Consider the following 57671-nt stretch of genomic DNA (forward strand, 5'->3'; position numbering starts at 1 on the left):
CTCAAGCAATTCAGAGGTATTGCCACTCGCTACGACAAAAACCCTCTGAATTTTCTGGCAGCCGTAAAGATCGTCGCCACCAGAATCTGGATCAAAGCGTTATGAGTCTACGGCCTAGTATATTACGCTTTGCGAAAGAGCAGCCTGCATTCGGTTTTTGAGTTTGCAGACAGTCTCGCCTCATTTTTATGGGTAGACCAGCCTTCTCGAATGAGTTCCTTGATATAGAGCAGGTTTAGATCATAACTGAGAACACGGGCACGTATTTGATAAAGCACGCACCGGCGATTTCTTGGAACACAAGGACCATCTATGTTTGATCAACCACCAGGTATATTTTTGACGATCTCTAATGCAATTGCGGGCGTCACAAGTTGGTTCAATTGGGAGGCATGGTCTGCCATCGGTACAGTCGGAGCGCTGTGGTATGCAGTTGTAGAAAGTAGTCGAAACGGAAGAGCCGAGCGTAAGCGAGCGGCCGGGATTCTGACAGCATTAGTTGGATACTTGGAGCCAATTTCTGAATCTATACCAGAATTCCGAACTTTGGAGTAATATTACGAATGGAATGAATTGTTTGACCGATCTTTGACACTTGATATTTTAAGACGAGGCCAAAAAGGCCTAGAGGCCATCGGAATAGGTGACATTGCAGCAATTGGAATGTCTGAATGGACTACGGCATTGCCCATTGTTTTAGATAGTTCTGTTCGATACTTTGCCTTAGGAACGATTAATAAGCACGAGCTTGACGATTTAAATTCATCGAGTTCATATATCTCCGAAGCCGTAGCCACCTTTCGTAGAGAACGAGAAATTATAAAGTATGGGGTATTCGGTTCATATCTGAGAACTGTAGCGTCATTGTTTTTGAGTAGACTCGTGCCTCATGTAAAAGCTGAATAGTTATGAAGGTTATTGGCTGTCATACAGGAGGCTCATTCTTAACAAAGCAACATGCCCTCCGGACGCAAGAGGAGGTGGGCGTCGGTGTTCTAGTTTGTCGTTCAAGCGCCTGAATCATTTCAACACGCTTAAGGTGCTGGCCGCTCTTGAACTGAGCGTTCAGGAATGTACCCACAATATCAAGGGCTAGGGCGTAAACCCATAAACGGGATTCCCATTTAGAACTGATCGTGATTCAAGGCTTCCGGTGAACAGGGAGCCTTTTTCATGACGCGTCGCCGCTACGAGTTGACCGATACAGAATGGGATGTCATCGCGCCTTTGTTGCCGAACAAGCCCCGCGGTGTTCCGCGTGTTGATGATCGGCGTGTGATCAACGGCATTTTGTGGCGGTTCCGCACCGGCTCGCCGTGGGCGGATGTACCCGAACGCTATGGCCCTTCGACTACCTGCTACAATCGCTTTGTCAGATGGCGCAAGGCGAGGGTCTGGGATCGGATTTTGGCTGACATATCCAAGGCCTATGACGGTGACATCATTATGATCGATTCCTCCTGTGTCCGCGTGCATCAGCACGGAGCGACAGCAAAAAAGGGGGCCTTGACGATGGCTGCATGGGACGTTCCCGTGGTGGGCTGACTACCAAGATACACGCCGTCGTCGATGCCGAAGGCCGCCCCATTGCCCTCGATCTGACCGCCGGGCAAAAGCACGATAGCCAGATGAGCCTTCCCATGCTGGGCGCGATGAGACAGGGGACGATCGTGCTGGCGGACAAGGCCTACGACACCAACGCCCTGCGCGCCGCCGCTGATCAGAAGGAGGCCTGGGCCAATATTCCAGCCAAAGCCAACCGCAAAGACAGCTTCGCCTTCTCAGGCTGGGTCTATCGACAGAGAAATCTGGTCGAACGCTTCTTCAATAAACTCAAGCAATTCAGAGGTATTGCCACTCGCTACGACAAAAACCCTCTGAATTTTCTGGCAGCCGTAAAGATCGTCGCCACCAGAATCTGGATCAAAGCGTTATGAGTCTACGGCCTAGTCTTTCCAGTCGTTCCAGTTCCGCGCCGATCTGCTCGATGGTGAAGGGCTTCTTGAGCAGCCGCGTGCCGGCATCCAGCTTGCCGTTATGAACAATGGCGTCCTGCGCATAGCCCGTCATGAACACGACATTCAGGTCTTTTTGGTGCGCCAAAGCTTCATCCGCCAGTTCCCGGCCGCTGCGTCCTGGCATGAGGACGTCCGTCAGCAGGATATCGATCCGCGTCCCTTCCTCGAAGATATCCAGCGCCTGGTCGGCATTTTCAGCGCTTAAGGTGTCATAGCCCAGTTCGGTCAGGGCCTCGCAGACGAAATCGCGCACGCCGGCTTCGTCGTCGACGACGAGCACGATCTTGTCACGACGCCCGTTTGCCGCACGGACGATGCGGTCGACCACCGGGATATCGGAGGCGTCCAGGGATCGCGGCAGGTAGAGCCTCACCGTCGTGCCGCGGCCGACCTCACTAGACAGGCTGACGTGACCGCCTGACTGTTTTACGAAACCATGAACCTGGCTGAGGCCCAGGCCGGTGCCGAGGCCGACTGCCTTCGTGGTGAAGAAGGGCTCGAACACCTGTGACAGGATTTCCGGCGCCATGCCGGTTCCGGTGTCGGTGACGGCGACCATGACATATTCGCCGGGCGTTACATCGTCTCCCGTCTCCGAATGACTTTGATCGAGCCTTGCATTGGCGCATTCGATCAGCAGCCTGCCGCCTTCCGGCATGGCGTCGCGCGCATTGACGGTGAGGTTGATGATGGCCGTTTCAAACTGACTGGTATCCACGTTCGCCCGCCACAGTCCGGGGGCGCGAAGGGTTTCAATGCTTATGGCGTCACCCAGCGTGCGGCGCAGTATATCCGACAGGTCTGCAATCGAACGCCCGATATCCGTCGCCTTAGGGTCGAGCGGCTGGCGGCGGGAAAAGGCCAGCAGCCGCTGGGTCAGGGAGGCCGCCCGCTTGGCCGCTTCCTGTGAGCCGCTGACAAAGCGCAGCATCTTGGGATCGGCGTCGGGATAGCGGCGGATGAACAGGTCCAGATTGCCGATGATCACGGCGAGCATATTGTTGAAATCGTGGGCAATGCCGCCCGTCAGGCGGCCCAGTGCCTCCATTTTCTGACTTTGACGCAGGGCGGCTTCCGCGCGTTCGCGTTCCTCCATGACCTCGCGCAGGCGCCGGTTGCCACGGGCAAGGGCGCGGGTATCGAAGGCCATGATGGTGAGCATCGAGAGGCCGGCGATCAGGAGGAGGGCGGCGCCGGCATAACGCGCGAGCCGCAGTTCGAGGGGTTCGCTGCGTTGCTTCAGGATGACTGTGCCCAGTATGACGCCCTTTTCCGCCACGGGAACGCGCACCGTAAAGCCATCACTGGCCCGCAGTTCATTGCGGCCATTCAGGAGCGTGATAGTCTCGCCGTAATGGGCGACCGGTATTCCCTTGTCGTCGAGAACGATCAGGGCCTCGATTTCCGGATTGGCGCGAATGGCTGTCGTGATCTGCGAGACGGTTGCTTGATCACCGAAAGCCAGGGCGCCGGACAGCGAATCCGCGACTATACTGGCCTGGACGCGCGCCGCCTGAATGACCTGTTTTTGATGCAGATTTTCAGAGTAGAGCCCGGCGGCCACGCTGGCCAGAACCAGCACTGTCAACCCAAGGCCCACGAAGGCGGTTCGGTGCTGGTCGATCACCTGCATCATCCGGTTGGCAATGCGCTTCATTGCGGACCTCCGGAGACATCCCTGACCGACACGGCCATGGCGAGCAGTTTTGAGCTGATCTCCAGATGACTGTCGCTGGCCGTTGCCAGATCGACACGGAAACGGACATGGCCCTGCTGGTTGACAAAGTCGATCATGCCGGGCGCCTGGCTGTTTTGCGTGACCGTCAGAACAGGGGCGCCTTTCAGCGCTTTCAGGGCAGAGGCAACGCTTTGATCGCTGGAGCCGCCGAGATAGGCCACCGCACAGCCGGAGTCCGTACCGACCGCCGGCAGGCGCAGGATGCGAAACGGACGGCCGTTGTAACCCTGGCCGGCTATGGCCCTGTCGAGGACATCGCCAAACGGATCAGTCCCTATGATGCAAAGTGTCAGGCTGTCGCCGGGGGAATTGGGCCAGGTGACGAAGGGGGCGAACTTATACAGGTACGTCGCCTTGACCGCTGTCTCCAGGTCGGCCGAGGGCTGGCTGGCGGCCGCGCCGCCTGTCAGCAGCAGGGCGATCGCCGCCGTCAAAAGACTTTGAAGCGTTTTGGGCAAGCCTCTCATCCTAGAGACCGTAGCGCAGTCTGACAGAAACGGAGCGCGGGACGTAACGGACCGCTGTGGTAGAAGGATCGTAAGCTTCAAGATGCTGTTTGTGAAGCAGGTTCAAGGCTTCGAGCGACAGGGCCAGCCGGTCTGTCAGCCGCCAGTTCAGGGTCGCATCGGCCTCGGTATAGGCAGGGACCGGGGCGTTATCCACCTTGCCGACCGTGCGCAGGATTACGTTCAGGTCCATAGCCGGGGAAATGGCCCATTGCGAACCGATCTGCGCCTGATAGGCGGGGTCCTGGCCCTGGACAGCCAGGCCGGTCAGGTCGTTGAAGCCGGGCTTGAGCCGGAATGTCTTGTGCAGCAAGTTAAAGCCGGCACTGAGCCGCCAGCCGGGAATGACCTCATACTTGCCCCATCCCTCAATACCATAGGTCTCGCCTTTGCCGCCATTTTCCAGGATCAGCGGAAAGATGGTAGCCGGATAGGTATCGGTGCGCAGGTCGTCATACTGATTATAGAAGGCCGAGAGCGACACCGACAGCCGATCCATGGGCTGGGCGCGCCAGCCAAGCTCCCAGGCCGTGACTTTTTCCGAGGAAAAGTCCGGGGAGGGCTGAAGGAAAACCGGATGGGTCAGTTCGCGCTCAATGCGGTTCGGCGTCCGGGCCGCGCGTGACACGGCGCCCCAGATCAATGATCCGTCATGGCGCTGCCAGGCCAGTCTCACATTCGGCAGCCATTCCGTGCCGGAATAGCTGTTATATTCCGCCTTCAGGCCCATGGTCAGCGTCAGGTCGGGGCGCAGCGCCATCTCATCCTGGGCAAACAGGGAGCCCAGCGAAATGGTCGTCTTCGGGTCCAGGAATTTGAAATCATTGAATGATTCAAAATTTTCCCACCAGTAGCGGAATTCGCCACCCCAGATGATATTGTGATGCGGACCGGCGCGGAAATTATGCTGGGCCGAGATGACAATACTGTCCCGGCTTTCATAAAGCGTGGCCTCGTCGCGCACATCGCGGCTGATCACCGCATTGACGGTCACGCCGCCTTTGCTCAGATCGTGGCTCCATGTCAGGCGGCCCATTGTGCCCTTGAAGGTGGCCATATTGCCCGCCACCTGATTGTTGTAGGTCATCAGGGCAGTGGACAGCTTGTCCTTTTCCCAGTCGCCGGTTAGGCTCAGCGATCCAAAGGCGCCGTGGAAAGCGTCATCGGTCGTGTCGTTCGGGTCAAACGGCTTTGTGCGGTCGATGTCGAAACTGTCGGCCAGGACTTTGAAGCCTATATGGTCGGACAGCTTGCCGCCGTATCGCAGGCTGGCAGCGCGCTGGAAGCTGCCGGCAGCGACATCGGCGTAAAACCCCTGTGTCTGCGCGCCCGGTTTCGTAATGACATTGACCACGCCATTGACGGCATTGGCGCCCCACATGGTGCCGCCGGGACCGGCTATAACCTCGATGCGATCGATATTGCCCAGGTTGACGTCAATCTGCTGCCACAGGTTACCGCCGCCGATCGGTTCATAGACGCTGCGGCCATTGATCATGACCAGGAGCTTATTGGCCGTTTCCGGCGAATTGAAGCCGCGGGCCGTGACCGTCCAGCTATAGGCATTGAGCCGCACCACTTCCAGGTTCGGTGCCAGGCGCAGGACTTCGGGCAGGCTGATGGCCCCCGAACGCCGGATGTCATCGGCGGTGATGATGAAAATGGAAGCGGCGACCGAACCCAGAGCTTGGGGATGTTTGGCTGCTGACGTAATCTGGATATTCGCCAGTTCGTCGATCGACAGCCGCTGCAGATCTTCAACAGACGGATTGGTGCCGGGATCGAATGGCTGGGCGACAGCCCGGTTTGTTACGCCACCGATTAAAAGCGCCGCGCATGTCATCAGAATGCGCCCGTATATGACAGATTGCCCTGATCTCACGACATGCCCCGACTTCGACTTTCTGCGTTCGACCGGTATGTAAGAGGGCAATTAAAGTAAGGATTCGATAGGTTTGGCGTTATTTGCGCATAATCTGCGGATATTGCAGCGGGCCTGGACGACGGATTTGTCAGATGGAAACCCGGTGAATATTGAATGCCCGGCGCAGGGTTTCCACCGACGGGTGCGTATAGGGTTTACGTCCACACCGCTTCCTGGCCATGCCTCGCAACAGCTCTTCCATATACCTGATCACGGTCATCGGCCTGTTGGCCGGTTTCGCCGTCCTGGCTGTGCTTTTCGGCTATATCAGCGTCGATTCCTGGTATTACATGCTGCTGGCCCAGGCCCTGCGTCATGGCCAGGGATGCAGTCTGCACGGCGAATACAGCGCTGTCTATCCGTGTGGTTATCCGGCGCTCCTGGCCCTGACCGCGCCCGTCGCCACCCCGGCCGTGATGATGATCAGCAGCAAGGTCACCAACCTGATCCTGCTCGCGACCAGTTTCTGGTTCATCCTGAAAGCCTCGCGCCACGTCTTCATGGCGGCGCTGGTCGTGCTCAATCCGGTCACCCTGATCATAGGCATGTATACCTGGTCGGAAAATCTGTGGCTGTTCTGCTTTTGCGGGGTGGTCTTTGCCCTGTCCTGGATAAATGCCGATCCCCGCAAATGGATGCCTTATATCCTGCTGACGGGGTTTCTGATCCTTGGCTGTTCGGCGCGTTATATCTTCGGACCGTTCGCCTTCCTGCTCTTCCTGTGTGTCTGGCCGGCATTCGGCCGGCAATTGGCGCTGCGGGTCTTTCCCGCTTTCTGCATCGCCGGCCTGGTCTTTATCGTCTGGCAGGTTTTCAATCACGAACTGACTGGCTTTGCGACCGGTATGCCGCGTGTGCCCGCGCCCGAAGCGCCCCTGTTGCTGGTGCGGCAATTCCTGATAGCGCTCGGCGTCAACGGACTGGGGGTAATAGTCGCGGCCGTGCTGCTGACCGCGATATCTTTCCGCCAGCTTTCGCGGGTGCGGGACGGGGAGGGCGCACGGCCGGCGGCGCTGTTCATTACCCTGGCGGGCCTGAGCTTTCTGGCCCTGGCCTTTACTTTACGTCTGCGCACCCAGTTCGATCCGTATAATACGCGCACCATCGGCTACGGCATTGTGCTGACTGTCGCCGGTCTGATCGGATTGTTTGTTCACATCCGCAAACAGGCCGGCATGGCGCGGCCGGTCATCCTGTGGCCGGTTCTGGCCATGTGCGCCGCCGCCCTGTTTTCCCTGGCCTATGCCGATAACGGCGCGCTGATCCAGTCGATCGCTGATTCCTTCGATGACTTCCAGTTTCCGGCTACCTCTCTGGCGACGCTGAAAAGCGCCGGGCCGCCGGCCGATACGGTTGTGTATTTTCAACTGCCCGTGCCGGGGATGGAGTCCGCCAATGTCGATAATATCGGCGAGATCTATTACGGTAGTGACACGACCCTGCTGACACCCACCCAAGGTGAGGACGGTTTGCCTGAAGCCCCTGCTGCCTTGTTGCATCAAATGGACGGCCTGGCGGACACGCGCTGCTATTTCGATTTCACACCCTTTGCCACGGCAGCGGATTTCCGGACCTATCTTTCCGGTTCCACCCTGATTGACCGGCGGCTGGTAAAGGGATCGTGGCAAGCCGTCGAACGTCCCAATCTCGAACCACATATGCGGACCTGGCTCGCGGGTGTTTTTCAGCCAGGGAAACGGGTGCCCTGCCGCGCCATACTTGACCGGCCGGAAAGCCGGCAAATCCTCTCACTGCCTCCTGCCGGATAAGTTCATGCCTGTGCAAAAGCCGATTTTTTATGACCCCACCGGGCGCCGCAAGAAGGCTTCCTTCCTGGGGGTGGTCAGCCTGATCGTCATGGCCGTGATCCTGTTCGTCGGCCTGGTGGCGTCGATCCTGATGGTGCCGGTGCCGGAAGGGCTCGACCTGCATATGGAATATCCGAAACCCTCGGCATCGAAAATGGTGCTGAATCGCGCCGCGCCGCGTCATCGCCCTCTCAGTGTGCGCGGCGGTGCGGCCAGGGGGCAGCAGACGATTGCCGGCTTCTATGTCACGGGGGACGATGCCTCACTGGTTTCCCTGCAAAAGCACGTCAACAACCTGGATATGGTTATTCCCGGCCTCGCCTATGTCGGCGGCACGGATAGCCGGTTTATTTACCTGGCGGACGACCAGTTCACCCAGACGATACAAAATGCCCAGCACCGTCCGTCCGTGCTGATCATGGTGCAGAATATCACCGAAGGCCAGTGGCAAGGCGCGAATACGGCGCGGCTGCTGGCCAATCCGGCGGCGCGCCTGAAGCTGATCAGCCAGATGCTCGACATGGTAAGCCGCGAAAAGGCCCAGGGTGTGGTGCTCGATTTTGAAACCTTGCCGGACCAATCCCTGCGCAATTACCTGACCTTTGTCCGGCAGGCCCGCGCCGCCTTTGCGACGAAGGGCTACCTGCTGACTCTGACGGCGCCGGTCGATAATCCCGTCTGGAACCTGAAGGCTTTTTCCGGCGCCGCCGACAAGCTGTTTCTGATGATTTACGATCAGCATTCCATGGTCGATCCGGCTGGCGCCATCGCCGCGCAGGGCTGGTTCAATGACCGCCTGAACCAGGCGCTGAAAAGCGTGCCGACGGACAAGGCTATCGTCTGCATCGGCAATTATGGCTATGACTGGTATAAGCAGCCCAATGGCCAGTTGAAGGCCGATCCAACCACCGTGGCCGAAGCCTGGCGCATTGCCCGCGAATCCGACGCGCCCATCCAGTTCGACACGGCGACCGGCAATGCCTATTTCTTTTATGATGAGGAGGGGCTGCACCACGAGGTCTGGCTGCTGGATGGCGTCAGTGCGTGGAACCAGTTGCTGACCATAGCCGATTCCAATGTGGCGGGCGTCGGCCTGTGGCGGCTGGGTTCGGAAGACCCGGCCATCTGGCAGGCTTTCAGCACCTACCAGACCAATGCCCTGCCTGATCTCAACAGGCTGACCGCGCTCGGCGACAACCAGGTCTATGGCAATGGCGAGGTGGTCCATATCGAGGATACGCCCCAGACCGGCCGCCGTGTGGTGACCTATGACAAGGCGCGCGTGGCGCAGAACGAAACCTACCAGTCGCTGCCAACGCCCTTCGTGGTTCGCCGCACCGGTTACAAGCCCGGCCGGCTGGCCCTGACCTTCGATGATGGTCCGGATGGCAACTGGACGCCGCAGATTCTGAAAATCCTGGAGCAGGAAAAAGTGCCGGCCACCTTCTTCGTCATCGGCGAAAAGGCGATCGCCCATCCGGCCCTGCTGCGCCAGATGGTGCGTGATGGCGACGATATCGGCAACCACTCCTATACCCATCCGGACATGTCGAAGATACCCGACTGGCAGATCCGCTTTGAGCTGAACTCGACCCAGCGTGTGGTCGAGGCCTATACCGGCCGCTCGATGCGGCTGCTGCGCGCGCCTTACTTCGGTGATGCTGAGCCGACCACCAATGACGAACTGGTGCCGGCCCTGGTGGCGCAGAAACTGGGCTATACCGATATCGGCCTGCACGTCGATTCCGAAGACTGGACGAAACCGGGCGTGGATAAGATTATCCAGAATACCCTGGATGGCGTGCATGACGGCGTGGCCAGCGAGCAATCGGCCGCCTGCAAGACCTCGCCGGACGATTGCCGTTCCGGCCAGGTGATCCTGATGCACGATTCCGGCGGCGAACGCAGCCAGACTCTCAAGGCCCTGCCGGTCATCATCCGTAAACTGAAAGCGGAAGGTTACCAGTTTGTCCCGGTCGGCGACCTGGTCGGCCTGTCGCGCGATCAGGTCATGCCGCAACTGAGCGGCCAGGATCTGCTGGAAGTACGCTTCGATGTCGGCATCTTCATGTTCATGGCCTGGATGGCGGCGGCGCTGAAATGGCTGTTCGTGATTGCCATCGTGCTGGGTATCGGCCGGGCGTTGATTCTTTCTGGACTGGCTATCCATGCTGAGTTCAGCAACCATATGCAGCCGCCGGGCGATGAAAAGCCGGAGGAGGCGGGAGCGGGCGCAGCCTTTGTGAATAACAGCTTCGTCAGTGTGCTGATCCCGGCCTATAATGAGGCCAGGGTGATCGAAAATTCAGTACGGCGTGTGCTGGCCAGTGTCGGGGTAGCACTGGAGGTGATCGTCATCGACGATGGCTCGAAGGACGAGACAAGCGCCATTGTGAGCCAGGCTTTCGCGGATGACAGGCGTGTGCGCCTGATCACCCAGGCCAATGCCGGCAAGGCGAATGCGGTCAATAACGGCATTGCCGCCTCCAGGGGTGACATCATCATCGCGCTGGATGCCGATACCCAGTTCGAGCCGGAAACCATCGCGCGGCTGGTCCGCTGGTTCGTGCGGCCGGAAATCGGCGCCGTGGCGGGCAATGCCAAGGTCGGCAATCGTTTCAACTGGGTGACGAAATGGCAGGCGGTGGAATATGTCACCTCGCAGAATCTCGAACGCAGCGCGCTCGCCATGTTCGGTGCCATGATGGTGGTGCCTGGCGCGGTCGGGGCCTGGCGGCGCTCTGCCCTGGCGGAGGTCGGCAACTATCCGCACAATACCCTGGCCGAGGATCAGGACCTGACCATCGCCATCCAGCGCAAAGGCTGGAAGGTGGCCTATGATCAGGACGCCGTGGCCTGGACCGAGGCGCCGGAAAGCTTCGGCGCCCTGATGAAGCAGCGCTTCCGCTGGGCCTTCGGCACCCTGCAATGCCTGTGGAAGCACCGCGGCATTTACCGGACCGGCCAGCCGAAAGGCCTGGCGTGGATCGGCTTGCCGCAGGCCTGGCTGTTTCAGATCGTCTTTTCTGTGATCTCGCCACTGATCGACTTCGCCCTGGTCGTCAATATCATCGCCACCCTCGTGCAGGTGTCGCAGCATGGCTGGGCACAGACCAGTGGCGATCTCGGGCGAATGCTTGCCTACTGGCTGACCTTTCTGGCCATCGATGCTCTCTGCGGCGGCATCGCCTACTGGCTGGAACCGCGTGAGAAGCGTTATCCGGTCTTCTGGCTCCTGTCGCAGCGCTTCGTCTATCGCCAGATCATGTACTATGTCGTGCTCAAGGCGCTGATGTCGGCCGGACGTGGCATGTATGTCGGCTGGGGCAAGCTGGAACGCAGCGGCCGGCTGGACGCGGCGGCGGGCATTAACTCCCGCCGCGCCTGATCCAGTCATCTATCTGCTGGGACAGGATATCGAGCGGCAAGGGGCCATTTTTCAGGATTTCGTCGTGGAAGTCGCGCAGGTCGAATTTCGGACCCAGTGCGGCCTCGGCTTTCGCGCGCAATTGCCGGATACGAATCTCGCCGATCTTGTAACCCAGGGCCTGGCCGGGCCAGCCGATATAGCGGTCGACCTCATTCTGAATGGCGCGATCGCTCAGGCCCGTATTGTCACGCAAACAGGCGACAGCCTGCTCGCGGCTCCAGCCTTTGACGTGCATGCCGGTATCAATGACCAACCGGCAGGCGCGCCACATCTCCAGTGACAGGCGGCCGAAGTCCTCGTAAGGGTTGCGGTACATGCCCATCTCAACGCCGAGGTGCTCGCTGTAGAGCGCCCAGCCCTCCACAAAGGCGTTGATATCGTCGCGGCGGCGGAATTTCGGCAGGGCATCGTTTTCCTGCGCCAGGGCGATCTGCAGATGGTGACCGGGCAGGCCCTCATGCATGGCCCAGGCCGTGAGGCCAGATGTCGGGCTCTGGTCGAGGTGATCTGTGTTGATGACCACCGTGCCGGGCAGGCCCTGCGCCAGGCTGGCGGGGTTATAGCCGGAAGACGAGCTTTTGAGCTGCGGATCCACCTCATGCACCGTGACCGGCTGACGCGGCAGGTTACGAAAGTAAAGCGGCAGCAGGCCCTGGACGCGGATCAGAACGGCGCTGACCTTTTCGTAATAGTCTTCCGGGCTCGTGGCGATAAACTGCGGATCAGTGCGGATAAAGGTCTGGAACTCGGCAAAGCTGCCCTTGAACCCGCTGGCCTTGATATCGGCATCCATCTCGGCGCGGATGCGTTTCATTTCGCTTAAGCCCAGTTCGTGGATGGCCTCCGGCGTCATGTCGGTCGAGGCATTGCGGTGGATCAGGTACTGGTAATAGGCGCGGCCATCAGGCAGGTCGCCAATGGCGATGCTGTCCGGTGCCTTGGGCACATAGTCGCTTTTGAAAAAGGCGACGAGCGCGTCTTCCGCCGGGCGGACCTGGGTGGCGATCGCTTGCGTGCCCTCGGCCAGTAGCTGGGCTCTGGTGGAGGCAGGGAGGCTGTCCGGCAGGTTTTTCAGCGGACCCAGCAGGCTGTGGTCGGCCACGGGCTGAGCCGCGTGCTTTTCCATCACCGCCAGCGCCCTGGTGGCCACCAGTTTCGGCCGCATGAAACCGGTGGCAATGCCGCGCTTCATGTTGTCGGTCTCGGCGGCATAATAGGCGGGCAGGGCCTTCAGCCTGGCAATCCAGGCGCGGGCCTCTGGCTCTGTGCGCAGGACGACGCCGGCGGCGGCATAGTCTGGCACGGTGTAGAAGCCGTCGCCGGTATTGAAAGGCAGGCGGGCCTCATCAAAGCGCAGGCCGTCGAGCTCGAGTTCCAGACGGTCTTTTATCAAGGCTTGGTTGAGCGCCTGAACGGTGCAGAGGCTTTCGGCGGGGATTGCGTTCAGGCGAGTCATCAGGCCGCTCAGTGCCACGCCGTAAGCCTTCAGGGTCTTGGTGCTGTCATCCGGCCATTGCGAAAGCGCCGCCAGATTGCCATTGCCGCCTTCGCGGATCGGATCACGTGACGCCGACAGCGCTTCGAAATCGGCCACCAGGGTGATCATCTTCTGGTCGGATGCACTGGTGCAGGCGGACACGGGTTCGGCGGCGAGGACGTGACCGGCGCCGCCCATCAGGATGATGGCGGCCAAGGTTAGAGAAGCGGTGCGGATCATCAGATACTCCTATTGGTCGGCATAAGGGCCCTTGCCGCCATCGGCGATAAAGCGGTCGATGCGGGCTTCAAGCACTGGCAGGGGCACGGAGCCGAGATCAAGCACGGCGTCATGAAACTGGCGGATATCGAACTTGTCGCCCAGTGCCACCTCGGCCTTGTGACGCACCTTCCAGATGGTCATTTCGCCAATATAGTAGGAAAGCGCCTGGCCCGGCGTATTGATATAACGGTCGGTTTCGGTGGTGATTTCGTGTTCGGAAAGAGCGGTATTGTCGCGCAGGAAGGCGAGGGCCTTGTCGCGCGTCCAGCCCTTGGCGTGCATTCCGGTATCGACCACCAGCCGGCAGGCGCGCCACATCTGATAGGTCAGCATACCGAAGCGATCATAGGGTGTATGGTACATGCCCATCTCGACGCCGAGGCGCTCGGCATAAAGCGCCCAGCCTTCACCATAGGCCGAGATATAGGTCGATTGCCGAAACGCTGGCAGGGTTTTGTTCTCCAGGGCCAGCGGCATCTGCCAGGCGTGGCCGGGCGCACCTTCATGCAGCACCAGGGCGGGCAGGGTATAGAGCGGTCGTGATTTCAGGTCATACGTATTGAGGATCAGTACGCCGGGGCCGCCATTGCCGCCGGTGTTATAGGGGGCAATGGCGTCCGGGGTAGGGACGACGGCGAAGCGCATACGCGGCATCCGGCCGAAATACTGTGCCGCCTTGCCATCGAACTCTTTCGATATCCAGGCGCCGCGATCGAGGAACGCTTGTGGCAAGGTGACATAGAACTGCGGATCGGTGCGCAGGAACTGGTTGACGTCCTGGAGGGTGCCCTTGAAACCGACCTCATCCATGACGGCCTGCATTTCCGCCTTAATCTTCGCCACCTCTTCGAGGCCGATCTGGTGAATCTGGTCGGGCGTCATATCGAGCGTGACATATTCGCGGATCAGCGACTGATAATAGGCTTTGCCATCGGGCAGGTCATATGCCGCGATGGTCTTGCGCGCGCCTGGAATATATTCACTTCGCAGGAAGGTGAGGAGGGTCTGGTGCGCCGGGATGACGCTATTGACTATGGCTTCCACGCCGAGCTTGCGCAACTCGGCCTGTTTTTCGGCAGGGATGGACGCAGGTATGGTCTCGAAAGGGGTATAGAAGACGGTCTGTTCCGGCGTCTTGTTCTCGAAAGTGGTGGCCACCGACGAATCACGGCCCTGCAGCGAGACCTGCGAGGGGGTGAAACCACGTTTGAGACCGGCGCGCAGATTGTCGATATTCTGGCCGAAATAGCGCGGCACGTCATTGAGATAAGCGATGTAGTTGCGATAGTCCTGCTCGGTGCGCATCGGTTTGCGCGCGGCGTAACTCAGCCCGCTCCAGAAACCGAAGCTCATTTCATAGGCGCGGAATTTTTGCCGGCTGGCCAGGGTTTCGATCTGGTTGCGGTAGACCGTGTAATTGACCTGCTGATCGGTCGAGAGGGATTTCGGATCGATCCTGTCGAGCTGAGCGAGAGTATCTGCCCAGCGCTTGAGTTTGGCGTCTTGCGCGGCTTTCGAGACATCCGGAAAATGCGAACGGATACCGTCTTCGCCACTGTCGTCGTCATTGTCGCCGGTCAGGGCCTTTCGCCATTTCCACTCTGTCTGCCAGAGTGTCTCGAAGGCGGCATCATTGGAAGACGCCATGGCCGGCGGAGCGGCGAAGGCCGGCATGACCGGCAGCACGTTCATACTCCCAGACAGGATGGTGCCAAGCATGGCCGCTTTCAGAAAGTGCCGCATATTACCGTCTCGCTCACATTATAAGGCTTTACGGTATACGGTATAATTTATTTTGACAATCCCGCCTGTCAGGGGCTTAATCACGATAGCGGTAACAGGCCGGATAGATTCATCGTGACGACGGACATAATATTTGTTCTGATAACGCCATGATCCTATTGCATGACCACTTTGTACATTGTATACGATATAATGTTTAATGCGAAAATTCGTGGAGTAATGAGATGACAATCGATTGGCGGGGTGTTTTTCCGGCCGTAACGACGCAATTCAAAGAAGACCTCTCAATCGATTATGCCGATACGCAACGTGTCGTTGATGATCTGATCCGGGATGGCGTCACCGGGATCATCGCCATGGGCACCTGCGGCGAGAACAACTCGCTCACCGCCGAAGAAAAGCGTCTGCTGCTCAAGGCCATTGTCGAGGTTGTCGCCGGTCGCGTGCCGGTCGTCACCGGCGTTTCCGAACTGACCACGCCACTGGCCATCGCCTGGGTGAAAGACGCCGAAAAGCTCGGCGCCAACGGCCTGATGCTGCTGCCGGCCATGGTCTATGTCCCCAAGACCGCCGAACTGGTCGAGCACTTCACCCAGGTCGCCAATGCCACGACATTGCCGATCATGCTCTATAACAACCCGACGGCTTACCGCGTTGCCATCACCAACGAAGCCCTTGAAGCGCTCCGTCCGGTGAAGAATATCGTCGCCGTGAAGGAATCGACCGCCGACACCCGCCGCTTCACCGACATGATCAACGCCTTCGGCGACCGCTATGTCGTTTTCGCCGGTCTCGACGATGTGGCCTTCGAAGGTCTGCTGCTGGGCGCGCAAGGGTGGGTATCGGGTCTGACCTCGGCCTTCCCGCACGAATCCGTCATGCTGGTCAAGGCGCTGGAAGCTGGCGATATCGCCACCGCCCGCGAAATCTACCGCTGGTTCCTGCCGCTGCTGCACCTCGACGCCGAGCACGACCTCGTCCAGTCGATCAAGCTGGCCGAACAGATCATGGGCCGTGGTTCGGAACGCGTGCGTATGCCGCGTATGCCGCTGACCGGCGCCCGCCGCGCCGAAGTGACGGCCATGGTTGAGAAGGCCGCCGCCACGCGTCCGTCGCTCAAGATCACCAAAGCCGCCTAACCTAAAGACCATTTGCGTCCTGAGGGCGGTTCGCGGTAACGCGGGCCGCCCTTATTTGTCTGGAGAGACCCTTGCGCCACACCTTCTTCTGTATCGATGGCCACACGGCCGGCAATCCTGTCCGCCTCGTCGCTGGCGGCGCCCCCCTTTTGAAGGGCTCGAACATGTCCGAACGCCGCCAGGATTTCCTGGAGCGCTTCGACTGGATTCGCACGGGGTTGTGCTTCGAGCCACGCGGCCATGACATGATGTCCGGTGGTTTTCTGTATCCACCGACGCAGGCCGATACCGACGCCGGCATCCTGTTCATCGAGACCTCAGGCTGCCTGCCGATGTGTGGCCACGGCACCATCGGCATGGTGACCTTCGCGCTGGAAAACGGTCTGGTGACGCCGCGCACGCCGGGCAAGCTGAAGCTGGAAGTGCCCGCCGGCGTGATCAATATCGACTATACGACGAGCGGTAATAAGGTGACCTCGGTGAAGATCACCAATGTGCCGGCTTATCTGGCCACCACAGGTATCGAGATCGATGTACCGGACTTTGGCAGGTTGACGCTCGATGTCTCCTACGGCGGCAACTATTACGCCATTATCGAGCCGACCGCCGATGGCCCCTATACCGGCCTCGATGATCTGGGCGCCGCCCGCATCATCGAACTGAGCCGCGTTATCCGCCAATTGGTGCGCGAAAAGTACGAGCCGGTACATCCGGTCGACCCGACCATCCGCGGCGTCAGCCATGTCCTGTGGGCCGACAAGCCTAAGAGTGAAAATGCCGATGGCCGCAATGCCGTCTTCTATGGCGAACGCGCTATCGATCGTTCGCCCTGCGGCACAGGTACCTCGGCGCGCCTGGCGCACCTGCACGCCCAGGGCAGGCTGAATAAGGGCGACCGCTTCGTCCACGAAAGCTATATCTGCAGCCAGTTCATCGGCCGCGTCGAAGACGAGGTCATGCTGGGCGATCAGAAGGCCATCATTCCGTCGATCGAAGGTTCGGCCATCTCAACGGGCTTCAACAATATCTGGATCGACCGCGAAGACAAATTCTGGGCGGGCTTCCAGGTCGTTTAACTGTCAGAAGATCCGCGCAATTAAAAGATCATGGAAAGGCACGGGATAGAGACGCATGGCACGGAAATTTGTCTCTATGTCCAGCCTGAATATGGTGCTATGACGCTGTTATGCACCCCTTATCCAGAAGACTGTTGATTTTGGCGGTTGTGGCGGTTCTCGTTGTGACCGCCATCCTTTTTGCCTATCCGCGTGCCAAACGGTTCTTTGCTATAGACATTTGCCTTGATAGCGGCGGCGCATGGCATAACGAAACCTGTGTCCATTAGACAGACGAGACTGACGCTTCGCGTCGATGTTCGCCACGCGAAAAACTCCGTGTCTTTCCCTCTTTATTCCGTGCCTTTCCGTGATCCTTTTTAATCCAGCAAGGCCAGGATGTCCTTGTAGAGCTGCTCGGGAATGCTGACCGTGCCGCTGGCCTCGCTACGGGCGCGGGCTTCGTATCGGCGTTGCGAGGGCAGGCGGGCGCCTTGGTCGACGATCGCCTCGAACAGCTTTTCGGCACGCCCGCTGTGCAGGTCCGCCGCCGGTCCCATGAAGACCTGTGGATCGATGGCGATCACCAGTTCGCCGTGATAGGGCGTGGCGCCCGCGCCCTTGTCGTAGGCCTGCGATTCCAGGCTCAACAGATCACCGATCAGCGGGCCAGCCATCAGTTCGATCATGGCGGAAAGGGCTGAGCCCTTGTGGCCGCCGAAGGTCAGCATGGCGCCGGCCATGGCTTCGGTCGGGTCCGTCGTCGGGTGGCCCTCGGTATCGACCGCCCAATTTTCAGGGATCGGCTTGCCGGCGCGGCGGTGCAGTTCGATTTCGCCGCGTGCCGCGGCGCTGGTGGCAAAGTCGAAGACGAACGGATTCTGCCCCGGACGCGGCCAGGCAAAGGCCAGCGGATTGGTGCCGAAGACCCCCTTAGTGCCGCCGAAGGGCGCTACCCAGCTGTGGCTCGGTGTCAGGGCCAGCCCGACCAGCCCAAGAGCGGCGATAGCCTCGACTTCCGGCCACAGGGCCGAGAAGTGGTAGCAGTGATTGATGGCAAGCGCGGCGATGCCCTGCTTGCGCGCCTTTCCCGCCAGGATCGGCAGGCCGGTTTCAAACGACAACAAGGAATAGGCGCCTTTTGCATCGACGCGCACCAGACCCGGAGCCGCGTCATGTACTTCGGGCAGGGCATCGGGCGACACCTTGCCGCCTTTCAGCGTATGGGTGCAGACCAGCAGGCGGTAGAGGCCATGCGAATGGCACTCGTCGCGCTGGCCTTTCCAGATATTGCGCGCAATGGCGCCGGCGTGTTCAGGCGAGAAGCCGTTCTTTTCCAGAACATTGAGGCTTAAGGCCAGGGCTTCGTCCAGCGACAGGGTTTGTTCAGTCATATCTATTTTACTCTTAGCAGCACCGCACCGTGTTTCGGTACGGCATAGGCATAGCCTTCGTCGGCACGATGATCGCTGTGCGCCCAAAGGTCGCGGACAGTCGTTCCCTTCACCTTGATGTCGGCCCAGGTGCCGCTGATCAGGGTGTTTTCATCGCCACGATTGAACAGGGCCACGGCGGTCGAACCATCAGCCAGTGTCTTGGTCCAGACCTCGGTCGTGCCGTCCTTTTTCGCCGGCAATCCCTGTGCGCCCAGTGTGTCCTGGTCGATGGCGATGACGTCCTTATTTGTGAGCAGGGCTAGGGTTTCCGGCGTCATGTGGCGGACATCATTGCCCAGCACCAGCGGCGCCGACATCATCGCCCACAGAGTCATGTGGGTGCGATATTCGTCCTGGCTCATGCCGCCATTGCCGATTTCCAGCATGTCCGGATCGTTCCAGCCATTGGGGCCCGTATGGTTGGCGACGCCGTTCTTGTCGAAGCCGATCTTGGCCATAGTGTCGTATTTGTCTTCGATATCGCCGGTGGTACGCCATAGATGGCCGCCGACCTGACGACCCCATGACCCGACATCGAAGCGGCCATATTCACACAACGAATAGACGATGTCGCGGTCGGTGGCGTTCAGTGCTTCACCCATTTCCTGATAGGTGGCGTAGACGGTTTCGGCCGTCGAGTAGAAGGCCTCGCCGGAGCACAGGTCGTATTTCAGGTAGTCGATGCCCCAGGCGGCGAAGGTATTCGCGTCCTGTTTGATATGGCCATAGGAGCCGTTGTAGCCGGCGCAGGTCTTGGGGCCAGGTGAGGTATAGATGCCGAGCTTGAGGCCGCGGGCGTGAATATAATCGGCCAGCGCCTTCATGTCGGGGAAGTTTGTATTGGGATGCAGGTTGCCTTGCGCATCGCGCTCGCCCTGCCAACCATCATCGATATTGACATAGGTGTAGCCGGCATCGCGCAGGCCGCTGGAAACCAGGGCGTCGGCGATTTCACGGATCGTCTGGTCATTGATATCGGTAGCGAACTTGTTCCATGAGCTCCAGCCCATTGGCGGGGTAGGGGCCAGGGGCTTCTGAGTCACCACGCGTTTGGGGGGCAGGGGATAGGTGGGGAAGTCCAGCGCCTTCAGTTCCGAACGTTTGCCCTTGTGGGCGGTCAGGTCGAAATCCTGATACCAGACCTTACCGGTCATGCGGACCGATTTGCCTTCCGGCTTGACGACGATATCGCTCATGGTGACACGCGGATTGCCGTTATAGAGCTTGAAGACGAGATTATCGCCATCGGCGTGCAGATCGGTCAGCGGCAGGTCGCCATACCATTTGGATGTGATCTTGCCGGAAAGCTGGCCCTTCTTTTCCTCGATCACCAGCCGCGTAAAGCCGGGATAGTCGGGCGAGGAATCGAACACCCAGCCGCCTTTCGGCACTTCGGCGACAGCTGCGGAAGCCAGCAGGAGGCCGCTCAAGATCGTAGTGGTCAACAGTTGGCGCATAAAGGAATCCCTGATTTAACGGCTTGTCCGGCTTTCGGTATATAGTATACATCTACGCTTGATCTTATTAGAATGGCAAGAGGTGGAGTGAACATGCGGGCAAAAACAGGTTTTCTGGCTTTGAGTCTGGTCCTCTTGGCGGCACCTGTCGCAGCCGCGCCAACCGTGGCCGATTATCAGCGTTCGCTCAATCTGCGCAATGACTGGTCGGGCCTGACCGAGAACATCGCCGAGCCGGCGCAGTGGATCGAGGGCACGCACAGCTTCATCTATCGCAAGACCGTGCCGGGCGGTTTCCAGTTCGTGATGATGGACGCCGATACGAAAACGAAATCTCCGGCCTTTGACCAAGACCGGCTGGCGGCTTCATTGAGTAAGGTGTTGGGCGGCACCTATACTGGCCTGCACCTACCGTTCACCGAGCCGATGACATCGGTGACCTTCATTAATGAAGGCAAGGGGCTGGTGGCCTGGCTCGATGAGGACAACGCCTGGTCCTGCACCCTGACCGATTATGTCTGCGCCCATGTGCCGGAAGGTTCTGGCCAGCCGCGCGGCTTCGGTGTGGTTCGTGACCTGACCATTCCGGCCGACAATAGGCCGAAGCCCTCACCAGACGGCAAGTGGTTGGCCTTCGTGCAGGGTTTCAATATTGTGGTGAAGCCGGCGGGCGGCGGCGCGGTGACGGTGCTGAGCACTGACGGTTCCGAGGGCGAGTTTTACGATCCCCAGTCGATCGTCTGGTCGCCGGATTCGCTTAAAATTGCCGCCTATCGTGTGCGGCCCGGCTTTGCGCGCCATGTCACACGCGTGGTGTCGTCGCCGGCAGGCGAGCTGGAACCAAAACTGGCCACTCAGCTTTATCCCAAGCCCGGTGATGCCGTGGATATCGACCGGCCGGTGCTGTTCGATGTGTCGGCGAAAAAGCAAGTTAATGTGCCGTTCGACCTGTTCCCGAATCCCTACACCATGTCGGATATCATCTGGCGGGCGGATTCCTCGGCCATTACCTTTGAATATGACCAACGCGGCCATCAGGCTTATCGTCTGATCGAGGCCAGCGCGAAAACCGGTGCGGCGCGTATCGTCGCAGAAGATCATGCCGATACCTTTGTCAATATCGAGCGGCGCTACAGCCATGATGTCGGCGGTCTGGGCAAAGAACTGATCTGGATGTCGGAGCGCGATGGCTGGAACCATCTCTATCTCTACGACCAGACCACCGGAAAGGTGAAAAACCAGATCACCAAAGGCGACTGGATCGTGCGCACGGTGCTGAAGGTCGATGATCAGAAGCGTCAGATCTGGTTTGCCGCCAGCGGCATGTATCCCGGCAAGGATCCTTACTTCCAGCACGTCTTCCGCGTCGATTTCGACGGACGGCACCTGACGCCGATCACCACGACCGATGCCTGGCACGATGTCAGCTTCTCTAGCGACATGGCTTGGTATGTCGATACATACTCCCGCATCGACCTGCCCAATGTGGCGGAGCTGCACAGCGCCGATGGCGCACTGGTTACCGAGGTCGAACACGGCGATATCTCGAAGCTGGTCGCGGCTGGCTTCAAGGCGCCGGAGGTTTTCACCGCCAAGGGCCGCGACGGCAAGAGCGATATCTGGGGCATTATCGTGCGGCCGCGCGATTTCGACCCCAACAAAAAATACCCGGTGATCGAGAACATCTATGCCGGCCCGCACGACAATTTCGTGCCCAAGACCTTCTGGCCGTTCGGCCTGCATTCGGGCGGCGACAAGGTGGTGGGGATGCAGGCCCAGGCCGATCTCGGCTTTATTGTGGTCCAGATCGACGGCATGGGCACCATGAACCGTTCCAAGGCTTTCCATGACGTGGCGTGGAAGAATGTCGGTGATTCCGGCTTCCCGGACCGCATCCTGTGGCACAAGGCCGTGGCGGCGAAATATCCGTGGTATGACATCAGCCGGGTCGGCATCTATGGCGGATCGGCCGGCGGACAAAGTTCACTGGGCGCGCTGGAATTCCATCCGGATTTCTACAAGGCCGCCGTCGCCTATGCCGGCTGCTACGATAACCGCATGGACAAGATAAGCTGGAATGAGGAGTGGATGGGTTGGCCGGTCGATGAGTCGTACAGCAAATCCTCCGGCGTCGATAATGCCTGGCGGTTGCAGGGCCATATCCTGATGATCGTCGGAGAGCAGGACAGCAATGTCGATCCGTCCTCGACGCTTCAGGTGGTGAATGCCCTGATCAAGGCACGCAAGGATTTCGACCTGATCGTGGCGCCCAACCTGGGCCACGGCGCCCTGCGCAATGTCGGCGATTTCAGCTATGGCCTGCGCCGCCAGTATGATTATTTCGTGCGCCACCTGCGCGGCGAGCCGACGCCCGACTGGAACGCCCTGCCGGAAACGGCACCGAAAGCACCGTAATCTGTCGCAAAATCGTATAATTTATATTTGACGGACAATTGGATCGGTGTTTTACATGGGTATCGATCCATTCATTCAAGGCCAGTTATGACCCGTCGCACCGTCTCCGCTTTCCGCCGCTGTTCGAGCCTGCTGGTTCTGGCCGCGGCCCTGACAATGAGTGGTGTCGCCCTGCCGGTCATGGCGCAAACTGCTGCGGCGGTACAGCCCTGGAACAGCCCTGACGCGCAGGTATCGGTTTTCGAGACGCCGGACTTCATGCTGTCGCTGCAGGAAACCTCGCAGACCCTGGTGTCGCTGGCGCCGAAAGCGGCAAAGGATGGTTTTGACTTTGCGCCTTCCAATCGCTTTACCCAGCGCCTGGGGGATGGCGCCTATCGCGTCGGCGATCTCGACCTGCGTCTGCGGATAGCCGGTAGTGAGGCCTGGAGCGACTATTCGACCGCTTTCAAGCGCGCCAAGGTCAAGCCGCTGAAGGTGAACGGCGCGCTCGCCGCCGCCGACATCACGCCTTCGCTTGGGGCTGGCTTTCCGCTGAAGGTGACGCGCACCTGGTCGGTCGTCGCCGGCAAGCTGGTTCTGCGTTATACCCTGACCAATCCGGGCAAGACCACCATCGAGATCGGTGGACTGGGGCTGCCGATGGTGTTCGACAATATCATTACCGGCCGTCATCTCGATGATGCCCACGAAACCGCCTCATTCTATGACCCCTATGTCGGCCGTGACGCCGGCTATCTCCAGGTCAACCGCCTGAATGGCGCAGGGCCGTCGCTGCTGGTCCTGCCGGAAAAGAACACGCCGTTCGAGTTGTACAAGCCGATCCTCAATCAGCGTAACGAAGACAAGTCGCTGAAGATCTACAACGATCCCGAGCCGCGCAACATGACCTTCGAGGGCTTTTACGACTGGATGGTGGCCTCGAAGGGCTTCGCCGATACCGACTGGAAGGGCATCCAGCAATGGAATGACCCGACCTCGCTGGTGCTGAAGGCCGGTGAAAGCCGCACGATCGGTGTGCGCTTTGTGCTGTCGCCAGGTGTACGCGACATCGAGACTACCCTGATGCAGAATGATCGTCCGGTCGTCGTCGGCCTGCCTGGCTATGTGGTGCCGACCGATACCGATGCCGAACTGTTCGTCCATTCGGCGCAGGCCGTGACGTCGGTCAGCGTCTTCCCCAAAGGCGCGCTTGAAGTTGGTGCCTCGCAGAATGCGAAAGACGGCTGGGTAAAATATGCCGTCACCGGCAAGATTGACGGCCGCGCCCGTATGACCATCACCTATGCCGATGGTTCGGTGCAGACCGTGCATTATCTCGTCACCAAGCCCGAACAGCAGGTGGTGGCCGATATGGGCCATTTCCTGACGACGAAGCAGTGGTACGAAAATCCGTCAGATCCGTTCAAGCGCAGCCCGTCGATCATGGGCTATGACCGTGACAAGAACGCGATCATCACCCAGGACAACCGCGTCTGGGTGGCGGGCCTGAGCGATGAGGGGGGCGCCGGTTCGTGGCTGGCCACCATCATGAAGCAACTCGATAATCCGGTGCCGGAAGAGGTGGCCAAGTTCGAGCAGTTCGCCGACACCACCCTGTGGGGGCAGATCCAGACGCCGGAAGGGCCTGACAAGTACGGCGTGCGCAAATCGGTCATGTTCTACGATCCGAAGACCATGCCGGACGGCACCTATGATCCGAAGCTGAACTGGAACACCTGGTCGGCCTGGGACCGTGAAGGCGCCGCCGATCTTGGCCGCTCCTACAACTATCCGCACGTCGCCGCCGCCTGGTGGACGCTGTACCGCCTCGGCCGCTATCATGACGGGCTGACGACGAAAGAAACCTGGCAAACCTATCTGACCCGTGCGGCAGAGACGACCAAGGCGATGATGACCAAGGCGCCTTACTATACCCAGTTCGGCCAGATGGAAGGCGATGTCTTCGTTTACATCCTGCAAGACCTCAAGCGTGAAGGCTATACGGACGAGGCCGCCGAAATCGAGACGATGATGAAGGGCCGTGCCGATATCTGGAAGACACTGAAATATCCGTTCGGTTCAGAAATGCCGTGGGATTCGACCGGCCAGGCCGAGGTCTATATGTGGTCACGCTATTTCGGTGACGAAAAGGCCGCCGATGTGACGCGCGAGGTCATCCTGGCCTATGATCCGACCATCCCGCACTGGGGTTATAATGGCTCGGCCCGCCGCTTCTGGGACTTCCTCTATGCCGGCAAACAGTCGCGCATCGAGCGCCAGTTGCACCACTATGGCTCCTCACTTAACGCCGTGCCTCTGTTTGACGCCTATCGTGCCAATCCGTCCGACTTCCAGCTTCTGCGCGTCGCCTATGGCGGCCTGATGGGATCGCTGACCAATATCGATAGCGAAGGCTTCGGCGCCGCCGCTTTCCACTCCTTCCCGGATGCCATGCACTGGGACGGCATGAACGGCGATTACGGCATGAGCTTCTATGGCCATGCGGTGGCCTCCGCGTCATATCTGGTCGATCATCCGACCTTTGGTTGGACCGGTTTCGGCGGCAATGTCAGCCAGGCAGACGGGATCATCGCCCTGAAACCGACCGACAGCGCCCGCGCCCGGATATTCATTGCGCCGGCGGGGCTGTGGCTCACCCTCGATGCCGGCAAGTTCACCGCCGCCACCTATGATCCGAAAACGGGCGCGGTTACGGTCAGCCTGGCGCCGGCGGATACGCACACGCCGAAAGCCTATCTCAACGTCAAGACCACGACCGCCACCGGCAAACCCTACACGGCGAACACCCAAACCGAGCGCGGCGCCTATGTCATTCAACTCGGTGCAAATGCAACGACTATTGAACTGACGCCAAAAGCCAATTAACACTCATCAGGCCACGATCCGTCCGGATCGTGGCCAATTATATTTTTGGGAAACACAATGGGATTATTTGGACCACTGAAGCCGCTGAGGCGCGCGGAAGAAGACGGCAAGACGCTGGCCAAGACACTGAGCTGGCCGCATCTGATGGCGCTGGGCATCGGCGGCATCATCGGCACCGGTATCTATACCCTGACCGGCGTCGGTGCGGGGCTGGCCGGGCCGGGCGTGATCATTTCCTTTGCCCTGTGCGGCATTGTCTGCGCCTGCGCGGCCCTTTGCTATACCGAAATGTCGACGCTGATCCCGACCGCCGGTTCGGCCTATACCTATAGCTATTCCAGCATGGGCGAGATCGTGGCCTGGGTCGTCGGCTGGGCGCTGATCCTCGAATATTCCCTGGCCTGTTCGACGGTGGCTGTCGGCTGGTCGGCGCACCTGGTCGGCTGGCTGGAAGAGGGCATTGGTCTGCATTTGCCGGCCTTCCTGCTCAACGGTCCTTATGCCGGCGGACTGGTCAATCTGCCCGCCGTTCTTGTGTCCCTGGCGGTCATGGGGCTGTTGCTGATCGGCGCCCGTGAAAGCGCCACGCTCAATATCATTCTGGTCATCGTCAAGATCGTGGCGCTCGGCGCCTTTGTCTTGCTGGGTTTTCCCGCGATTCAGGCCGGTCACTACGATCCCTTCATGCCCTTCGGTTTCCTGGCGCATGAGGTCGGCGGTGAAAAACTCGGCGTCATGGCCGCGGCGGCTATCGTCTTTTTCGCATTCTTCGGTTTTGATGCCGTTTCGACCTCGGCCGAAGAAGCCAAGAACCCCGGCCGCGATCTGACCATCGGTATCCTGGGGTCCATGGGCGTTTCCACCATCATCTACATGCTGGTGGCCGCTGTCGCCGTTGGGGCTGTTGGGTATCAGGATATCGCCGCTTCGGGCGAACCCCTGCCGCACGTCCTGCGCACGCTCGGTCAGCCGCTGGTGGCCTCCCTGGTTGGTGGCGCCGCCATCGTGGCCCTGCCGTCGGTTATTCTGGTCATGATGTACGGCCAAAGCCGCATCTTCTTTGTCATGGCGCGTGACGGTCTGCTGCCGCAAGCCGTAGCCAAGGTCAATGCGAAGGGGGCACCGGCCCTGATCACCCTGCTGACCGGCATCTTTGTCGCCATTTTCGCCGGCTTTATTCCTTTGAAGCAGATCGCTGAACTTTCCAACGCCGGCACCCTGATTGCCTTCGTCGCCGTGGCCCTTTCCATGATCATCCTGCGCAGGAAACTGCCGGACATGCAGCGGACCTTCAAGACGCCGCTCTACTGGCTGGTCGGGCTGATCACCATCGGCGGCTGTATCTTCATCTTTTCCAGCCTGCCGATCCAGAGCCAGGTCTTCACCCTGATCTGGATGGCCATCGGCCTGGTCTTCTACTTCTCGTTCGGCCGGTGGAACAGCCGCCTGCGCAAGGAAGCCAAGGCGACACCCGCTGAGTAGGGCAAGCGCCACAAAATAAAAGGCCCCGGAGCGATCCGGGGCCTTTTTGTTGTCTGGGATGAAACTTAAGCGCTGGTAGCCGTCTTTTCCGTTTCGAACTGCTTGCGCAGGTCTTCCAGCGTCATGGCGATATGCTGTCGCATCAGGGCGGAGACCTCATCCGACTTGCCGGTGGCCCACAGTTCAAACAGGGCCAGGTGCTCATTGTGGGCGCGATCATCGCGGCCGGCCGGCTCCAGGTGCTTGCCGACATAGCGTTCCGAGATGATATTCAGGCGCTCAATAATCTGGACCGTGATCTGGCGATGCAGCGGATAGACGAGCGACATATGGAAGGCGCGGTTAAGCTTGCCCACCTGGGTCTTGTCGCCACTGGCGGCAACATCAAGCGCATCGAGCGCGGTGCGGGCGGCTTTCCGGTCAGCGTCCGTGGCCACTTTTGCGGCTTCGCCCACGGCCTCGGGTTCGAGCTTGAGACGCAGAGCGAAGACCTCTTCAACCTCATCGGCATTCAGCGGGCGGACGAAGAAACCGCGATTGGCGTGGGAGAGAAGCAGGCCCTCCTGCTCCAGGCGGGCGAGGGCTTCGCGCAGGGGAATCTTGCTGACCCCCAGCTCAGCGGCCAGGGCATCCTGTCGTATGGCTGTATCGGTGGGAAGTTTGCCGGAGATGATGCGGTCACGGACCAGGGAGAAGATCTGTTCGGAGAGAGTTTGAACCACAATGGTCATGGAAGTTTTCCGGAGGGCGACAGGGTTCACATGAGTCCTGCGCTATTTTTATATAGTATACACTAGACACCAGTCTGGTGCTATTTCAAGGGCGCAACCGGTGTCAGGGATTAAATTCTGACATTTTCGTAATGCCGGGGCACGCGCAAGCTCTGTGGCGGAGGCGCAGGCTCCGGCGGGCTGGAGCGTATGACAGGTTTTTCTTTATATGCCTATGGATTGCGAAAAGCATATATCGTATACGATCGTTGGTGATCTATGGCAATGCGGATGAAACTGGTCGATGTCGGCGCCTCAAAATAACGCACTTAAGAAGAGTTTGGTCATTGGTGGCGGCGTGGTCGGCCTGAATATCGCCCTGGCGCTTCAGGCGCAGGGATTTCATGTCACCTTGTGCGACAGCGGCAGCCGGGACTCGGCGTCCTATGGCAATGCTGGTCATATCGCCACCGAGCAGGCCGAACCGCTTGCCTCCATGGCGACGGTAAAATCGGCCTGGCGGCGCTGGTTTATGCGTGGCGGTGCGCTTTCCCTGCCGCCGCAAGGTTTTTTTGCCTGGATGCCCTTTTCGCTGCGCCTGCTGGCCGCGGCGCAACCCAGGCATTTCGCGCAAGGCAAGGTGGCCCTGAAAAGTCTTCTGGCCCAGGCCATGCCCGCGTGGCAACGGCGGGTAGCGGATATGGGGGCGCCGGACCTGCTCTGTGAAGACGGCCATTTTGTCGTCTGGGAAACCCCGGAAAGCGCCGCGAAGGGGCTGCGCGCGTGGTCAGCCGCCGATACCGGAACGGCCAGCCTGCGGCCAGTGAGCGACGATGAAATGGCGCAGCTTTCCGCGCTGACGCAAAAGAAGATCCACGGGGCGATTCGCTTTATCGGCACGGCGCAGATCGCCGACACGCGCCGGATGCTGGAGACTCTGGGCGAACGTTTCATCGAGCGCGGTGGCCGATATCTGTTTGAGCGCGTCGAAAAACTGCTTATCCGCAAGGGCAGCGCCTGGGTAGTGCTGAGCGGGGGTGAGCAACTGACGGCCGATACGGTTGTGATTGCGGCCGGCATCGGCTCCAAACCCCTGCTGGAAGGTCTGGGTGAAGCCGTGCCTATGATCGCCGAGCGCGGCTATCATATCCAGACCCCGGATCATGGCTGGCCGAAGGGCTTCCCGCCGGTGGTCTTCGAAGATCGCTCGATGATAGTGACGGGCTTTGAAAATGGCTTGCGGGCGGCTTCATTTGTGGAGTTCAATCGCGCAGATGCCGCGCCGGACCCGCGCAAGTGGGCGCGTCTGCGCCGGCACGTCGGTGAGCTTGGCCTGCCGTTCAAAGGCGAGGGGGCGGCCAAAATACAAGAATGGATTGGCACGCGGCCGACCCTGCCGGACTACCTGCCCGCCATCGGACAATCTGCCAGGGCAGATAATCTCTATTATGCTTTCGGCCACCAGCATCTCGGCTTGACCCTGGGCGCCGTTACCGGCGAAATTGTTGCCGAGATGATAGCGACCGGCCGGGCGCCTGGTGCGTTCGACCTGTCGCGTTTCAAGTAAGGAATCTCCCATGATCGGTTCATCCACCCCCGAAGCCGAACTGGCGAAGCTGTCGGTCTATGCCCATCAGGCGCCGGCCATCACTATTGCCGAACGCCTGGCGCGTATTGAGAAGGCGCGAAAGCTGACCCGTGACATGGGCGCCGATGCGCTTCTGGTCGGGGCCGGAGCCAGCCTCAACTATTTCGCCGGCGTACCATGGGGCGCTTCCGAACGTCTGGTCGGGATGCTGATTCCGGCCTCTGATGCTTTTGGGGGTGATCCGCTGATGATCTGTCCGTTCTTCGAGCTGGGCTCGCTCGAAGCCGATATGAAGATTACCGCCGAGTTCCGCCTGTGGCAGGAGCACGAGAGCCCGCACGCCCTGATCGGCGAGGCCATGAGCGACTGGGGTGCCAAGGTGATCGCCGTCGATCCGGCCATGTCGTTAGAGATGGTCAGCCGTCTGGGCCGCGAAACCGGGCTCGATATCAAAGAAGCCTCGTCGGTCATCAATGGCTGCCGCATGTACAAGTCGGCGGCCGAACTGGCCCTGATGCAGCAGGCCAAGGACATGACCATCCTGGTTCACAAGGCGACGGCGCGGATGCTATATGAAGGCATTACCACGAAAGAGGTCAACACCTTCATCGAGGCGGCGCACCGTAAGCTGGGGGCTTCGGGCAATTCGTTCGTTATCACTCAGTTCGGCCGCGGCACAGCTTTCCCGCATGGCTTGCCAGGCGAGCAGCGCCTGAAGGAAGGCGATCTGGTGCTGGTCGATACCGGCTGCTACGTGCAGGGCTATACCTCCGACATCACCCGTACCTATATCTTCGGCCAGCCAAAACCAGAATATCAGAGGATATGGGATATCGAGAAGGAAGCCCAGGCCGCCGCCTTTGCCCGCGTCGAGGTCGGTTTGCCGTGCGAGGCGGTGGATTATGCCGCGCGCGCCGTTCTGGAAAAGCATGGCCTCGGGCCGGATTACAATCTGCCGGGCACGCCGCACCGCACCGGGCATGGCATTGGCCTCAGCATCCACGAGCCCGCTTATCTGGTGCGCGGCGACAAGACCCCACTGGCGTCGGGCATGTGCTTCTCCAACGAGCCGATGATCGTGGTGCCGGATACCTTCGGCGTTCGCCTGGAAGACCACATGTACGTCACCGAAAACGGCGCGAAATGGTTCACCGAACCGCAGGAAGCGATTGACAGGGTATAGTTGCGAGAGCCAGCGGATAATTTCGCCGGTTCTTTTCAGATTATTTTGTTGACTAGGAAATTATATTGTATAATTTCCTAGTCAACAAATGAGGCCGCCATGACCACTGCCGTAAAACCCTCGCCTCTGACTTCACACCTCGGCTTCTGGCTGAGGTTCGTCTCTAACCATGTTTCCCATGCCTTTGCCCGCAAGCTGGAGGGCCGCGACGTCACCGTGGCGGAATGGGTTCTGCTGAGAGAGCTTTATGATGCGGATACCATCGCTCCCAGCCGGCTGGCGGAGCGGATGGGCATGACGCGCGGGGCCATCACCAAACTGGCAGACCGCCTGATCGCCAAGGGCCTGGTCAGCCGCCAGGCCAATCCGGAAGACGCGCGGGCCCAGACCCTGACCATCACGGCGGCAGGGCAGGGACTTATCCCCGAACTCTCGGCGCTGGCGGATAGCAACGACGCCGAATTTTTCGGCCACCTGACGCCAGTCGAGCGAGCGGAAATTGAGCGACTGCTCAAGGATATTATTACGCGGCGTGGATTGACGGCCGTACCTGTCAGCTAGGCGCCGTTACTTGTTCCAGTTCATCTAAGAAGGCGTGAAGCCATGCACACATCTGTTAAATCCGTTATCCAGGATTGCCACGAAGCGTCCGAAAGCGATCGAATGAACTTTCCGCAGATACTGGAAAAACTTCATTCCGTCGGTATCGAGGGGTACAGCGTTGACTATCGCCGCTTGGCCAAGACATATTATCAGCCGGACGGTGAAAGCCTGGACCTTTCATTCGCTCCTCTTGAGGTGCCGGTGGCGGCCACTTTCGACAGCGGAGGCCTGCAGGCTGCGATCCGTGAAGCCCAGGCCAATGCGGCGGGCTATACCTATCGCAGCTTTTGCCGCAAGGTGATGCTGGCTGGCTGTGCTGGCTATATCGTGTCTATTCCGGGCCGCCGTGTCCTTTATTTCGGACGGACGGCCGAAATCCATATCGAGCATTTTCCCGGACAGGCCTGACAAGAGGCTGGCCTTTGCCCCTGCGGACCTGGCCTCAGGATTGCATGAAGAACGCTGAAAGTCTCTAAACCAACGGGCCGTTGGCCACGGGTTCACCGAAATCGGGTATGCCATCGGCTGTATACTGGATCGGCTGGACGCGGGTATGGCGGTTCGGATCGAACAGGGGATCGCCCTGGATCTCCTTATAGTCGCGGGCGTGATAGACCAGCATGTCGCGCCCGTTTTCATCGATGGTGAAGCTGTTGTGACCGGGGCCCCAGACATTATGGGCCGGCGAACTTTTGAATACCGGTTCCGGTGATTTTATCCATGACGCCGGATCCATGATGTCGGCGTCGTCGCGCACGGTCAGCATACCCATGCAGTAATGATAGTCGGTGGCGGCGGCCGAATAGGTCAGGAAGAGACGGCCGTTGCGCGCCAAAAGGGCCGGGCCTTCATTGACCTTGAAGCCGATGGTTTCCCAGTCATAGGTGGGGACCGTCAGGCGAGCCGGCTGGGCGGCCAGCGTCGTCGGTGTGGCCAGGGGCGCCAGGTAGAGATTGCTGTTGGTGTCGATGCCCGGTTCGTGCTGTGCCCAGCACAGATAGCGCACGCCGCGATGGACGAAGGTCGTCGAATCGAGAGTGAAGGTATCCCACGGGGTTTCAAGCTGTCCGTTCAGGGACCACTTTCCGGTCAGCGGGTTGGTATCCGGGCAGGAGAGCACATAGGTGCGGATATGGAACTTGTCGTCGCCATTGCCGGCGGCGAAATAAATGTGCCACTGGCCGTCGAAATGATGCAGTTCCGGCGCCCAGATATAGCCGGCCATCCGGCCGCTTTCCGGGCGGCGCCAGACCACAGCCTCTTCCGCTGTCGCCAGGCCGGCCAGGGTGCGGGCGCGACGGATGGCCAGCCGGTCATATTCGGGCACAGAGGCCATCATGTAGTAATAGCCGTCGTCATGCCGGAATACCTGCGGATCGGCGCGTTGCAGGACCAGCGGATTGACGATCTTCGACGGACGCTCAGCCGCCTGCGCAAGAATGGGGGACATCAGACCGGCACCTGCGGATGTGGTTAGAAAGTGACGACGGTTAAAGACGGGCATTTGCGGGCTCTGGATACATTGAGGGGTAAATGTCAGACAATTGCCCTTACATCGCGCGCAGGCATCTTGTCAAATCATAGCCGTGATGACGTGCGCCTGTATCTTCGCGGCGATCGCGCCATGACCATGTCTTTCGGCCAGCGCAGCGGTGACATAATCGGTCGCAGTGTCCAGGTTTCCACCGGCGGCCTCGATTTCATTGCGCAGAAGGGTGCCCTGGCAATAGGCGGTGGCCACATGACGTGGGGATGGCGCGCGGCTGGTTTCGGTTCGGGTGTCTATGGCCACATCCGTGAAGCCCACGGCCTCCAGTTCATTACGTATCACTGCCGTATCGCGGTAGCCATGCGGGGTGCGGACCAGGAAACGCGGTGGATCGGCGGGGAGGAGGCGGGCGAGGGCGTTGGTCACGTCATCGGCAAACACATTCGTCTCGATGCGATCCCAGACGCTGAACAGGAAACGTCCGCCGGCTTTCAGTACACGCCGGGCTTCGCGGTAAGCCTGTGCGCGATCCGGAAAGAACATGGCGCCAAACTGGCAGAAGGTGATATCGCAGCTTTCGTCTGCAAACGGCAGCGCCATGGCGTCGGCCTGTTGCCATCGGATACGCTGATCAGGCGGTTGCCGTGAGGCCGCGTAATCGAGCATCGGTGGGTTCAGATCGGTGACGATATAGCGGGCGTCAGGTGGCAATTGCGGCGCCAGGGCACGCGTGACGGCCCCGGTGCCGGCGGCGATTTCCAGAACCGCATCCGGCTTCAGGGCGGCCGCGCGTCGGGCCATGTCGTCGGCATAGGGCTGGAAGATCAGCGGCACCATGTGACGGTCGTAATTTTCCGGCACCGAGCCCGCGAATACCTTGTCTGAGTCCCGCATGATTGTACCCGCTCTCCGGCATCAGGCCGCAAGAGAGTGTACTACGCTGCCAGCTTAAGAGAAACAGTCATCTTTCGCCTTGCCGCTTTCGTCCAGGCTGATGTGCGCCGTGTTCATGCGGGCGGGGTGCAAGTAATAAATATCGGCCGGAATGCGATGATCCCAGCGATAGACTTCTGACAGAAGGGCGTAGAATTCCGGATCGTGGGCCTGAAAATCTTTGGCATTGAGCACGGTCAGGGTGTCGGTGATATAGGCCTTGTTGGAATTGAACCAGAACTGCGTGCCCTCGGCCCAGTATTCGTCCAGCGTATTGGCCATGTAGGCGCCCTGCCACAGACGCTTTTCCTTGGCATGGGCGTAGGCGGCTTCAACGCGCGCCTCAAGCGCCGGATCGGCCGTGCGAATGGCTTCGAAAATACTGTGCGAGAACTCGTGAACGAGGATATTTTCGCCATAATACCGCGTGCCGGGCACGCCCATGATGTTTTCCGCGGCACCGGTGGTATAGGTGCCGCCCATGCCGCGCGCCCGCTTCGCCCAATAATCGCGGTCCGTCTGCAAACCTATGGTCTTGGCATAGTCGCGCACGTCGCATTTCGACAGTCGCGGATCATCGATGGCCGGCTTTTTCCAGTCGCTTTGTTCAGGAATATCTGTCGTGGTTTCGTCGATCGCCATGATGCCGACGCGGGCGCCATCCCGGATCAACTGGTTGCGGATATCCGGCCGCTCTGAAAGCATGTATAGCACGATGTCGCGCGCGATCATGATGCCGGCGTCAGGGACATTCTTCGAGCCGATGATCGGGATGCCGCCGGCATCGGCATATTTCTGGTAGAACGGGGCGAGGTTCAGCCATTGCGGCGGGCGGGTGATAAGGCGGGCGTCGAAGGACGGAATTTCCGCTTTCGCCATAACGGCGCGTTCGGTCTCGGTCGCCAGCGCAAAGCCTGACGACAAGGACAAGGCGATTGCGGAAGCAGCCAAAATCCCCCGCTTCATGCTACTTCTCGTCTACGTAAGGGCCCTTGCCGCCTTCCGCGATAAAGCGGTCGACGCGGGCTTCCAGCACGGGCAGCGGGACCGAACCCAGTTGCAGGACAGCGTCGTGGAACTGGCGCAGGTCGAACTTTTCGCCCAGGGCGGCTTCGGCCTTGTGACGGGCCTTCCAGATGGCCATTTCGCCGAGATAGTAGCTGAGGGCCTGACCCGGCCATGCGATATAACGATCCACTTCCGTGGTCACTTCATGCTTCGATAAAGCGGTGTTTTCCAGCAGGAAATTCTGGGCCTGTTCGCGCGTCCAGCCCTTGGCGTGGATGCCGGTATCGACCACCAGGCGGCAGGCGCGCCACATCTGGTAGCTCAACATGCCGTAGGTCTCGTAAGGCGTGTGATATATGCCCATCTCGACGCCCAGGCGTTCGGAATAGAGCGCCCAGCCCTCGCCATAGGCCGAGATATAGGTGTACTGGCGGAAGGGTGGCAGGTCGGTGTTCTCGGCGGCCAGCGGCATCTGGAAGGCATGACCCGGCGCCGATTCATGCAGGGTCAGGGCCGGCAGCGAATAGAGCGGGCGCGACGGCAGGTTCCAGGTATTGACGAGGTAGACGCCGGGGCCGCCGCGGCCGCCGGTATAGAAGGGGGCGATATCATCCGGCACGGGAATAATCCCGAAGCGCGAACGGGGCAGGCGGCCGAAATACTGCGACGCCTTGCCATCAAATTCCTTTGCGGTCCAGGCGGCGCGGTCGAGCAGGGCTTGTGGCGTGGTGACGTAGAACTGCGGATCCGTGCGCAGGAAATCGTTGAAGGCCGGTAAATCACCCTTGAAGCCGACCTGGTCTTTGATCGTCAGCATTTCCGCCCTGATCTTGGCCACTTCGTCGAGGCCGATCTGGTGAATCTGTTCCGGCGTCATGTCGACCGTGGCGTATTCGCGCACCTGCGACTGGTAGAAGGCTTTGCCGTCAGGCAGGTCATAGGCGGCGATCGACTTGGCGGCGCCGGGAATATATGCCTCGCGCATGAATTTCAGCAGGGTCTTGTGCGCAGGCAGCACCGACTTGGTGATGGCATCGGCGGCCAGCTTCCGCAGTTCGGCCTGTTTCTCGGCAGGGATGGTGGCCGGCAGCGACTTGAAAGGCGTGTAGTAGATATTGTCTTCAATGGACTTGGCGTCGGTCACACTGGTGATGGTGGCGTCGCGGCCCTGGAGCGATATCTGCGGCAGGGTGAAGCCACGCTTCAGGCCGGCGCGCATATTGTCTGTATTGTCCTTGAAATAGCGCGGCATATCGTTGAGCTGCGCAATATAGTTGCGATAATCGCTCTCAGTGTGGAACGTACCGCGTGCCATGCCAGCCAGGTCGCCCCAGAAGGAGGTGTCACCGCTTAAGGGGCGCTGGTAGGTCTTGAATTGCTGATCGGCGATCAGGGTTTCGATCTGGAAGCGGTAAACCTGGTAGTCCTCGGCGTCCTTGGGCGAGAGCGCCTTGACATCGACGGTATCCAGTTGCTTCAGCGTGTCCTGCCAGCGGACCAGCTTGGCAGTTTGAGCCTTTTCGGAAACGTCCGGCAGGTGGGCCGCCACTTCACCGGAGGGGCTGTCTTCGTTTGCCGCTTCCTGCTGGCTGCGCCAGTCCCATTCGCTCTTATATATGGACTCGAACTTCTGGTCCGTCGCCGTATCGGCCAGGGCCGGCAGGGCGGAAAGCGAGGTCAGGATGACGGTAAGGGCGGTGGCGTGCAGCAGGGCTTTCATCGGCGATGACCTCACATTTATATGTATTGCCAGACAATTGTATACAGTATAATCGTTTAGGCGCAACTACCGGATTCACATAACGAGGCTATTCAATGACCCGCCCGATACTGCCACATTCAACCACCATCGATCGCCGTTTTCTGCTGCGAGGCGCCGCGGCCGGCAGCCTTCTGGCATCGGTCGGTGGCGTTGCCAATGCCAAGGATACAGGCGTAGCCCTGCCGTCGGTGGTGCAACCGGTGCCGATGAACCATGTGCGTCTTCTGCCGTCGCCTTTCAATGATGCAGTCGAGGCCAACACTAAATATCTGATGTTCCTGTCGCCGGATCGCTTCCTGCACAATTATCACAAGTTCGCCGGCCTGCCGGTCAAGGGTGAGATCTACGGTGGCTGGGAATCCGACACCATCGCCGGCGAAGGGCTCGGCCACTATCTCAGCGCCCTGTCGCTGATGTATGCCCAGACGGGTAATCCGGAATGCCTGAACCGCGTCAACTATATTGTCGATGAGCTGGCCAAGGTCCAGGCGGCGCAGGGCGACGGCTATACCGGCGCCATAATGCGCAAGCGCAAGGACGGTTCGCTGGTCGACGGCAAGGAAATCTTCCCGGAAATCATGGCGGGCGATATCCGTTCGGCCGGTTTCGACCTCAACGGCGCCTGGTCGCCCTATTACAGCCTGCACAAGCTGTTCGCCGGCCTGCTCGATGCCGACAAGTACTGCGGCAACAAGAAGGCCATCGACGTCGCGGTCGGCTTCGGCGGCTATATCGAGAAGGTCTTCGCCGCGCTCGATGACGAGCAGACGCAGAAGATGCTCAACTGTGAATACGGCGGGCTCAACGAATCCTTTGCTGAACTTTATACCCGCACGAATGACCCGCGCTGGCTGAAACTCTCGCAGCGTATCTATGACAAGAAGGTGCTCGATCCGCTGAAGGCCGGCGAGGACAAGCTGGCCAATTTCCACGCCAATACCCAGATCCCCAAACTGATCGCGCTGGCGCGCCTGCACGAAATCACCGGCGATGCCTCGGACGCCAATGCCGCCAGCTTCTTCTGGCAACGCGTGACCCAGCACCACAGCTTCGTCATCGGTGGCAATGCCGACCGCGAATACTTCTTCGAGCCGGATACCATTGCCACTCACATCACCGAGCAGACCTGCGAAAGCTGCAACAGCTACAACATGTTGAAGCTGACGCGTCATCTCTATAGCTGGTCGCCGGACGCTGCCTATTTCGACTATTATGAGCGCGCACATCTCAACCATATCCTGGCGCAGCAGAACCCGAAGACGGGGATGTTCTCCTACATGATGCCGCTGATGTCGGGCACGGCGCGCGAGTTCTCCTCGCCGGAAAATGATTTCTGGTGCTGTGTGCTGACCGGCATCGAAAGCCATTCCAAGCATGGTGACAGCATCTATTGGCAGCAAGATGATACGTTGTTCGTCAACCTGTATATTCCGTCGACGTTGAACTGGGCGGCGCAAAAGGCGGCTTTCCAGCTTGATACCAAATATCCGTATGACGGCCATATCGCCTTCAAGGTGACCCAGCTAACGGGCGCCAAAACCTTCACAGTGGCCCTGCGCATTCCGGCCTGGGCGGCCTCGTCGAAAATCCTGGTCAATGGCAAGCCGGCAATGGCCAGCACGGCCAAGGGCTACGCCCTGGTCCGCCGTAAGTGGCGCGCCGGCGATGTGGTTACGCTCGACCTGCCGCTCGATCTGCGGTTTGAACATACGGCCGGTGATGAAAAGGTTGTGGCCCTGCTGCGCGGTCCGATGGTACTCACCGCTGATCTCGGCGCTGCCGAAGACAAGTGGGAAAGCGACGCGCCGGCTCTGGTGGGTGCCGACCTGCTGGCCGGCTTCACACCTGTATCGGTCGAGCAGGCGGTCTACAAAACGAATGGCATCGGTCGTCCGGGCGATATGACCTTCAAGCCCTTCTATGCCCAGTGGGAACGCCGCAACGCGACCTATTTCAGCAAGTATAACGACGCCGAATGGGCCGAGGCGCAGGTGGCCTATAAGGCCGAGCAGGCCCGCCTGAAGGACGAAGCGGCGCGGTCGGTCGATGTCATGCACCTCGGCGAGATGCAGCCAGAACGCGACCATAATCTGAAATCGGAAATCTCGTATCCGGTCATCTATCGCGGCCGCCAGGGCCGTGATGCCCGCACGCTCGGTTTCTTCTCGTTCGAGATGAATACCCAGCGCGATGGCAAGGATGTGGGGCCGTTGATCCTGCAGGCGACCTACTGGGGGTCGGAAAACAACCGCGTGTTCGACATTCTGGTCGATGGCGTGGCCATCGCTCACGAACGCCTGACCGGCCGCCAGCCCGGCGCCTGGATCGATGTAGATTACCCGATCCCGCTGGAACTCACCAAGGGCAAGGCCAGGGTGACGATCAAGTTTGATCCGAAGGAAGGCAAGACCGCCGGGCCGGTCTTCGGGGTCAAGCTGTTTACCGCCGCGGCAGCCGGCGGAACGAAAGCCTAAAATAGATGCCCGCCATTTTCGGATGGCGGGTTTTTTCAGACTTCGTCTTTGCGCGAGGCCAGAATGCAGAGCAGAGTGATCACCGAAGCCGCCAGCAGGTAATAACCCACATAAGCCAGGCCATAATGGCCCTGCAGCCAGGTGGCGGCATAGGGTGCCAGTGATGCGCCGACAATGCCCGCCAGATTGAAGGTCATGGAGGCGCCGGTATAGCGCACACTGGTGGGGAAGGGGGCGGCGAGCGCCGTGCCGATCGGAGCATAGGTCATGCCCATCAGCGCCATGGCGATGACCGCGAACAGCAGGATGCCGGATTCGCTGCCGCCCAGCAGGACCGGCAGCAGGAAGGAAAAGGCGCCGATCAGGATAGTAGTGCCTATCAGCACGGCGCGGCGGCCGAAGCGCTCCGAAAGCTTTCCAGATAACGGAATGAAAATACCGAACGAAATCGAACTGAAAATCTGGATCGCCAGGGCGTCGAGGAACGGGATATGCCGGACCTTGACATTGTAGGACATCAGGTAGGCGGTAGCGATATAGAACAGCACGAAGGTCACCATGGCGACAAAGGTGCCGAGGAACAGGCTGCGCTTGTGGCTGCGGAAAATCTCGGCCAGCGGCACCTTGACGCGCTCCTCGGTATCGATGGCCTTCTGGAATTCCGGCGTCTCGGTGATCGACAAACGCATCCACAGGCCAACGGCGATCAGCAGGATCGACGAAATGAAGGGAATGCGCCAGCCCCAGCTCAGCAGCGCGTCCTGCGAGATGAAGTGCAGCAGCACCCAGAAGATACCGGAGGACAGGAAAAGCCCAACCGGGGCGCCCAGTTGCGGGAACATGCCGTACCACGAGCGCTTGCCTTCGGGGGCGTTCTCGGTGGCCAGCAGGACCGCGCCGCCCCATTCACCGCCGAGGCCGAAGCCCTGGCCGAAACGACAGAGCGACAGCAGCAGCGGCGCGAATACGCCGATTTGTTTGAAGCCGGGCAGGAGGCCGATCACCACGGTCGAGATGCCCATTGTCAGCAGCGCGGCCACAAGGGTTGCCTTGCGGCCGATGCGGTCGCCAAAATGGCCAAAGACCATGGCGCCAATCGGCCGGGCAAAGAAGGCGATCGAGAAGGTGGCGAAGGATTGCAGCATCGCCGAGGTCGGGTCGCTGGATGGGAAGAACAGGGTCGGGAAGACCAGCACCGCCGCCGTGGCATAGACGTAGAAGTCGAAAAACTCGATGGTCGTGCCAGCCAGGCTGGCGATCAGCACCTTGAACGGCGAATTAAGCGGCTTTGGATGGTTGGTCATTTTCTGAGGTTTCCCTTTGTTATTCTGCGCTCTAGCCCATTTTTAACTTTAGGGAAACCCCATTGCTGTGGTCAGGTCAGCCCCTTGCGCAGGAAGGCGCGGATGCGGGCCGTCAGTTCCGGGGTCAGTGGGCCGAGCGAACCTTTGTCGCCGGGCGGCAGGTGCGCCAGCGGATCCTCGCCGCCGGTAAAGACATAATAGTCGAAAAGTGTCTTCCACAGCGCCTGATGATCTTCGGGCATGTCGCGGAGAGCCAGTATGGCATGGAACAGGGCCTCATAGCCGCCGGCCGCGGCCTTTGGCGCATCGTCCCACCAGTAATTGACCAGCACATTGAAACGCGACAACGAATGGACCTGATGCCACCAGCCGTAAGGGATATAGATGGCGTCGCCGGGCTCCAGTTCAGCGGTCAGCATGACCTTTTGCGCTTCAGCAAATCGGGGATAACGCTCCAGATCAGGCTTTTCGGCATCGACCATGCTGACCGGCACGCCGCCAATGGTCCGGTCGAACGGGCCAGGATAGAGATTGACCAGTTGCTTCGGCGGAAACAGATGAAAACGCCGGCGGCCCGCCACCACGCAGGCGATATTGTGGTTCAGGTCGTAATGAGCGCGCGTGACCGTCTGGTTGCCGATCCAGATGCGCGGTTCGACATCGGGCAACAGGTCGAGCCGGTTTTCATCGGCAAACCCCGGCATATGTGTCCTTATGGGGACTGACTGCACGTAAATCGATTGTGGGGTCTCATGGGTGCGCGCGGCAATCAGCCGGTCGAGCGCCATGGCAATCGGGGCAGGCCCGTGGCGAAAATTCTCCGTGCGGGTATTGGTGCCGTAAAAGAAATTGCCGCGAATCTCGGGCGCCCCCAGATAAACACCCGCCAGTTCACCATTATCGTGCTTTTTCAGATAATCGACCAGGGCTTCGTCGGATTGCTGACCCAGGCTGACCGCCGGCCAGGCGCGGAGTGCGCCTTTTAATACGGCCGGCTTATTGCGAGCGCGAATGTCGGTGATGAAATCTTCCGGCGTAACGGACTCGAATATGGTGATGCTTGACATGGTAACCTGAAAAGGGAGGCGCGACATCTGAATTCGCTATCGGCGAGATGATCGGCAAGACACCTCATGATAGTGGTTTCCTTTGTCGCACAAAGCGAAAACGCAGTCACAAACATGACAAAAAAGTCTCACATGGCGAAAATCGGACAAATTCGTATACTTTATGTAACGTAATCGTATAATTTATAATTGACGCTTTGTAAAAGTGATGATTGTTTTCTTCCTGCGTCAAATGCGGCGGTTCTGCGGAATGCAGCCCGTGTAACGGGTAATTTGTTTGGCGCTTGCAAAAGGGATTCACGATGAAAATAAATAAAAGAGCGCTGATTATGACCGGGGTCGCTCTGACAGCCCTCGGTTCCGCACTGGCCATCACGCCGGCATTCGCGCAGGATGCGGCACCTGCGGTAGATGACGCGCAGGCCACTACGGTTGTCGTGACCGGCACGCGTATCCGCCGTCCCAACCTGAAGAGCGCTTCGCCGATCACCACGGTGGATACCAAGGAAGTCAAGCTCCAGGGCGCGATCGCCGTGGATTCGTTCCTGAAGGCACTGCCGCAGATCGAAGCCGGCAACAATGAAAACCAGTCGAACAATTCCGATGGTACGGCGGGGGTCAACCTGCGCAGCCTGGGCGGCAACCGTTCGCTGGTCCTGATCGACGGCCAGCGCTTCCTGCCGACGCTCGGTGTCGACCTCAATTTCATTCCGTCGTCGCTCGTGGAGCGCACGGACGTTCTCACCGGTGGCGCCTCATCGGTTTATGGTTCAGACGCCATGTCCGGCGTCGTCAACTTCATCATGCGCAAGCGCCTGAATGGTATCAAGTTTGATTCGCAGTACAGCATTTATCAACACACCAACGACGACGATTATCTGCGTGGCATACAGGAAGCCAAGGGCATCACCCCGGCTAAGAAAAATGTCTGGGATGGTCAGAAATACGATTTCAACATTTCGTTCGGTTCCAATCTCGAAGATGGCAAGGGTAATGTCACCGGCTATTTCGGCTATCGTAAAATGGAAGCCGTACGCCAGGACGCACGCGACTATTCGAACTGCGCGCTCGAATTTGATGATCCCGATGGTTCGACCTTCCGCTGCGGTGGTTCCAGTTCGCACGCTTTTGGCCGCTTCCGTCCTCTGACGATCACAATGGATGACGGTACGGTCATCGATTCTCCGGGCAAGAATACGGATTATGCCAACTCCAAGGACGGCTCGAAAACCTGGGTTCCCAATGATCCGTCGTTCAACTACAACTATGCGCCGGACAACTATACCCTGCGTAATTCCGAGCGTTACAATGCCGGCTTCTTCGCCAACTACAAGGTCAACGAGCATGTTGAAGCTTATGGCAGTTTCATGTTCATGGACGACCACTCGGTCAGTCAGGTGGCGCCTTCGGCCATCTGGGCCGGCCGCGCCTTTGACGTCAACTGCGATAACCCCTTCCTGAGCGCGCAACAAGGCGCCATTCTCTGTGGTGCCGCCTATGGCACGGACGCGGTCGCGCAGACCCAGGTCGTCTATCGCGCTGCCACGGGCCCCGGTCGTCGCAACGACATGCGTCACACGGACTATCGTCTGGCCGGCGGCTTCCGTGGCGCCATAAACGATGCCTGGAGCTATGACGCCAGTTATATGTACGCCACCACAATCGGTCAGTTTAACTACCAGAACGACATCAATCAGGACTTGGCGGCGCAGGCTCTGATGGCGGTGATGGATAACGGTACGCCGGTCTGTATCGACCAGTCGAAGGGCTGTAAACCGATCGACGTTTTCAGCGCCAACGGACCTTCGGCGGAAGGTCTTGAATTCATCTATGCGCCGACCTTCACGCGTAACGAACAAAGCATCAATGTCTTCAACGCCTTCGTCAGCGGTGACCTGGGCAAGTACGGCATCACCTCCCCTTGGGCGGATGATGGCGTCGCTGTCGTCCTCGGTGTTGAAAGCCGCAAGGAAGCCATTGACGAGAAGCGGGACCAGACGCAGTTGGATGCCGAAATTCCCGAGGCACATGGCAAGATCTGGGCCGACGAATACTTCACCGAAGTGGAAGTGCCGATTGTCAGCAACAAACCGGGCATCAAGTCTCTGAATGCCTCGCTTGGTTACCGCAGCTCTACCTATAATTCGGAATCTCCGACGGCCAAGGGCGAGGAAAAGAAGACCGAGACCTATAAGATCGAAGGCCGTTATGCGCCCACGAGCGATATCCTGTTCCGCGCCAGCTACAACAAGGCCATGCGCGCCGCCAATGTCAGCGAACTGTTTGCGTCACAGCAGGTCGGTAACGTCGGCCTGATCGATCCCTGCGCCGGCCCGACCCCGGCCAAGTCCCAGGCAGAATGTGCCCGCACCGGCGTTACCGCAGCCTGGTACGGCCATATCGAACCCACGCCGGCCGATGTCGGTTCCGGTCTTGGTGGCGGTAATCCGGACCTCAATCCTGAAGAAGCCAAGACAACCACCTATGGCCTGGTCTTCACGCCGCGCGGCTTGCCGCTCGCTGTCAGTCTGGACTACTACAAGATCCGTATCGAAGGTTATATCGGCACGGTCGATCCTCAGGTTGCCGTCAGCCAGTGCGTAAATACCGGCGACTCATTCTACTGCGGCCTGATCGTGCGTAATCCGGTCACAGGCGCGCTGTTTGGTTACAACAAGGCGCTGGGTGGCTATGTCATCAACACCAACATCAACACCGGTTTCCTGGAAACCACGGGTGTGGACGTCAGTGCGACCTACAGCCTGGAAACGGCACAGGTATTCGGCCACGATTACGGCAGCCTCAACTTCTCGCTGGTCGGCACCTACCTGAACTCGCTGGAAACCGAAGTGCTTCCGGGCCTCGGCTCCTATGACTGCACCGGCCTGTTCGGCGGCGCCTGTGGTCAGCCCAAGCCGAAGTGGAGGCACAATCTGCGCACCACCTGGGCGGTTCCGGGTGATCGCGTCTGGGCGCCGACCACGGTTTCGGTCAACTGGCGCTACTTCGGTAAGGCCGAACTGGCCACCAATACCGACGACCAGTACCTGACCGGTACCAAGTCGACCCGCAATGCCGAGATCGAAGCCTATAACTATATCGATCTGGCCATGACAAAGAACCTGCCGCACGGCCTCGTGCTGCGCGCCGGTGTCAACAACCTGTTCGACAAGGATCCACCGGCCATCATGGGTGGCCTGTTGGTCCAGAACGGCAACGGCAATACCTACCCCAGCACCTATGATCCGCTGGGCCGGATGTTCTTCCTTGGTCTGTCGACCTCTTTCTAAGCGTGTAAGTATCTGAGCGTACCCAGGGGCGTTGTCGGTTCAGGCCGGCAACGCCCTTTTTTTGACCATAAGGAGCCTTCATGCCTGTCCGTTTTGACCGCCGCGCCTTTCTCATGGGCTCCACAGTGGCCGCTGTAGCCGCCCCTGCCTTTGCCGAACCGGCGCTGGCTGGGCCGATATTCATACCGGCAGATGATGCGCCGGTGACGGGCCACGCGAAGCTGGCCGAATTCGACGGCTGGATCGTCTATGAAGACCAAGACCGGCGCGACGGCGTCATCACCTTCGTTAAAAGTGATCAGGCGCTGGTATTGCCTAAGCGGCTGGAAGCCTGTTTCGATGATATCACGCCGCCCTATCTCGGCCTGGCACTGAAGGACATCTGTCTGGCCGATGCCGACCTGCTTGCCGACAGGCTGCTGGCTGGCGGTGGCGATCCCGATCCTGAAGAGGTGCGCCGCGCGGCGCCGCCACTGGGCTGGAACTACACGCCGGAGGGCCTATACACCCGCATGGCCTGGACCAATTTTGTCGGCACGCGCCAGCAGGGCGACACCATGCCGGTCTTCCCGAATGGCCGCACGCGCGGCTACCGGCCGGAGCACGCCTTTCCGGAATTGCAGGGCGACGACATGGCGAAAAAGCGCTGGGAAGGGCTGCTTGGTGGCTGGCTGCCGGCGATCCACAAGATCATCGAGGTGTCGCCGACGCGCTACTACGACCTGCTGGTCTTTGCCGATGTTAAAGCGCCCGACGCCCTGCTGGTCCAGACCTGGCACCGCACGATCCAGTATGACAACGGCAAGCCGGTGAAGACGGCCTTTGGCTATTCCTATGCCGCCTATCCGCCGCGCCGGACGGAACCGGCCGCCGCCGATTTCTACAAGGGGCTGTTCGATTTTGCCGCCTACTGGCAGAATGAGGTAAGGGATCAATGCGTCCTGACCGTCCCCGACAAGGCGCTGGGCGACATGGTCAGCCACGCCTTCGCCAAGGAACTGATGACCCGGCCGCAGGGCGTCTATCCGAAATACGGCGTGGTCGATCGTGATTATTTCGGCCCGGAATATGATGGTTTCCAGGATATCCTGACCTCGTCGCTATATACCAACCTCGAATGGGGCCGTTTCGATCAGGCTAAGGCGGTGCTCGACAACTATTTCAATGACTTCACCGCAGCAGACGGCATGATCAATATGCGCGGGCCGGAAACGCCGCAATTCGGCCTGACCCTCAGCCTGTTGGCGCGTTATTTCGCCTATACCGGCGATGTGGCGACCCTGCGCAAGCACGCCGGGAAGATCGCCAATACCGCGGCCATCCTGACCGAAATGCACGACCTCAGCCTGAAGAAGCCTGCCGATGACGCCGGTTTCGGCCTGATCGATGGCTGGAGCGAATCCGATGCCTGCCTGCATCCCGATCCGACCCTGTGGTGGAAGCCGTACTGGAATAATTCCGCCTTTGCCGTGCGCGGCTGGCGCGATATCGCCCGCGTCTGGCAGATGATTACGCCGGACCAGGCGGCGCTGGCGGCCGATTGGAATCGCCGGGCCGATCAGCTTCAGGCGCAACTGGTGAAGACCCTGCGCGCGAATGTCCGCAAGGATCTGACGCCGGCCTATGTCGCCGTCCTGCCGGGAGCGAAACTGACCCACCGCGAAGCCTATGCCGAGGCGCGGGAGAAGAAGCAGCGCACCGAACAGGGCTGGGCGCATCGCGTTTACGCCGAAATGCTGCACGCCGATGTCCTGCCGGCTGACCTGGCGCAGACGGTGATCGATGGGGTACGCGGCCATGGCGGCACCTGCATCGGCGTGGTCGCCAATATCGCGCCGGCTAATGAAACCTCGCGCAGCCAGCTTGGCTTTATCTCCTACGGGTATGCCCAGCAGCTTCTGCGTTCCGGCCGCATCGAGGAATATCTGCTGTTCCTGCATTCACACCGGTATCATTCGCATACGCCGGGCACCTGGGTGGCGGGTGAAGTGACGGGCATAGATGGTGACCTGCCGCTCTATTGCGTCCCGGCACAGCTCACCATTCCGAAACTGGTCCGCTGGATGCTGGTGTTCGAAGCCTCGGATAGCGAGACGCTTTATCTCGGCAAGGCCATTCCGCGCCAGTGGTTCGCCTCCGGCCAGCCAATCCGCATCGAGGGCGCGCCCACCCGCTGGGGCAGGGTTGACCTGGCTCTGCAGGGTGTTGGCGAAAAGGTAACCGGAAAGGTGACATTCCACGGCGAAGGACGGCCGGATGAGGTGCAACTCAGCCTGCGCCTGCCTGAGGGCATAAAGGTAAAAAGCGTCCGGCTTGGTGGCAAAACCGTAAAGCTGGCCGGCGATATAGTGAGCTTCAAACCGGGCAAGCACGCGGAACTTACTATAGAGGTCAGTCTTGCCAAACCGGCTCTGACCGCCTGACGCCAGTTAGTTCTTCTGAGTTCGGCGGTTCTCACAGGATAACAATTTCGTTTTCGGCTCATTTTCAGCAAAGAAAGGAAGATTTTACTTAAGGGGTCGTGGCAAGCTGACAAAAAAAGCCGACACAGGGAGTGCAGTCAGATGCCGGATAAGACGCGTCTTCAGCTTTATATTCCCAAGCCGCAGGCGCGGCCGGGGGAACCCGTGAACTTCGATGGCCTGGTGGTGCCCGAAGCCGGATCGGTGCGCCGTCCGGAACCGCTTGGTTGCGAAGCCGATATGCGCGACATGCCGTTCTCGCTGGTGCGGGTGCTCGATGAGGAAGGCCATGCTGTCGGCCCCTGGGCGCCCGATCTGTCGCCCGATCTGCTGCGCAAGGGGCTGCGCGCCATGCTTCAGACGCGCCTGTTCGATGATAAGCTGTTCCGTCTCCAGCGCCAGGGCAAGACCAGTTTCTATATGAAATCGACTGGCGAGGAGGCCATCGGCGCGGCGCAATCCCTCATGCTGGGGCAGGGAGACATGTGCTTCCCGACCTATCGCGTCCTGAGCTGGCTGATGGCGCGCGATTACCCGCTGATCAATCTTGTCAACCAGTTGTTTTCCAATGAAAAAGACCCGCTGAAGGGGCGCCAACTTCCGGTGCTCTATTCGGCGCGGGAGTACGGCTTCTATTCGCTCTCCGGCAATCTCGGCAGCCGCTTCGGTCATGCGGTCGGCTGGGCCATGGCCTCGGCCTACAAGAATGACGACAAGATCGCGCTCGGCTATGTCGGCGAAGGCACGACCGCTGAAGGTGATTTCCACGAAGCCCTGACCTTCGCCGGCGTTTATCGCGCCCCGGCGATCCTGTGCGTCACCAATAACCAGTGGGCGATCTCGACCTTCGCCGGTATTGCCAATCCGCGTGATACCACCTTCGCCGCCAAGGCCATCGGCTACGGCATTCCCGGCCTGCGGGTCGATGGCAATGACTTTCTGGCGGTCTGCGCGGCGACGCAATGGGCGGCCGAACGCGCCCATGCCAATCTCGGTTCGACCCTGATCGAGTTTTTCACCTATCGTGCCGCCGGCCATTCGACCAGCGACGACCCGACCAAGTACCGGCCGGTCGACGAGCCGGTCCACTGGCCGCTGGGCGATCCGATCGTGCGGCTGAAAACACACCTGATCACCATCGGCGAATGGGACGAGGCGCGTCATGAGTCCCTGACCGCCGAACTGACGGAAGAGATCAATGCCGCCGTCCGCGAAGGTGAGGCGGTGGGCACGCTGGGCCAGTCCAAGCCGCCGGTGGCCGAGATGTTCGAAGGTGTCTTCAAGGAACCGGACTGGCGCGTGATCGAGCAACGCAAAGAGCTGGGGGCATAAACATGGCCAGCATGAACATGATCCAGGCGCTCAATAATGCGCTCGATATCACGCTTGCCGGCGATCCGGATACCCTGATCTTTGGCGAGGATGTCGGCTATTTCGGCGGGGTTTTCCGCGTTACCGACAAACTCCAGGAAAAGCACGGCCTGACCCGCTGCTTCGATGCGCCGATCAGCGAGGGCGGCATTATCGCCGCGGCTATCGGTATGGGCGCTTATGGCCTGCGCCCGGTGGTGGAAATCCAGTTTGCCGACTATATCCTGCCGGCCTATGACCAGCTCGTTTCCGAGGCGGCGCGCCTGCGTTACCGGTCGGGCGGCGAATTCTGGGCGCCTCTGACCGTGCGTTCGCCCTATGGCGGCGGTATTTTCGGTGGCCAGACACACAGTCAGTCGCCGGAAGCTATCTTCGCCCACATCACCGGCCTCAAAACGGTGATCCCGTCCAACCCCTATGACGCCAAGGGGCTGCTGATCGCCGCCATCGAATGCGATGATCCGGTCGTCTTCCTGGAGCCCAAGCGCATCTATAACGGACCGTTCGATGGTCGTCCCGACCAGGCGATGAAGACCTGGGCGGGCCATAAGGACGCCGAGGTGCCGGAAGGCCACTACACAGTGCCGCTCGGCAAGGCGGCAATCACCCGACCGGGCAGCGAGGTGACGGTGCTCGCCTACGGCACCATGGTGCATGTGGCGCTGTCGGCGATCGAGGAAAGTGGTCTTGATGTCGAATTGATCGACCTGCGCTCGATCGTGCCGCTCGATATCGACACCATCACGGCCTCGGTGAAGAAGACTGGGCGTTGTGTTATTGTCCACGAAGCCTCGCGCTTCAGCGGTTTTGGCGCCGAGCTTTCGGCCCTGATCCAGGAGCGCTGCTTCTATCACCTGAAGGCGCCGATCGGCCGGGTCTGCGGCTGGGATACGCCTTACCCACACGCCTTTGAATGGGACTATTTCCCCGGACCTGCCCGCATTATCCGGGCGCTCAACTCTGCCATGGAGAACTGATATGGGCCTCTATCTCTTCCGTCTGCCCGATGTCGGCGAAGGCGTGGCCGAGGCGGAAATCGGTGCCTGGTATGTCAAGGCCGGTGATGTCGTGAAGGAAGACGCGCCGCTGGTCGATATGCTGACCGACAAGGCGTCGGTCGAGATCACCTCTCCGGTCACCGGCACGGTCCTGGCTATTCATGGCGAAACCGGTGATTTCGCGCCGGTCGGTTCCGTTCTGGTGGAGCTGGACGTGGCGGGCTATGGCGAAGCGGCATCTGCCGGGGCAGCAAAGCCTGAAACAGTGCCGGTACAAGCCGAAAAACCGGCCTCCGCAGCTTCAAAACCTGCGCCTTTGGCGGCGCCGGCTACGCGTCACCGCGCCGATGAGATGGGGGTTCCCCTGTCGTCCGTGACCGGTACGGGACCGGAAGGGCGCGTCCTGCCTGAAGATCTCGATGCCTATGCCGAGCCGGAAATCGCCCCCGTCACGTCCGATGGCGTGACCGAAATCCGCATTGTCGGCCTGCGCCGCAAGATCGCTGAAAAAATGCAGGCATCCAAGCGCAATATCCCGCATTTTGCCTATGTCGAAGAATTCGACATGACCAACCTGGAAGGCTTGCGCCGGGAACTGAACGACAGCCGCAAATCTGATCAGCCCAAACTGACCTTGCTGCCCTTCTTCATGCTGGCCGTGGTGAAGTTGCGTGCGGAGTTTCCCAATGTGAATGCGCGCTATGATGCCGATGCCGGCATCCTGCGCACATATGATGCCGTCCATATGGGCATTGCCACCCAGACGGCGAATGGCCTGGTCGTGCCCGTGGTCCGTCATGTCGAAAGCCTCGACCTGTGGGGCTGCGCCCGCGAACTGTCACGCGTCACCCAAGCCGCCCGTGATGGTACGGCCAGCCGCGAAGACCTCAGTGGTTCGACCATCACCCTGACCAGTCTGGGCACGCTTGGCGGTATAGCGGCGACGCCGGTGATCAATGCGCCGGAAGTGGCGATCCTCGGCCCCAACAAGTTGGTCGAACGGCCGGTGGTCCGGGACGGTCAGGTGGTGATCCGCACCTTGATGAACCTGTCGTCTTCCTTCGATCATCGGATCATCGACGGCTTCGACGCGGCCTCATACGTCCAGCGCCTGAAGCGTCTGATCGAAAAGCCGGCCCTGCTGTTTATCGCTTAAGGCAATCCGCCCGTCAGATAGTCGGCGAGGGCAGCGGCATTATTGTGCGCCGGATCGTGCGCCGCGAAGAGAAGCGTGGTTTTTCCACTCTTTACCAGGTCGCGCAGCATCTTTACGGTTTCGGGACTGGCGTCGAGTTCCGCGGCATAGCGGGCGCGAAACGCCTGCCAGCGCGCCGGATCGTGGTTGAACCATTTGCGTAGTTCTGTCGTCGGCGCCACATCCTTCAGCCAGACGTCGACCGCGGCCTTTTCCTTGCTCAGGCCACGCGGCCATATGCGGTCCACCAATAGGCGCTGACCATCTTCCGGTTCCGGCGGTTCGTAGACGCGTTTGATATTCAGGGACATGCGGCGCTTTCCTGGTGAGGTCGCAATATATCCGGTTTGCCGATGCGTGACTCGCTTCAAATTGAAATGAATTGGACTGATATGGCGGTCTGATATATTTACGAATCGATTTTACACTTGGCGGACGACGGGAACTCAAGGTTCATGGCGGCGGATAATCAGAAGCTCTATCAGAATATTATCGCGGCCCTGCAGGCGGACATTGCTGCGGGACGATTCCGCGAAGGCGACCGCCTGCCACCGGAACGGGTTCTTGTCGAGCGTTTCCAGGTTAGCCGCCTGACCATCCGCGAAGCCATGATTGGCATGGAAATCCTGGGCCTGGTTGCCGCCAGGCGCGGATCGGGCGTCTATATCACGGCGCCGCCGGCAAATGGTCTGGCTACCAGCGAACTGGATATCGGCGCCTTCGAACTGACAGCGGCCCGGCGCGTGGTCGAGGGGGAGACGGCAGCTATCGCGGCCACCATGGCCATGGATGAAGAAATCGCCGAACTTGAGACGATTCTCAACCGGATGATCGACGAGAATAATGCCGGCGAGACCCTGACGCATGATGAGGCGGCAGACCGTGAATTCCATCTCGGTATCGCCAGCGCCACGCAGAACGATGCCCTGTATTTAGTGGTCAAGACCCTTTGGGAGGTGCGCGAGCGTTCGCCTCTGGCCATGGAAATGCTGCGACGCTCGCGTTCGGCCGGGGTCAAGCCGCTGATCGACGATCACCGGGCCATTATCGATGCCATTGCGGCGCGCGATCCTGACGCCGCACGTAATGCGATGCGCGATCACCTGGGGCGGGTTATCGAAAACCTGCTGGTTGTGACTGAAACGGATGCGATCAACCGCGTCCGTGATGAGACGGCCCGCCTGCGCGGACAGGCCGGCCTGGGGAGATAAACTGTGGTTCTCCAGGAATTGCAGCTTGTTTCGCAGTCCTGCCCTGTGTATATTGATCAGATAACTTTGTCAGACCAAATCAGCCAAGATCAGCCAAGTCCATATCCATGCAATTGAATAAAATCACCAGCGAGCCAGTCCATTCCAGTTCCGCGATTATCCGGGCGGCACGCGTTATCGTCACCTCGCCTGGGCGTAACTTCGTCACCCTGAAGATCGAGACCGACCAAGGCGTCTACGGCATTGGGGATGCCACGCTGAACGGCCGCGAATTGTCGGTCGTCTCCTATCTCCAGGATCACGTTATCCCCAACCTGATCGGCAAGGACGCCCAGCGCATCGAGGATATCTGGCAGTTCCTTTATCGCGGCGCCTACTGGCGGCGCGGTCCGGTGACCATGTCTGCGATCGCGGCGGTCGATACCGCCCTGTGGGACATCAAGGCCAAGCTGGCGGGAATGCCGCTTTACCAACTGCTCGGCGGCCGCTCGCGTGACGGGGTGCTGGTCTATGGCCACGCCAATGGCTCCGATATCGAACATACGGTCGATGAGGTTGGGCGGTATATGAGCCTGGGCTACAAGGCGATCCGGGCGCAATCGGGTATTCCGGGCGTCAAGGGGGCCTACGGTGTCGGGCGCGGCGATATGTACTACGAGCCCGCCGACGGCACCCTGCCGACCGAAACCCTGTGGAACACCAGTTCTTATTTGAATTTCGCGCCGAAGCTGTTCGAGAAGCTGCGTGACGTCCATGGCTTCGGTATCGAACTGCTGCATGATGTCCACCATCGCCTGACGCCGATCGAGGCCGGGCGCCTGGGCAAGGATCTCGAACCTTACCGCCTGTTCTGGATGGAGGACGCGACGCCAGCCGAAAACCAGGAAGCCTTCAAACTGATCCGTCAGCACACCACGACGCCGCTGGCTGTCGGTGAGATTTTCAACACCATCTGGGACTGCAAGGATCTGATCCAGAACCAGCTTATAGACTACATCCGCACGACAGTGGTCCATGCCGGCGGCATTACCCACCTGCGCCGCATCGCCGATCTCGCCTCAATGTACCAGGTGCGCACCGGCTCGCACGGCGCCACCGACCTGTCACCGGTGTGCATGGGCGCGGCCCTGCATTTCGATACCTGGGTGCCCAATTTCGGTATTCAGGAATACATGCGCCACACGCCGGAAACGGACGCCGTCTTCCCTCACGATTACCAGTTTGAGGATGGCTACCTGAAGGTCGGTGATACACCGGGCCATGGCGTCGATATTGATGAGGCCCTGGCGGCGAAATACCCCTACCAGCCCATGCAACTGCCCGTCGCGCGTCTGCAGGACGGGACGATGTGGAACTGGTAGGACACAAAGCGCGCCGCGGCCGATAAAAGGCTTTGGCGCACGGTTTTTCTTGTCTAGTATGCTTTGAAAATACGCATTTCCTTAAGGCAAGACAGCATGACCGGCGAAAACGTCAATCCGATCCCCAATCTCCTGACCGGTGTGCGCCTGGTATTCGGTGTCGTTATCTTCGTGCTGCTGGCCGGCATGGCGGGCGGGATTCCATTCCTGAACGCCCAATCGGACATGCTGTTCGGGATGCAGCGCTGGAGCGTCTACGTATTTATCATCGCCGCCCTGACTGATTTGTTTGATGGCATTCTGGCCCGCAAGCTGCACGCCGAAAGCCAGTTGGGCGCCATTCTCGACCCGATCGCCGACAAGATCCTGGTGTGCGGCACGATCCTGGGCGTTTTCGCCATACATTCGGGTGATCCGTGGTTCGCCCTGCCGGCGGCCTTTATTCTGTTTCGTGAGTTCGCCGTCAGTGCTTTGCGCGAAACGGCGGCAGCCAAGGGCGTCAAGGTGCCGGTCAGTTTCCTCGGCAAGGTCAAGACGACCATCCAGCTTATCGCGCTGGGCGTTTTGCTGTTCGCCGATGCCTGGTCGGCCTTCGGTTTGCAGCCTGATGGCTCGACGGCTGTTTTGATGACCGGCTATGCGCTGGTGTGGATCGCGGCGATCATTTCGCTATGGACGGGCATTGCCTACTTCATCGCCGCCTGGAAAGACCTGTAAACCTTGCCAGTGTTCGAATGCGGACAATTTCAAGGCGCGGCTTTAACACAACAGATTGCAACGGCAACCTATGTTACGCCGATTTAATTAGACCTTTATCGAAAACTTATAGATGTTGCCATCATCGTGCATTGCGCACCTAAAAGTGGTAATATGTCCCTAGCTCTATCAACTCTGATTTATGAATGGCGACGGTATCTGGCGGCCGTGATCGCCCTGGCCGTTGCCGGGCTGCTCGTGCTGGCCATGACCGGTATGTTCATGGGCATGGCCCTGTCTTTCACCGCTACGGTGGACAAGTCGCCCGCCCAGATACTGATCCTGCCGCCTCAGGCGGAAGGATTGTTTGGCGATTCCGGCCAGCCGCGCCGCATGATTCCGATGGTGTACCAGCATCCGGGCGTGGCCGAAGTTCAGCCTATGATCATGAACTGGGCCATGTGGTCGAACTTCCCCAAGGATGGCCAGCCGGCCAAGGGGGACGGCGTGCGCGTTGTCGTCGTCGATCCGGTCAAGGGCGCGGTGACCCTGCCTAACGATTTTTCGGATGCGACCATTGAAGCCCTGAAAGAACCGTTCGCCGTCATTCTCGATCGTACGAGCCTCGGTAAGCTGGGCGTTCAGGTGGGTGACAAGGCCAAGATGAATGGCCGCACCGTCACCGTGGCCGGCGTGGTCGATGGCTATCCCAACATGTTCAACACGCAGGTCTTCACCTCTTACCAGACGGCGAAGCTGATCTATGTCGCCGATGATGGTCCGCGCGTCGGGCCGCTGTTGGTCAAGCTGAAAGACCCGACACGGGCCAAACAGGTGGCGGCCGAACTGAATGTCATGGGGGCCGGCCAGTTCAAGGCCTGGACGCGTGAGGAGTTATCCAAGAGTTCGCAAATGGGGATGATGAAGGAAGGCGGCATCGCCATCATGGTCGGATTCATGGCGCTGGTTGGGGTATTTATCGGCATCGTCATCACCTGGCAGACCCTCCAGGGCGCCATCCTGGCCAATATCAAGGAGTTCGCAAGCCTGCGCGCCCTGGGCGTATCGATGGGGGAGTTGCGGCTTATCATTATTGAACTGAGCTTCTGGGTTGGCGTGGCAGGACTTATCCTGACGGTGGTGCTCATCAGCGGCGTTGCCATGCTGGCCAAGGTGGGCGGCGTGCCGATGGATTTCCCGCTCTTCCTCGATATCCCGGTCGCCATCATGCTTATGATCATTGCCATCCTGTCGGGCCTGTTCTCGCTCGGCATCCTGAAAAAGAGCCAACCCGCGGACCTGCTAAGATGACCGGTAAACTCGCACTGAACGCCATCGGCCTGTCCAAGGGCTACAAGATCGGCAAGCTGAAACAACAGGTTCTCAAGGGGGTCGATTTCACTGCCTATCACGGCCAGGTCACCATGGTGATGGGGCCTTCGGGCTCCGGCAAATCAACGCTGATCGCCGCGCTTTCGGGGCTGATGAAGCCCGACGAGGGCGAGGTCATCGCGCTGGGCGAAAACCTGTGGAAGAAGAAGCGCGGCAAGATCGACAGGTTCCGCCTCGATCATTGCGGCTTCATCTTCCAGGGCTTCAACCTGTTCCCGTCGCTGAATGCCACTCAGCAGGTCGAGCAGGTGCTGAAGTACCAGAAGGTGAAAAAGCCCGAAGCGCATCGCCGTGCTGTCGAGGTGCTGGGTTCGGTCGGACTGGATCACCGCCTGAAGCAGAAGCCCTCCGAAATGTCGGGCGGGGAAAAGCAGCGGGTCGCCATCGCGCGTGCCTTGTCCAAGATGCCGCAACTGATCTTCGCGGATGAACCGACATCGGCGCTCGATTCGGTCAGCGGCCAGGTGGTTATCAAACTGCTGCATCAGGCGGCCAAGGAGCGGGGCGCGGCCGTGGTCGTCGTGACCCATGATCCGCGTCTTGAAGCCTATGCTGACCGCGTCATTCACATGGAAGACGGCAAGATCCTGAGCGACACCATGATCTCCGAACCACCCGTCATCGCTTAAATTTTTGAAACAGAGAAATACAATGTCTCGTAAATTCACCGCCTCAACGGCAATTGCTTTTGGTCTTCTGACCCTGACGGGTTTTTCGCTTACCGCCTGCCAGAAGCCGGGCGCACCCGGCGGCAGCCAGGCGGCTGCGGCCAAGGCGCCGCCGTCGCCCTACGCGGCCATCGCGGCTGGCAAGGTTGATGTCGACGGCGGCGTGGTCGAAGTCGCCGCCCGCCGCGCCGGCATCGTCGAGCAGGTCTATGTCCAGGAAGGTGATATGGTCACCAAGGGGCAAATTCTGGCCCGCCAGGAAGACGAAGATACGCTGTTGGCGGTAAATAATGCCCGCGCTTCGGTCAATCAGGCCCAGTCGGCCCTGGCCCTGACACAGGTCCAGATCCGCACCGCCCAGCGCGAATATGACCGTCTGGAAAAGCTGGCGCCGACCAATTTCGTGGCCCAGCAGAAACTGGATCAGGCGCGTGATGCCATCGACAGCGCCCGCGCCACACTGGAGGCCCAGCAGGCCGCCGTGGCGGTGGCGCGCTCGCAACTGGCCCAGGCGGAATATCAGCAGGACCTGACCATTATTCGTGCGCCGATGGATGGCAAGATCATCCGCCGCTATGCCAATCCTGGCGCAGGCGCATCGACCCTGAACGTGTCGACTATGTTCGACCTTGAGCCGGCCATTCCGCACATCATCCGCTCGGAAATCGTCGAAAGTTCGATCCCCGATGTCAAGGTGGGGCAGGAAGCTGAAATCATTCCGGAAGCCGATCCGTCGAAAATCTATACCGGCAAGGTCATGCGTATCGCCGCCACCTTTGGCGCACGCAAGCTGAAATCCGACGGTGGCAATGAGGCCAGCGATGAACGCGTGGTCGAGGTCGTGGTTTCGGCCGATAATACCCCCTTCCTGATCGGCCAGCGCGTTCTGGTCAAGTTCATGAAGCCGGGCGAAAAGGCCGGTATCAAGCGCGAAGCGCCCAAACCCGCTACGCCGGCCAAGACCTAAATTTTAACGGTTAGGTGGTAAAGAGAAGGGGTGAAACCCTTCTCTTTTGCCATGCCGCGCAGCCATCATGCGACCGATGTCCAGCCCAGGGCCGGCGGCGCCAGCCTGGATGTGCTGCGCTTCCTGGCGGCCAGTTTTATCCTGCTGTTCCACTACGGCAGCACGGCGCCGGTTGATCTCGCCAGCCTGTTCCCGATCTTCAAACAGGGCTGGCTGGCGACGGATTTCTTCCTGTTCCTCTCAGGTTATATTCTGTCGCGCGCCTATGGCCAGCGGTTGGTGACCTCGCACATGCGCCGCACGCACTTCTTCCTGCGCCGGTTCGCCCGCCTGTGGCCGTCGCATATTCTGGTACTGCTGGCGTTCGGTGCCTTTGTTATCGCTTGCTCGGCGGCTGGTTTCGCGCCTAACCATGCTGAAAAGTATGGCGCCGCGGATTTCTTTGCCCAGGCCTTCCTGGTTCACGGCTGGGGCATGATGCACGCGGAATCGTGGAACACCCCGACCTGGACACTGTCGGTCCTGCTGGTCTGCTACGCCTTGTTCAGCCTCTATATTCCCTATGTCTACAAACGCGGCCTGGCGGTAATGATCGGCCTGTCGGTCGTTGTTCTCCTGGCCGCGCATGGCCTGGCACTGACGCTTGCGCACCACGCTTTTGTCGATCTGCCGTTTAGCTGGGCGCTTCTGCGTGCCATTCCGCTGTTCCTGCTGGGCAATCTGATCGAGCGTATGACGGCGGGCTTCAGGGTATCGAAAGCGGTTTTCTGGATTAGTCTGGCCGGTGCATTCGTAGCTATCAGCGGCCTGTGCCTCCTGCCGCGCAATTCCGCGATCGACAGCCTTATTCTTGTCCTGTTAGGGAGTGTGCTGGCGGTTTCGGGCGGCGTCACCTTCCACGAAAATATCGTTACCCACCGGATGGGCCGTGCCTCTTTCGCCCTTTTCCTCACCCATTCGCTGGTCGGGGCCGTGTGGTTCGGCATCAGTCCGAAACTGATCGCGCATTTCGCGCTGAACGCGCCAATGCAATGGGGACTGTGGGGCGCGGGCGTTTTGGCGGCCGTTACCGTGGCCTTCCTTTTCGATGCCCTGGTCGACAAGCCACTCAGCCAGTGGGTGTCAAAGCTTTCCTTCGTCAAGGGCGGTATCTAAACCTAG

At 59.7% G+C, this 57671-nt stretch carries 39 protein-coding genes and 2 pseudogenes; 26 read left to right on the forward strand and 15 right to left on the reverse strand.

Annotated elements, in window-relative coordinates; all coding sequences use genetic code 11:
• A pseudogene (locus tag ACTHND_RS00505) lies at positions 1 to 105 on the forward strand (IS5/IS1182 family transposase); the annotation flags it as partial.
• 1068 nt (positions 106 to 1173) lie between these two features.
• A pseudogene (locus ACTHND_RS00510) lies at positions 1174 to 1937 on the forward strand (IS5 family transposase).
• Here the strand turns inward: ACTHND_RS00510 and ACTHND_RS00515 are convergent.
• The 3 genes from ACTHND_RS00515 to ACTHND_RS00525 are packed head-to-tail and all read right to left on the reverse strand — an operon-like array spanning position 1924 to position 6105.
• Complete coding sequence (locus ACTHND_RS00515; protein ID WP_440175254.1) at positions 1924 to 3675, reverse strand: ATP-binding protein; 1752 nt, start codon at positions 3673 to 3675, stop codon at positions 1924 to 1926. The pseudogene ACTHND_RS00510 and the gene ACTHND_RS00515 sit on opposite strands and share 14 nt — an antisense overlap.
• A complete protein-coding gene (locus ACTHND_RS00520; protein WP_440175255.1) occupies positions 3672 to 4214 on the reverse strand; it encodes a YfiR family protein in 543 nt (180 codons plus the stop codon). Before ACTHND_RS00520 ends, ACTHND_RS00515 begins: the two co-directional genes overlap by 4 nt.
• Before the next feature lie 10 nt (positions 4215 to 4224).
• Positions 4225 to 6105 (reverse strand): TonB-dependent receptor plug domain-containing protein, encoded by a 1881-nt coding sequence (locus ACTHND_RS00525; protein WP_440175256.1) that lies wholly within the window; start codon positions 6103 to 6105, stop codon positions 4225 to 4227.
• Between the two features lie 260 nt (positions 6106 to 6365).
• Here ACTHND_RS00525 and ACTHND_RS00530 point away from each other — a divergent pair, with 260 nt between their 5' ends.
• Both ACTHND_RS00530 and ACTHND_RS00535 read left to right on the forward strand, forming a co-directional pair.
• On the forward strand, positions 6366 to 7955 hold the full coding sequence (locus ACTHND_RS00530) for a hypothetical protein (RefSeq protein ID WP_440175257.1): 1590 nt from the start codon (positions 6366 to 6368) through the stop codon (positions 7953 to 7955).
• A gap of 4 nt (positions 7956 to 7959) precedes the next feature.
• Entirely contained in the window at positions 7960 to 11382 is a 3423-nt protein-coding gene (locus ACTHND_RS00535; protein WP_440175258.1) for a glycosyltransferase, read from the forward strand.
• On the opposite strand, the gene ACTHND_RS00540 is transcribed toward ACTHND_RS00535, so the two are convergent.
• Positions 11363 to 13141 (reverse strand): DUF885 domain-containing protein, encoded by a 1779-nt coding sequence (locus ACTHND_RS00540; RefSeq protein WP_440175260.1) that lies wholly within the window; start codon positions 13139 to 13141, stop codon positions 11363 to 11365. The genes ACTHND_RS00535 and ACTHND_RS00540 overlap by 20 nt on opposite strands.
• Before the next feature lie 9 nt (positions 13142 to 13150).
• The gene (locus ACTHND_RS00545; protein WP_440175262.1) at positions 13151 to 14926 is read right to left on the reverse strand and encodes a DUF885 domain-containing protein; all 1776 of its coding nucleotides are present in this window, start codon (positions 14924 to 14926) and stop codon (positions 13151 to 13153) included.
• A gap of 224 nt (positions 14927 to 15150) precedes the next feature.
• Between ACTHND_RS00545 and ACTHND_RS00550 the strand changes: the two genes are divergently transcribed.
• Together ACTHND_RS00550 and ACTHND_RS00555 are read left to right on the forward strand one after the other, a co-directional pair.
• Complete coding sequence (locus ACTHND_RS00550) at positions 15151 to 16065, forward strand: dihydrodipicolinate synthase family protein (protein WP_440175264.1); 915 nt, start codon at positions 15151 to 15153, stop codon at positions 16063 to 16065.
• 71 nt (positions 16066 to 16136) lie between these two features.
• A complete protein-coding gene (locus ACTHND_RS00555) occupies positions 16137 to 17141 on the forward strand; it encodes a 4-hydroxyproline epimerase (protein ID WP_440175266.1) in 1005 nt (334 codons plus the stop codon).
• A 359-nt stretch (positions 17142 to 17500) separates the two neighbouring features.
• Here ACTHND_RS00555 and ACTHND_RS00560 read toward each other — a convergent pair whose 3' ends face one another.
• Together ACTHND_RS00560 and ACTHND_RS00565 are read right to left on the reverse strand one after the other, a co-directional pair.
• Positions 17501 to 18514, reverse strand: a complete 1014-nt coding sequence (locus tag ACTHND_RS00560; RefSeq protein ID WP_440175268.1) for an Ldh family oxidoreductase — start codon at positions 18512 to 18514, stop codon at positions 17501 to 17503.
• Between the two features lie 2 nt (positions 18515 to 18516).
• Complete coding sequence (locus tag ACTHND_RS00565; protein ID WP_440175269.1) at positions 18517 to 20013, reverse strand: glycoside hydrolase family 27 protein; 1497 nt, start codon at positions 20011 to 20013, stop codon at positions 18517 to 18519.
• A gap of 93 nt (positions 20014 to 20106) precedes the next feature.
• Between ACTHND_RS00565 and ACTHND_RS00570 the strand changes: the two genes are divergently transcribed.
• The 3 genes from ACTHND_RS00570 (at position 20107) to ACTHND_RS00580 (ending at position 26778) form a co-directional block, all read left to right on the forward strand.
• Complete coding sequence (locus tag ACTHND_RS00570; protein ID WP_440175271.1) at positions 20107 to 22428, forward strand: DPP IV N-terminal domain-containing protein; 2322 nt, start codon at positions 20107 to 20109, stop codon at positions 22426 to 22428.
• 87 nt (positions 22429 to 22515) lie between these two features.
• Positions 22516 to 25296 (forward strand): DUF5695 domain-containing protein, encoded by a 2781-nt coding sequence (locus ACTHND_RS00575; RefSeq protein WP_440175272.1) that lies wholly within the window; start codon positions 22516 to 22518, stop codon positions 25294 to 25296.
• Positions 25297 to 25353: 57 nt separating this feature from the next.
• Positions 25354 to 26778: an amino acid permease gene (locus ACTHND_RS00580; RefSeq protein WP_440175273.1), complete on the forward strand. Its 1425-nt coding sequence runs from the start codon at positions 25354 to 25356 to the stop codon at positions 26776 to 26778.
• A 65-nt stretch (positions 26779 to 26843) separates the two neighbouring features.
• Here the strand turns inward: ACTHND_RS00580 and ACTHND_RS00585 are convergent, their stop codons facing one another.
• A complete protein-coding gene (locus ACTHND_RS00585; protein ID WP_440175275.1) occupies positions 26844 to 27509 on the reverse strand; it encodes a GntR family transcriptional regulator in 666 nt (221 codons plus the stop codon).
• 283 nt (positions 27510 to 27792) lie between these two features.
• On the opposite strand from ACTHND_RS00585, the gene ACTHND_RS00590 reads away from it, so the two are divergent.
• From ACTHND_RS00590 to ACTHND_RS00605, 4 genes are all read left to right on the forward strand, one after another.
• Entirely contained in the window at positions 27793 to 29055 is a 1263-nt protein-coding gene (locus ACTHND_RS00590; protein ID WP_440175276.1) for an NAD(P)/FAD-dependent oxidoreductase, read from the forward strand.
• A 10-nt stretch (positions 29056 to 29065) separates the two neighbouring features.
• On the forward strand, positions 29066 to 30259 hold the full coding sequence (locus ACTHND_RS00595) for a M24 family metallopeptidase (RefSeq protein WP_440175277.1): 1194 nt from the start codon (positions 29066 to 29068) through the stop codon (positions 30257 to 30259).
• Between the two features lie 99 nt (positions 30260 to 30358).
• Positions 30359 to 30820 (forward strand): MarR family winged helix-turn-helix transcriptional regulator, encoded by a 462-nt coding sequence (locus tag ACTHND_RS00600; RefSeq protein WP_440175279.1) that lies wholly within the window; start codon positions 30359 to 30361, stop codon positions 30818 to 30820.
• Between the two features lie 42 nt (positions 30821 to 30862).
• Entirely contained in the window at positions 30863 to 31270 is a 408-nt protein-coding gene (locus ACTHND_RS00605; protein WP_440175280.1) for a DUF1398 domain-containing protein, read from the forward strand.
• A gap of 64 nt (positions 31271 to 31334) precedes the next feature.
• Here ACTHND_RS00605 and ACTHND_RS00610 read toward each other — a convergent pair whose 3' ends face one another.
• From ACTHND_RS00610 to ACTHND_RS00625, 4 genes are all read right to left on the reverse strand, one after another.
• Positions 31335 to 32312 (reverse strand): glycoside hydrolase family 43 protein, encoded by a 978-nt coding sequence (locus tag ACTHND_RS00610; protein WP_440175282.1) that lies wholly within the window; start codon positions 32310 to 32312, stop codon positions 31335 to 31337.
• 123 nt (positions 32313 to 32435) lie between these two features.
• A complete protein-coding gene (locus ACTHND_RS00615) occupies positions 32436 to 33245 on the reverse strand; it encodes a class I SAM-dependent methyltransferase (protein ID WP_440175283.1) in 810 nt (269 codons plus the stop codon).
• Positions 33246 to 33299: 54 nt separating this feature from the next.
• Complete coding sequence (locus ACTHND_RS00620; RefSeq protein ID WP_440175285.1) at positions 33300 to 34235, reverse strand: glycoside hydrolase; 936 nt, start codon at positions 34233 to 34235, stop codon at positions 33300 to 33302.
• Positions 34236 to 34251: 16 nt separating this feature from the next.
• Positions 34252 to 36012: a DUF885 domain-containing protein gene (locus ACTHND_RS00625; protein WP_440175286.1), complete on the reverse strand. Its 1761-nt coding sequence runs from the start codon at positions 36010 to 36012 to the stop codon at positions 34252 to 34254.
• A gap of 95 nt (positions 36013 to 36107) precedes the next feature.
• Between ACTHND_RS00625 and ACTHND_RS00630 the strand changes: the two genes are divergently transcribed.
• Positions 36108 to 38528 carry a beta-L-arabinofuranosidase domain-containing protein gene (locus tag ACTHND_RS00630; RefSeq protein WP_440175288.1) on the forward strand — a complete coding sequence of 807 codons (2421 nt, stop codon included), beginning with the start codon at positions 36108 to 36110 and terminating at the stop codon, positions 38526 to 38528.
• Positions 38529 to 38563: 35 nt separating this feature from the next.
• On the opposite strand, the gene ACTHND_RS00635 is transcribed toward ACTHND_RS00630, so the two are convergent.
• Both ACTHND_RS00635 and ACTHND_RS00640 read right to left on the reverse strand, forming a co-directional pair.
• Positions 38564 to 39832 (reverse strand): MFS transporter, encoded by a 1269-nt coding sequence (locus tag ACTHND_RS00635; RefSeq protein WP_440175290.1) that lies wholly within the window; start codon positions 39830 to 39832, stop codon positions 38564 to 38566.
• A gap of 71 nt (positions 39833 to 39903) precedes the next feature.
• A complete protein-coding gene (locus ACTHND_RS00640; RefSeq protein WP_440175291.1) occupies positions 39904 to 40899 on the reverse strand; it encodes a cupin-like domain-containing protein in 996 nt (331 codons plus the stop codon).
• A 329-nt stretch (positions 40900 to 41228) separates the two neighbouring features.
• On the opposite strand from ACTHND_RS00640, the gene ACTHND_RS00645 reads away from it, so the two are divergent.
• The 5 genes from ACTHND_RS00645 (at position 41229) to ACTHND_RS00665 (ending at position 50176) form a co-directional block, all read left to right on the forward strand.
• A complete protein-coding gene (locus ACTHND_RS00645; protein ID WP_440175293.1) occupies positions 41229 to 44189 on the forward strand; it encodes a TonB-dependent receptor domain-containing protein in 2961 nt (986 codons plus the stop codon).
• An 80-nt stretch (positions 44190 to 44269) separates the two neighbouring features.
• Positions 44270 to 46612 carry a Tat pathway signal protein gene (locus tag ACTHND_RS00650; RefSeq protein ID WP_440175294.1) on the forward strand — a complete coding sequence of 781 codons (2343 nt, stop codon included), beginning with the start codon at positions 44270 to 44272 and terminating at the stop codon, positions 46610 to 46612.
• Positions 46613 to 46753: 141 nt separating this feature from the next.
• Positions 46754 to 47983 (forward strand): thiamine pyrophosphate-dependent enzyme, encoded by a 1230-nt coding sequence (locus tag ACTHND_RS00655; RefSeq protein WP_440175296.1) that lies wholly within the window; start codon positions 46754 to 46756, stop codon positions 47981 to 47983.
• A gap of 2 nt (positions 47984 to 47985) precedes the next feature.
• The gene (locus ACTHND_RS00660; RefSeq protein ID WP_440175297.1) at positions 47986 to 48999 is read left to right on the forward strand and encodes an alpha-ketoacid dehydrogenase subunit beta; all 1014 of its coding nucleotides are present in this window, start codon (positions 47986 to 47988) and stop codon (positions 48997 to 48999) included.
• A 1-nt stretch (position 49000) separates the two neighbouring features.
• Entirely contained in the window at positions 49001 to 50176 is a 1176-nt protein-coding gene (locus tag ACTHND_RS00665; protein ID WP_440175298.1) for a dihydrolipoamide acetyltransferase family protein, read from the forward strand.
• On the opposite strand, the gene ACTHND_RS00670 is transcribed toward ACTHND_RS00665, so the two are convergent.
• On the reverse strand, positions 50173 to 50526 hold the full coding sequence (locus ACTHND_RS00670; protein WP_440175299.1) for a DUF488 domain-containing protein: 354 nt from the start codon (positions 50524 to 50526) through the stop codon (positions 50173 to 50175). The genes ACTHND_RS00665 and ACTHND_RS00670 overlap by 4 nt on opposite strands.
• 144 nt (positions 50527 to 50670) lie before the next feature.
• Between ACTHND_RS00670 and ACTHND_RS00675 the strand changes: the two genes are divergently transcribed.
• From ACTHND_RS00675 to ACTHND_RS00705, 7 genes are all read left to right on the forward strand, one after another.
• On the forward strand, positions 50671 to 51426 hold the full coding sequence (locus tag ACTHND_RS00675) for a FadR/GntR family transcriptional regulator (protein WP_440175300.1): 756 nt from the start codon (positions 50671 to 50673) through the stop codon (positions 51424 to 51426).
• 107 nt (positions 51427 to 51533) lie between these two features.
• Positions 51534 to 52787, forward strand: coding sequence for a D-mannonate dehydratase ManD (gene manD / locus ACTHND_RS00680; protein ID WP_440175301.1), 1254 nt, complete (start codon positions 51534 to 51536; stop codon positions 52785 to 52787).
• Between the two features lie 96 nt (positions 52788 to 52883).
• A complete protein-coding gene (gene pgsA, locus ACTHND_RS00685) occupies positions 52884 to 53504 on the forward strand; it encodes a CDP-diacylglycerol--glycerol-3-phosphate 3-phosphatidyltransferase (RefSeq protein ID WP_090644840.1) in 621 nt (206 codons plus the stop codon).
• Between the two features lie 153 nt (positions 53505 to 53657).
• Positions 53658 to 54794, forward strand: coding sequence for an ABC transporter permease (locus ACTHND_RS00690; RefSeq protein WP_440175302.1), 1137 nt, complete (start codon positions 53658 to 53660; stop codon positions 54792 to 54794).
• On the forward strand, positions 54791 to 55504 hold the full coding sequence (locus ACTHND_RS00695; protein WP_440175304.1) for an ABC transporter ATP-binding protein: 714 nt from the start codon (positions 54791 to 54793) through the stop codon (positions 55502 to 55504). The genes ACTHND_RS00690 and ACTHND_RS00695 overlap by 4 nt, the downstream gene beginning before the upstream one ends.
• A 22-nt stretch (positions 55505 to 55526) precedes the next feature.
• On the forward strand, positions 55527 to 56510 hold the full coding sequence (locus ACTHND_RS00700) for an efflux RND transporter periplasmic adaptor subunit (protein WP_440175306.1): 984 nt from the start codon (positions 55527 to 55529) through the stop codon (positions 56508 to 56510).
• 30 nt (positions 56511 to 56540) lie between these two features.
• Entirely contained in the window at positions 56541 to 57665 is a 1125-nt protein-coding gene (locus tag ACTHND_RS00705) for an acyltransferase family protein (protein ID WP_440175308.1), read from the forward strand.
• Positions 57666 to 57671 lie beyond the last annotated feature (6 nt).

It is taken from the genome of Asticcacaulis sp. (genome assembly GCF_051954415.1).
GTDB lineage: Bacteria > Pseudomonadota > Alphaproteobacteria > Caulobacterales > Caulobacteraceae > Asticcacaulis.

Excerpts from the sequence above, each read along its gene's own strand:
- ACTHND_RS00585 (WP_440175275.1), bottom strand. The coding sequence starts at position 27,509 with ATGACCATTGTGGTTCAAACTCTCTCCGAACAGATCTTCTCCCTGGTC.
- ACTHND_RS00615 (WP_440175283.1), bottom strand. The coding sequence starts at position 33,245 with ATGCGGGACTCAGACAAGGTATTCGCGGGCTCGGTGCCGGAAAATTAC.
- ACTHND_RS00565 (WP_440175269.1), bottom strand. The coding sequence starts at position 20,013 with ATGCGCCAACTGTTGACCACTACGATCTTGAGCGGCCTCCTGCTGGCT.
- ACTHND_RS00530 (WP_440175257.1), top strand. The coding sequence starts at position 6,366 with ATGCCTCGCAACAGCTCTTCCATATACCTGATCACGGTCATCGGCCTG.
- ACTHND_RS00695 (WP_440175304.1), top strand. The coding sequence starts at position 54,791 with ATGACCGGTAAACTCGCACTGAACGCCATCGGCCTGTCCAAGGGCTAC.
- ACTHND_RS00665 (WP_440175298.1), top strand. The coding sequence starts at position 49,001 with ATGGGCCTCTATCTCTTCCGTCTGCCCGATGTCGGCGAAGGCGTGGCC.
- ACTHND_RS00655 (WP_440175296.1), top strand. The coding sequence starts at position 46,754 with ATGCCGGATAAGACGCGTCTTCAGCTTTATATTCCCAAGCCGCAGGCG.
- ACTHND_RS00515 (WP_440175254.1), bottom strand. The coding sequence starts at position 3,675 with ATGAAGCGCATTGCCAACCGGATGATGCAGGTGATCGACCAGCACCGA.
- ACTHND_RS00590 (WP_440175276.1), top strand. The coding sequence starts at position 27,793 with ATGTCGGCGCCTCAAAATAACGCACTTAAGAAGAGTTTGGTCATTGGT.
- ACTHND_RS00675 (WP_440175300.1), top strand. The coding sequence starts at position 50,671 with ATGGCGGCGGATAATCAGAAGCTCTATCAGAATATTATCGCGGCCCTG.
- ACTHND_RS00660 (WP_440175297.1), top strand. The coding sequence starts at position 47,986 with ATGGCCAGCATGAACATGATCCAGGCGCTCAATAATGCGCTCGATATC.
- ACTHND_RS00570 (WP_440175271.1), top strand. The coding sequence starts at position 20,107 with ATGCGGGCAAAAACAGGTTTTCTGGCTTTGAGTCTGGTCCTCTTGGCG.
- ACTHND_RS00560 (WP_440175268.1), bottom strand. The coding sequence starts at position 18,514 with ATGACTGAACAAACCCTGTCGCTGGACGAAGCCCTGGCCTTAAGCCTC.
- ACTHND_RS00580 (WP_440175273.1), top strand. The coding sequence starts at position 25,354 with ATGGGATTATTTGGACCACTGAAGCCGCTGAGGCGCGCGGAAGAAGAC.
- ACTHND_RS00640 (WP_440175291.1), bottom strand. The coding sequence starts at position 40,899 with ATGTCAAGCATCACCATATTCGAGTCCGTTACGCCGGAAGATTTCATC.
- ACTHND_RS00540 (WP_440175260.1), bottom strand. The coding sequence starts at position 13,141 with ATGATCCGCACCGCTTCTCTAACCTTGGCCGCCATCATCCTGATGGGC.
- ACTHND_RS00670 (WP_440175299.1), bottom strand. The coding sequence starts at position 50,526 with ATGTCCCTGAATATCAAACGCGTCTACGAACCGCCGGAACCGGAAGAT.
- ACTHND_RS00700 (WP_440175306.1), top strand. The coding sequence starts at position 55,527 with ATGTCTCGTAAATTCACCGCCTCAACGGCAATTGCTTTTGGTCTTCTG.
- ACTHND_RS00535 (WP_440175258.1), top strand. The coding sequence starts at position 7,960 with ATGCCTGTGCAAAAGCCGATTTTTTATGACCCCACCGGGCGCCGCAAG.
- manD (WP_440175301.1), top strand. The coding sequence starts at position 51,534 with ATGCAATTGAATAAAATCACCAGCGAGCCAGTCCATTCCAGTTCCGCG.
- ACTHND_RS00645 (WP_440175293.1), top strand. The coding sequence starts at position 41,229 with ATGACCGGGGTCGCTCTGACAGCCCTCGGTTCCGCACTGGCCATCACG.
- ACTHND_RS00610 (WP_440175282.1), bottom strand. The coding sequence starts at position 32,312 with ATGTCCCCCATTCTTGCGCAGGCGGCTGAGCGTCCGTCGAAGATCGTC.
- ACTHND_RS00575 (WP_440175272.1), top strand. The coding sequence starts at position 22,516 with ATGACCCGTCGCACCGTCTCCGCTTTCCGCCGCTGTTCGAGCCTGCTG.
- ACTHND_RS00525 (WP_440175256.1), bottom strand. The coding sequence starts at position 6,105 with ATGACATGCGCGGCGCTTTTAATCGGTGGCGTAACAAACCGGGCTGTC.
- ACTHND_RS00630 (WP_440175288.1), top strand. The coding sequence starts at position 36,108 with ATGACCCGCCCGATACTGCCACATTCAACCACCATCGATCGCCGTTTT.
- ACTHND_RS00650 (WP_440175294.1), top strand. The coding sequence starts at position 44,270 with ATGCCTGTCCGTTTTGACCGCCGCGCCTTTCTCATGGGCTCCACAGTG.
- ACTHND_RS00605 (WP_440175280.1), top strand. The coding sequence starts at position 30,863 with ATGCACACATCTGTTAAATCCGTTATCCAGGATTGCCACGAAGCGTCC.
- ACTHND_RS00690 (WP_440175302.1), top strand. The coding sequence starts at position 53,658 with ATGTCCCTAGCTCTATCAACTCTGATTTATGAATGGCGACGGTATCTG.
- ACTHND_RS00600 (WP_440175279.1), top strand. The coding sequence starts at position 30,359 with ATGACCACTGCCGTAAAACCCTCGCCTCTGACTTCACACCTCGGCTTC.
- ACTHND_RS00545 (WP_440175262.1), bottom strand. The coding sequence starts at position 14,926 with ATGCGGCACTTTCTGAAAGCGGCCATGCTTGGCACCATCCTGTCTGGG.
- ACTHND_RS00625 (WP_440175286.1), bottom strand. The coding sequence starts at position 36,012 with ATGAAAGCCCTGCTGCACGCCACCGCCCTTACCGTCATCCTGACCTCG.
- ACTHND_RS00635 (WP_440175290.1), bottom strand. The coding sequence starts at position 39,832 with ATGACCAACCATCCAAAGCCGCTTAATTCGCCGTTCAAGGTGCTGATC.
- ACTHND_RS00595 (WP_440175277.1), top strand. The coding sequence starts at position 29,066 with ATGATCGGTTCATCCACCCCCGAAGCCGAACTGGCGAAGCTGTCGGTC.
- ACTHND_RS00550 (WP_440175264.1), top strand. The coding sequence starts at position 15,151 with ATGACAATCGATTGGCGGGGTGTTTTTCCGGCCGTAACGACGCAATTC.
- pgsA (WP_090644840.1), top strand. The coding sequence starts at position 52,884 with ATGACCGGCGAAAACGTCAATCCGATCCCCAATCTCCTGACCGGTGTG.